Annotated in this window: 50 protein-coding genes (2 of these 50 cut by a window edge); 16 read left to right on the top strand and 34 right to left on the bottom strand. The window is 47.2% G+C overall.

All coding sequences use genetic code 11. The features are described 5' to 3' along the window. Positions 1 to 1326 carry the 3' portion of an aminotransferase class V-fold PLP-dependent enzyme gene (locus MKY63_RS11980; RefSeq protein ID WP_036682047.1) on the top strand. The gene continues 186 nt to the left of window position 1, outside the view, so 1326 of the gene's 1512 nt are visible here — the last part of the coding sequence; its start codon lies off the left edge, out of view; its stop codon occupies positions 1324 to 1326. Between the two features lie 12 nt (positions 1327 to 1338). Here the strand turns inward: MKY63_RS11980 and MKY63_RS11975 are convergent, their stop codons facing one another. Then, positions 1339 to 2250 (bottom strand): aldo/keto reductase, encoded by a 912-nt coding sequence (locus MKY63_RS11975; protein ID WP_036682049.1) that lies wholly within the window; start codon positions 2248 to 2250, stop codon positions 1339 to 1341. A gap of 59 nt (positions 2251 to 2309) precedes the next feature. Beyond that, on the bottom strand, positions 2310 to 2927 hold the full coding sequence (locus MKY63_RS11970; RefSeq protein ID WP_036682051.1) for a TVP38/TMEM64 family protein: 618 nt from the start codon (positions 2925 to 2927) through the stop codon (positions 2310 to 2312). Positions 2928 to 3318: 391 nt separating this feature from the next. On the opposite strand from MKY63_RS11970, the gene MKY63_RS11965 reads away from it, so the two are divergent. Continuing rightward, entirely contained in the window at positions 3319 to 3540 is a 222-nt protein-coding gene (locus tag MKY63_RS11965; protein WP_254924502.1) for a GNAT family protein, read from the top strand. A 322-nt stretch (positions 3541 to 3862) separates the two neighbouring features. Here the strand turns inward: MKY63_RS11965 and MKY63_RS11960 are convergent, their stop codons facing one another. From MKY63_RS11960 to MKY63_RS11945, 4 genes are read right to left on the bottom strand one after another with little or no spacing between them, the layout of a single operon-like run. After that, positions 3863 to 4114 (bottom strand): hypothetical protein, encoded by a 252-nt coding sequence (locus tag MKY63_RS11960; protein ID WP_051491218.1) that lies wholly within the window; start codon positions 4112 to 4114, stop codon positions 3863 to 3865. After that, positions 4114 to 5541: a dihydropyrimidinase gene (gene hydA, locus MKY63_RS11955; protein WP_076099705.1), complete on the bottom strand. Its 1428-nt coding sequence runs from the start codon at positions 5539 to 5541 to the stop codon at positions 4114 to 4116. The genes MKY63_RS11960 and hydA overlap by 1 nt, the downstream gene beginning before the upstream one ends. Before the next feature lie 2 nt (positions 5542 to 5543). Beyond that, a complete protein-coding gene (preA, locus tag MKY63_RS11950) occupies positions 5544 to 6833 on the bottom strand; it encodes an NAD-dependent dihydropyrimidine dehydrogenase subunit PreA (RefSeq protein WP_076099706.1) in 1290 nt (429 codons plus the stop codon). A gap of 45 nt (positions 6834 to 6878) precedes the next feature. After that, entirely contained in the window at positions 6879 to 8270 is a 1392-nt protein-coding gene (locus MKY63_RS11945; protein ID WP_076099707.1) for an NAD(P)-dependent oxidoreductase, read from the bottom strand. Positions 8271 to 8588: 318 nt separating this feature from the next. On the opposite strand from MKY63_RS11945, the gene MKY63_RS11940 reads away from it, so the two are divergent. Next, positions 8589 to 10277 carry a PucR family transcriptional regulator gene (locus MKY63_RS11940; RefSeq protein WP_036682056.1) on the top strand — a complete coding sequence of 563 codons (1689 nt, stop codon included), beginning with the start codon at positions 8589 to 8591 and terminating at the stop codon, positions 10275 to 10277. On the opposite strand, the gene MKY63_RS11935 is transcribed toward MKY63_RS11940, so the two are convergent. The 6 genes from MKY63_RS11935 to MKY63_RS11910 all read right to left on the bottom strand — a co-directional run bounded on the left by MKY63_RS11935 (position 10252) and on the right by MKY63_RS11910 (position 16962). After that, positions 10252 to 11610, bottom strand: a complete 1359-nt coding sequence (locus MKY63_RS11935; RefSeq protein WP_339812978.1) for an aspartate aminotransferase family protein — start codon at positions 11608 to 11610, stop codon at positions 10252 to 10254. The two genes, MKY63_RS11940 and MKY63_RS11935, sit on opposite strands and share 26 nt — an antisense overlap. Before the next feature lie 31 nt (positions 11611 to 11641). Next, positions 11642 to 13105: a CoA-acylating methylmalonate-semialdehyde dehydrogenase gene (locus MKY63_RS11930; protein ID WP_036682059.1), complete on the bottom strand. Its 1464-nt coding sequence runs from the start codon at positions 13103 to 13105 to the stop codon at positions 11642 to 11644. 105 nt (positions 13106 to 13210) lie between these two features. Further along, the gene (locus MKY63_RS11925) at positions 13211 to 14311 is read right to left on the bottom strand and encodes an ABC transporter substrate-binding protein (protein ID WP_076222362.1); all 1101 of its coding nucleotides are present in this window, start codon (positions 14309 to 14311) and stop codon (positions 13211 to 13213) included. A 136-nt stretch (positions 14312 to 14447) separates the two neighbouring features. Next, complete coding sequence (locus MKY63_RS11920) at positions 14448 to 15365, bottom strand: ABC transporter permease (protein ID WP_081384300.1); 918 nt, start codon at positions 15363 to 15365, stop codon at positions 14448 to 14450. Continuing rightward, a complete protein-coding gene (locus MKY63_RS11915) occupies positions 15365 to 16177 on the bottom strand; it encodes an ABC transporter permease (RefSeq protein ID WP_076191718.1) in 813 nt (270 codons plus the stop codon). Before MKY63_RS11915 ends, MKY63_RS11920 begins: the two co-directional genes overlap by 1 nt. A gap of 2 nt (positions 16178 to 16179) precedes the next feature. Then, positions 16180 to 16962, bottom strand: a complete 783-nt coding sequence (locus MKY63_RS11910) for an ABC transporter ATP-binding protein (RefSeq protein ID WP_339812971.1) — start codon at positions 16960 to 16962, stop codon at positions 16180 to 16182. A gap of 281 nt (positions 16963 to 17243) precedes the next feature. Here MKY63_RS11910 and MKY63_RS11905 point away from each other — a divergent pair, with 281 nt between their 5' ends. Together MKY63_RS11905 and MKY63_RS11900 are read left to right on the top strand one after the other, a co-directional pair. Continuing rightward, positions 17244 to 18836, top strand: coding sequence for a histidine kinase N-terminal 7TM domain-containing protein (locus MKY63_RS11905; protein WP_339812969.1), 1593 nt, complete (start codon positions 17244 to 17246; stop codon positions 18834 to 18836). A gap of 141 nt (positions 18837 to 18977) precedes the next feature. Further along, on the top strand, positions 18978 to 20450 hold the full coding sequence (locus tag MKY63_RS11900) for an alpha-amylase (protein ID WP_076191713.1): 1473 nt from the start codon (positions 18978 to 18980) through the stop codon (positions 20448 to 20450). A 48-nt stretch (positions 20451 to 20498) separates the two neighbouring features. Here the strand turns inward: MKY63_RS11900 and mprF are convergent, their stop codons facing one another. From mprF to MKY63_RS11860, 8 genes are all read right to left on the bottom strand, one after another. Beyond that, positions 20499 to 23165: a bifunctional lysylphosphatidylglycerol flippase/synthetase MprF gene (mprF, locus tag MKY63_RS11895; RefSeq protein WP_312149350.1), complete on the bottom strand. Its 2667-nt coding sequence runs from the start codon at positions 23163 to 23165 to the stop codon at positions 20499 to 20501. Between the two features lie 367 nt (positions 23166 to 23532). Further along, positions 23533 to 23883, bottom strand: a complete 351-nt coding sequence (locus MKY63_RS11890; RefSeq protein WP_076099710.1) for a FlxA-like family protein — start codon at positions 23881 to 23883, stop codon at positions 23533 to 23535. Positions 23884 to 23998: 115 nt separating this feature from the next. Then, positions 23999 to 25222: a multidrug effflux MFS transporter gene (locus tag MKY63_RS11885; RefSeq protein WP_339812964.1), complete on the bottom strand. Its 1224-nt coding sequence runs from the start codon at positions 25220 to 25222 to the stop codon at positions 23999 to 24001. Positions 25223 to 25385: 163 nt separating this feature from the next. Then, positions 25386 to 26006: an alpha/beta hydrolase gene (locus tag MKY63_RS11880; protein ID WP_076124044.1), complete on the bottom strand. Its 621-nt coding sequence runs from the start codon at positions 26004 to 26006 to the stop codon at positions 25386 to 25388. After that, positions 26003 to 26953 (bottom strand): ring-cleaving dioxygenase, encoded by a 951-nt coding sequence (locus MKY63_RS11875; protein WP_339812961.1) that lies wholly within the window; start codon positions 26951 to 26953, stop codon positions 26003 to 26005. Before MKY63_RS11875 ends, MKY63_RS11880 begins: the two co-directional genes overlap by 4 nt. A 17-nt stretch (positions 26954 to 26970) precedes the next feature. Further along, positions 26971 to 27372 (bottom strand): DoxX family protein, encoded by a 402-nt coding sequence (locus tag MKY63_RS11870; RefSeq protein WP_036682076.1) that lies wholly within the window; start codon positions 27370 to 27372, stop codon positions 26971 to 26973. Between the two features lie 115 nt (positions 27373 to 27487). After that, positions 27488 to 28336 carry a neutral zinc metallopeptidase gene (locus tag MKY63_RS11865; RefSeq protein WP_076124048.1) on the bottom strand — a complete coding sequence of 283 codons (849 nt, stop codon included), beginning with the start codon at positions 28334 to 28336 and terminating at the stop codon, positions 27488 to 27490. Positions 28337 to 28532: 196 nt separating this feature from the next. Then, entirely contained in the window at positions 28533 to 29003 is a 471-nt protein-coding gene (locus tag MKY63_RS11860) for a MarR family transcriptional regulator (protein WP_076124049.1), read from the bottom strand. A 281-nt stretch (positions 29004 to 29284) separates the two neighbouring features. Between MKY63_RS11860 and MKY63_RS11855 the strand changes: the two genes are divergently transcribed. From MKY63_RS11855 to MKY63_RS11845, 3 genes are all read left to right on the top strand, one after another. Beyond that, on the top strand, positions 29285 to 29980 hold the full coding sequence (locus MKY63_RS11855; protein WP_339812956.1) for a futalosine hydrolase: 696 nt from the start codon (positions 29285 to 29287) through the stop codon (positions 29978 to 29980). Further along, positions 29980 to 30831, top strand: coding sequence for a 1,4-dihydroxy-6-naphthoate synthase (locus tag MKY63_RS11850; protein ID WP_339812953.1), 852 nt, complete (start codon positions 29980 to 29982; stop codon positions 30829 to 30831). The genes MKY63_RS11855 and MKY63_RS11850 overlap by 1 nt, the downstream gene beginning before the upstream one ends. 157 nt (positions 30832 to 30988) lie before the next feature. Next, a complete protein-coding gene (locus MKY63_RS11845; RefSeq protein ID WP_076181960.1) occupies positions 30989 to 31810 on the top strand; it encodes a class I SAM-dependent methyltransferase in 822 nt (273 codons plus the stop codon). 206 nt (positions 31811 to 32016) lie between these two features. Here MKY63_RS11845 and MKY63_RS11840 read toward each other — a convergent pair whose 3' ends face one another. The 6 genes from MKY63_RS11840 to MKY63_RS11815 form a co-directional block, all read right to left on the bottom strand. Next, positions 32017 to 33384: a HAMP domain-containing sensor histidine kinase gene (locus MKY63_RS11840; RefSeq protein ID WP_339812949.1), complete on the bottom strand. Its 1368-nt coding sequence runs from the start codon at positions 33382 to 33384 to the stop codon at positions 32017 to 32019. Next, positions 33381 to 34055: a response regulator transcription factor gene (locus MKY63_RS11835; protein WP_038573732.1), complete on the bottom strand. Its 675-nt coding sequence runs from the start codon at positions 34053 to 34055 to the stop codon at positions 33381 to 33383. The genes MKY63_RS11840 and MKY63_RS11835 overlap by 4 nt, the downstream gene beginning before the upstream one ends. 167 nt (positions 34056 to 34222) lie before the next feature. Then, positions 34223 to 35296 (bottom strand): ABC transporter substrate-binding protein, encoded by a 1074-nt coding sequence (locus MKY63_RS11830; protein WP_038573734.1) that lies wholly within the window; start codon positions 35294 to 35296, stop codon positions 34223 to 34225. Continuing rightward, positions 35293 to 36126, bottom strand: coding sequence for an ABC transporter permease (locus MKY63_RS11825; RefSeq protein ID WP_036682094.1), 834 nt, complete (start codon positions 36124 to 36126; stop codon positions 35293 to 35295). Before MKY63_RS11825 ends, MKY63_RS11830 begins: the two co-directional genes overlap by 4 nt. Next, positions 36116 to 36928, bottom strand: a complete 813-nt coding sequence (locus MKY63_RS11820) for an ABC transporter permease (protein WP_036682096.1) — start codon at positions 36926 to 36928, stop codon at positions 36116 to 36118. The genes MKY63_RS11825 and MKY63_RS11820 overlap by 11 nt, the downstream gene beginning before the upstream one ends. After that, positions 36918 to 38027 carry an ABC transporter ATP-binding protein gene (locus tag MKY63_RS11815; protein ID WP_036682445.1) on the bottom strand — a complete coding sequence of 370 codons (1110 nt, stop codon included), beginning with the start codon at positions 38025 to 38027 and terminating at the stop codon, positions 36918 to 36920. The genes MKY63_RS11820 and MKY63_RS11815 overlap by 11 nt, the downstream gene beginning before the upstream one ends. Positions 38028 to 38336: 309 nt before the next feature. Here MKY63_RS11815 and MKY63_RS11810 point away from each other — a divergent pair, with 309 nt between their 5' ends. Next, entirely contained in the window at positions 38337 to 39437 is a 1101-nt protein-coding gene (locus MKY63_RS11810; RefSeq protein WP_052097383.1) for an FUSC family protein, read from the top strand. Positions 39438 to 39523: 86 nt separating this feature from the next. On the opposite strand, the gene MKY63_RS11805 is transcribed toward MKY63_RS11810, so the two are convergent. Then, positions 39524 to 40414 (bottom strand): DMT family transporter, encoded by an 891-nt coding sequence (locus MKY63_RS11805; protein WP_036682097.1) that lies wholly within the window; start codon positions 40412 to 40414, stop codon positions 39524 to 39526. A 61-nt stretch (positions 40415 to 40475) separates the two neighbouring features. On the opposite strand from MKY63_RS11805, the gene MKY63_RS11800 reads away from it, so the two are divergent. Genes MKY63_RS11800 through MKY63_RS11790 form a run of 3 tightly spaced genes read left to right on the top strand, consistent with a single transcriptional unit; the run spans position 40476 to position 43829 of the window. Next, on the top strand, positions 40476 to 41384 hold the full coding sequence (locus tag MKY63_RS11800; protein WP_305953540.1) for a LysR family transcriptional regulator: 909 nt from the start codon (positions 40476 to 40478) through the stop codon (positions 41382 to 41384). Between the two features lie 36 nt (positions 41385 to 41420). Beyond that, entirely contained in the window at positions 41421 to 42395 is a 975-nt protein-coding gene (locus MKY63_RS11795; RefSeq protein ID WP_339812943.1) for an aldo/keto reductase, read from the top strand. A 42-nt stretch (positions 42396 to 42437) separates the two neighbouring features. After that, positions 42438 to 43829 (top strand): aldehyde dehydrogenase, encoded by a 1392-nt coding sequence (locus MKY63_RS11790; RefSeq protein ID WP_248548941.1) that lies wholly within the window; start codon positions 42438 to 42440, stop codon positions 43827 to 43829. A 51-nt stretch (positions 43830 to 43880) separates the two neighbouring features. On the opposite strand, the gene pgmB is transcribed toward MKY63_RS11790, so the two are convergent. From pgmB to MKY63_RS11765, 5 genes are all read right to left on the bottom strand, one after another. Then, on the bottom strand, positions 43881 to 46886 hold the full coding sequence (pgmB, locus tag MKY63_RS11785; RefSeq protein WP_339812940.1) for a beta-phosphoglucomutase: 3006 nt from the start codon (positions 46884 to 46886) through the stop codon (positions 43881 to 43883). A 45-nt stretch (positions 46887 to 46931) separates the two neighbouring features. After that, positions 46932 to 48023 (bottom strand): carbohydrate ABC transporter permease, encoded by a 1092-nt coding sequence (locus MKY63_RS11780; RefSeq protein WP_076124061.1) that lies wholly within the window; start codon positions 48021 to 48023, stop codon positions 46932 to 46934. Next, positions 48023 to 49111 carry a sugar ABC transporter permease gene (locus MKY63_RS11775; RefSeq protein ID WP_339813505.1) on the bottom strand — a complete coding sequence of 363 codons (1089 nt, stop codon included), beginning with the start codon at positions 49109 to 49111 and terminating at the stop codon, positions 48023 to 48025. The genes MKY63_RS11780 and MKY63_RS11775 overlap by 1 nt, the downstream gene beginning before the upstream one ends. Before the next feature lie 173 nt (positions 49112 to 49284). Continuing rightward, on the bottom strand, positions 49285 to 50706 hold the full coding sequence (locus MKY63_RS11770) for an ABC transporter substrate-binding protein (RefSeq protein ID WP_339812936.1): 1422 nt from the start codon (positions 50704 to 50706) through the stop codon (positions 49285 to 49287). 335 nt (positions 50707 to 51041) lie between these two features. Next, entirely contained in the window at positions 51042 to 52046 is a 1005-nt protein-coding gene (locus tag MKY63_RS11765) for a LacI family DNA-binding transcriptional regulator (protein WP_036682112.1), read from the bottom strand. Between the two features lie 258 nt (positions 52047 to 52304). Here MKY63_RS11765 and MKY63_RS11760 point away from each other — a divergent pair, with 258 nt between their 5' ends. The 4 genes from MKY63_RS11760 to pepT all read left to right on the top strand — a co-directional run bounded on the left by MKY63_RS11760 (position 52305) and on the right by pepT (position 56846). Then, positions 52305 to 53318: an LLM class flavin-dependent oxidoreductase gene (locus MKY63_RS11760; RefSeq protein WP_081383185.1), complete on the top strand. Its 1014-nt coding sequence runs from the start codon at positions 52305 to 52307 to the stop codon at positions 53316 to 53318. A 478-nt stretch (positions 53319 to 53796) separates the two neighbouring features. Next, the gene (locus tag MKY63_RS11755; protein ID WP_038573745.1) at positions 53797 to 54828 is read left to right on the top strand and encodes a hypothetical protein; all 1032 of its coding nucleotides are present in this window, start codon (positions 53797 to 53799) and stop codon (positions 54826 to 54828) included. 36 nt (positions 54829 to 54864) lie between these two features. After that, complete coding sequence (locus MKY63_RS11750) at positions 54865 to 55518, top strand: sortase (protein WP_051491225.1); 654 nt, start codon at positions 54865 to 54867, stop codon at positions 55516 to 55518. Between the two features lie 95 nt (positions 55519 to 55613). Beyond that, a complete protein-coding gene (pepT, locus tag MKY63_RS11745) occupies positions 55614 to 56846 on the top strand; it encodes a peptidase T (RefSeq protein ID WP_076099720.1) in 1233 nt (410 codons plus the stop codon). Positions 56847 to 56940: 94 nt separating this feature from the next. Here the strand turns inward: pepT and MKY63_RS11740 are convergent, their stop codons facing one another. Beyond that, positions 56941 to 57318, bottom strand: a complete 378-nt coding sequence (locus tag MKY63_RS11740) for a helix-turn-helix domain-containing protein (RefSeq protein ID WP_036682121.1) — start codon at positions 57316 to 57318, stop codon at positions 56941 to 56943. Positions 57319 to 57402: 84 nt separating this feature from the next. After that, on the bottom strand, positions 57403 to 57671 hold the 3' end of the coding sequence (gene hxlB / locus MKY63_RS11735) for a 6-phospho-3-hexuloisomerase (RefSeq protein WP_036682124.1). 289 nt of this gene lie beyond the right edge of the window; the window shows 269 of its 558 coding nt (coding positions 290–558); its start codon lies off the right edge, out of view; it ends in the stop codon at positions 57403 to 57405.

Raw genomic sequence — 57671 nt, 5'->3', positions numbered from 1 at the left:
CAGGAAGCCTTCGGTCCCTACGTCAGCAATCCACATACAGATTCCAACACCACCGGACTAATCATGACGCAGGCTTATAATGAAGCTCGCCAAATCATTAAGAACCATGTAAATGCCGGCCCTCAGGATGTACTGCTCTTCTGCGGCAATGGAACAACAGGAGCCGTGAACAAGCTGCAGCGTATCATGGGATTAAGGCTCCCGGAATGGCTACAGGAACATAATAACCGCGCGCTGGAAGATCGCCCCGTTATCTTCACCAGCCATATGGAGCATCATTCCAATATTCTTCCTTGGCAGGAGGGGCTTGGTGACGTCGTTACCATTCCCGCCGGAAAGGACGGAAATATTGACCCCCAGCAGCTTGAAGACCAGCTGCGATTATACCCCAATCGCCGTTTCAAGATTGGTTCATTTACAGCTTGTTCTAATGTGACTGGAATTCAGACGCCTTACGCAAAGCTAGCGGCTGCTATGCATCGTCATGGGGGCGTGTGTTTTGTGGATTTTGCCGCCAGTGCTCCCTACGTGCCTATCAATATGCACCCACCTTCCCCATTGGAGAAGCTTGATGCGATCTTTTTTTCTCCGCATAAATTTCTGGGTGGGCCGGGCACAAACGGCGTTCTAATCTTTGATGAAGCGCTGAACAATGGACGTATTCCTGACGAACCGGGTGGAGGTACAGTAGCCTGGGTCAACCCTTGGGGAGGACGCCGCTACACTAATGCGATTGAGATGCGGGAAGACGGGGGAACACCGGGGTTTTTACAGGCTTTTCGCACGGCACTTTGCGTGAAGCTGAAGGAGCAGATGAATGGAAACGGTCAATATATGGTGATGAGAGAGCACGAGCTGTGTCAGCAATTATTGGCAGGACTCAGCGACATACCGGAGTGCTCACTGCTGGCCGGAGATCATACAGAACGTCATGGAATCGTCTCTTTTACACTGCGCGATATTCATTACAACCTTGCTGTCCAGCTGTTGAATGACCGTTTCGGCATACAAGCTCGAGGCGGCTGCTCTTGTGCAGGTCCATATGGACATTACCTGCTCGGATTAGGGTGGACGCAATCCGCTCAGATTGCCGGAGCAATCATGAGCGGCGACCAATCCTTCAGACCAGGGTGGATTCGCATCTCTCTACATCCCATTATGACTAATCAGGAAGTAGAGAGAATTGTATCCGCTGTAAGGAGTATTGCGACCCATGTCCAGCAATGGAAGCAGGACTATCTTTACGATACTTCCACGAACAGCTGGAATCATATCTACGTGAAGCATTCACCCGAGATGAAGCTCCAAGAACTCTTCACCGTGTAACATTCTAACTTATCACACGTTGCCCTTCACCATGTCCAAATCGGCAGCACTGGCATTGGAGATGACTTGTTCTACATTTTTGCAGCCCGGAATTACACTGGTTACTGCGGAATGCTGGAGGCACCAAGCCAAAGCCCACTGCGCCATATCCAGACCTGATGGCACTTCATTGGCAGCAATTTCTGCTACTGCGCGCAGCTGCTTTTGTCTTACATCCTCTTTATGGTTCGCTCGCACATCACCCTGAGCAAAAATCGCATCTGGCTTATACTTGCCGCTCAAATAACCACTGGCTAACGGAACGCGAGCTAACACACCTAATTGATGCTCGATGCACAGCGGAAGAATCTCTTCTTCAGGTTGACGATCCAGCCGATTATATACTACTTGTATGGCCTCTGCCTGCACATCCGCTGCCGCAGAGGTCTGATGCACCCCCGAGCCCGATGCACTGATCGACACGCCTAAATGACGGATTTTACCGGCTTGCTTCTGTCTGTCGAGCATACTCCACAGCTTATCATTATCGAACTGCTCATCCGTTCCGGAATGGAATTGATAGAGGTCGACATACTCTGTTTGGAGTGCGCGCAGGGAGTCGTCCAGCTGCTTAAGCACATCCTCAGCACGCCATAGCTGTTCCCGCTGCAAATGCCCTTGAAAATGATGGCCAAATTTCGTAGCTACAACCCAGTCCTCGCGTTTGCGGCGCGCCAGATAATCCCCGATGAACTTCTCCGACAAGTGATCTCCGTAACATTCTGCCGTATCAATCAGGTTAATCCCCAGCTCCCCAGCCTTATCCAGCATGGCATCGACTTCAGCCTGAGTGAAATCCTTGCCCCACTCTCCGCCAAACTGCCAAGTCCCCAGGCCAATCACCGAGACATTCATTCCTGTACTGCCAAGCTTACGATATTTCATCATCATTTCCTCCTTTATTCTATTTAGATTTAGGAATTCAAGTTAATTCTGACACTATACTAAGCTATCTTGTTCCCATCCTGTGCTGTTCTAGCAAAACGCGCTTCGATGGCTTTGACTCCCCATAACGACAGCCCGATAAACAACAGAACATAGATAATCTCCCACGGCTGGCGAATGAAGCGTTCCAGATCATTGCCAATGTATGAAACTGCGAATACCATAATCGCTTTACCCACCGTAAGCGCAAGAAGATACGAACGGAACCTCATCCCGGCAAGCCCTGCTGCCATATTAATCACAACAAAAGGTCCTACCGGAAATATACTAAGCAGAAAAACATAGCTGAATCCGCTTTGCCGCACCCATGTCATGCTTTTGGCTACTTTGGGCCGCGCTGCCCATTTTCGTAAATAACGATGGGAGGCTACTTTGCGGATAATCCAAAAGGTAGTCACACAGCCTGCAACCAGACCGATCCAAGAATACAAAAAACCTAACCATAAACCATATACGGCCCCATTTAACCCTACGATCGCAATAGTTGGTAGTGGTGGTATAAATGATTTCATAAACGTTAACGCAATGCCCGGAAAGGGCCCAAACGAACGATATTGTTCCAGCAGATGCCGCAGATTATCCTCTGTCAGCCAAGACATAATATCAAGAAAATACATAACCAGCTGATCTCCTCATCCGATTGGAATTCTTAACACTTGGTCTCAATTATACACGAAGTTGCGTTCATTCCTACAGTGCATAAGGTTATGATCATTCATTCAGAAACGTTGGATCTATAAACTACCACCGAGCAGGACTTAGCGTTCGTTCTAGCCATTGAACAAAGTGAGCTTAATCGTGCCTATATCGGACAGTGGAGTAAAGAGGAGCACATTACGGCTATCCAGGATCCAGATATCCTGCATCTTACAATTTGGGAGAAGTCCGGGAAAAGAGTCGGCTATATCATCGTAACAGGACTTCAAGATATTTATCTTACCGTTTGTATTAAACGAATCGTCATCCATTCCAAAGGGCTTTGGTTATAGCAAACTGTCGCTTCATCTCGTGAGCGACTGGATCTTCCAGCACACCGAGACGTATCGGCTATGGTTAGATGTTAGAGATCACAACCACAGGGCTCGCCATGTCTACGAAAGCTGCGGCTTTACACTGGAAGGCACTCTACTTGATTGTATAAAGGTTGAGGGACATTTTGAATCTCTGCATATCATGTCCATATTACGGCATGGGTATATAGAGCGTGAGCAGCAACAGCAGAAGAAATAGATTAGGGAAATCCTCCCTGATTTTTGGTCTGTCAGGTGCCTATAACTGCAAATCAGGGAAAACTTCCCTAATATTCAGCGAATTTGCGCAAAATCGGCATATTTCACTGATTTTTAGGGATATTTTCCCTAAAACGTCTATTTTGGGACCCTAATCAGCTACTTTTTAGGGAGGATTTCCCCAAAAAGTATATTCCGAGACGATAATCGGCTATTTTCAGGTAGGTTATCTCCTCGCACCCTTTCATGGGCACAATAAAAAGCCGAGCGGCAAGTTCCCTATCCTACGTGGGCTCACTACTCAGCTTTCAATTCCATTCCCTTCAAACCTCTCCACTGTAACAACCCGCCTGCTCACCTTCCGCCCTCAACCCCGCAACCACAAGGGTTGTCACGTACTTACGGGCATCCGCTGTGAGCAGTAACAGCTCTACCGAGCTTTTAGCCGGCTCCCCTCTGACAAACTTTATTCGGGCACCGTCCAAATCCTCTTGGATGCCGGCAATCGTATACCCTTTAAAAAGCAGCCCATCAATCTCCTGCTGTTCTTTGGCATATTCCGCAAAAGCAGACATTAGACTACACCTCCGCTGATTTCTGCCTTAGAAGGAAGAGGAGCCTCCGCTGCAAAACGTTTGCGTTTCAAATATTTTCCCGAACCTGCTTTGCCGACAAATTGTTTGTCACGAATAACAAATTCACCTCGACTGAGAACAGAAACAGGCTCTCCCTTCACTTCAAAGCCCTCAAACGCACTATAATCTACGTTCATATGGTGCGTGTCCGCAGAAAGGGTTCTTTCTACAGAAGGATCAAAAATGACCAGATCAGCGTCACTACCTACTGCGACCGTGCCTTTTTGCGGATACAAGCCAAACAGCTTGGCGCTAGAGGTAGCAATAATATCTACGAATTTGTTCAATGAGATCCGGCCTTTCTGCACACCTTCCGAATATAGAATCGTAAACCGGTCCTCAATAGTCGGCCCACCGTTCGGGATTTTGGAGAAATCGCCTAGCCCCAGATCCTTTTGTCCTTTGAAATCAAACGAGCACTGATCAGAGCCAATCGTCTGCAAGCTGCCGCTCCATAACGCATCCCACAAAACATCCTGATTCCACTGCTCACGCAGGGGCGGAGACCACACGTATTTAGCACCTTCGAAATTAGGCTTTTCCAGCGCCGTCTGATCCAGCACTAAATACTGTGGACAAGTCTCACCGTAGACGCGCAGTCCCTTTTTACGCGCTTCAGCAATCTTCCAAGCGGCTTCCGCACAGGTCACGTGTACAACATACAGCTGAGAATCTGTAAGTTCGGTTAGATAAGCTGCGCGTCCCGTAGCTTCACCCTCCAGCTCCGGCGGGCGGGTCAGCGCATGAAAGATTGGGTCGGTATTACCTGCGGCCAAGGCCTGCTCTACAAGATATTCAATGACATCTCCATTCTCCGCATGCACCATAACGAGTGCACCTTCTTTTTTCGCGGCTTGGAGGGTCTTAAAAAGTGTACCGTCATCCGCCTGAAAAGTATTCTTGTAAGCCATAAATACTTTGAGCGAGGTAATACCTTCATTCTCAATAATCTCCGGAAGCTCGCCCAGTACTTTATCGTTTAATTCTGAGACCATAAGGTGGAAGCTGTAATCAATCACCGCTTTATCCTGCGACTTATGATGCCATGTATCTACGGCTTGCTGTAGCGGTTGTCCTTTGGTGGTTAAGCAAAAATCAATGACTGTGGTCGTTCCGCCATATGCAGCCGCAATGGTTCCCGTCTCAAAATCATCAGCTGTAACCGTGCCGCCAAAAGGCATATCCAGATGCGTATGAGGATCAATGCCTCCAGGAAAAACATAACACCCCGAGGCATCTATAATTTCCGCACCAGGGACATCCAAATGAAGGCCAATCTCCGTAATAACCCCGTTTTCAATCACCACATCGCCTGTATAAGTATCTGCTGCGGTAACGATGATGCCATTTTTAATAATCTTTTTCATCCTTACACCACCTCCACTTCCGAATAGGTGCCATTCAAACTTCCGATCACTTTCTGCCGCTGGTTCCAGGTCAGTGGAGCTGCCCCGGTATCCACTGGAACCATATCGATCGCGCCGTCTGCTGGACAGACAATTGAACAAAGATTACAACCTACACAATCTTCCTCGCGGACCTGTAGAATAGCTTTCCCATCTGCATTAGTTAACATATCAATACACTGATGTGAAGCATCTTCGCAGGCAATATGGCATTTATTACAGTTAATGCAGTTGTTCTCATTAATACGGGCAACGACCTTATAGTTGAGATCCAGATCACCCCAGTTGGAGTACCGGGATACCGATTTACCGATTAACTCTGTTACGGAAGCCAAACCTTTGTCATCCAAATAGTTGTTCAGGCCATCGATCATTTCCTCCACAATCCGGAAGCCATGATGCATGACCGCTGTACATACTTGAATGCCCGTAGCACCCATCAGCATGAATTCAACAACATCCTGCCAGGTCGAAATCCCTCCAATACCGGAGATAGGAATGCCGACTCCCCGGTCACGGGCACACTCGGCCACCATACTAAGCGCAATTGGTTTCACAGCCGGCCCGCAGTAACCGCCATGCGCACCCTGACCTCCAACATTCGGAATTGTGTTCCAGCTATGAATATCTACACCAGCAAGACTGTTGATCGTGTTGATCATACTAATCGCGTCCGCTCCACCCTTAACCGCATGGCGGGCAACGACGGTGATATCCGTAATATTAGGCGTCAGCTTCACAATCACCGGGGTTGTCGCAACTTCTTTTACCCAGGTGGTCTGTGCCTGCACCAGATCAGGCTGCTGCCCCGAAGCAGCGCCCATTCCACGCTCAGCCATCCCGTGCGGACAGCCAAAGTTAAGCTCCAGACCGTCTACACCCACATCCTCTACCCGCTTAACAATCTCATGCCATTTATGCTGCGTTGGTTCTACCATCAGGGAGGCTATAATCGCATGATTCGGGAATCTTTTTTTCGTTTCATAGATTTCCTTCAGATTAACTTCAAGCGGACGGTCGGTGATCAGTTCAATATTGTTAAAGCCCGCAACCCGTTGCCCATTGAAATTTACTGCCGCAAAACGCGATGAGGTATTAATGATCGGATCGCCGAGCGTCTTCCACACCGCCCCGCCCCAACCCGCTTCAAAGGCCCGCTGCACTTGATAACCTGTATTCGTAGGCGGCGCGGAGGCCAGCCAGAACGGATTCGGTGATTTGATTCCTGCGAGATTAATACTTAAATCTGCCATTGATGTTCCCTCCCTGTCATGTAAAATCCAATATGATTTCTACGCTCAGCCCGCAGATCTAACAACGACCTCCTGCTGGCCTGAGAATTGTTTAACAATCGCATGGGCTGCATCTTTTCCCTGCTGTGCCGCTGATACAACCATGGCCTCGCCTTTACCTGAACCAAATACGATGTCCCCAGCGGCATAAATCTGCGGATCGGAGGTTTGGCAGGTGACCTCATCCACCTTAACAACCCCACGGTCATGCATAAGACCTAAGGAATCTATCAGATCTAGACGACGCTTTTGACCAATAGCTATTACAACCGCATCTACAGGAATCAAGAACTCAGAACCCTCGATCGGCATAGGTATTGGACGGCCATCTTTGCCCAGCTCCTCCGTCAGCTTCATCTGCACACATTCCAGTGCGGTTACATTCCCAAGCTCATCACCCACGATACGTTTCGGTAAGGTAAGCCAGTTGAACTCCACACCTTCCTGCTTCGCGAATTCATATTCAAAGTCATATGCCGTCATCTCTTCGCGGGTCCGGCGGTAGACCATTTTCACATTGGTGGCTCCCAGCCGCACTGAGCAAGTCGCTGCATCAATAGCCGTATTCCCCGCACCAATGACAGCGACCCGCTGACCCATCAGCTCTAGCAGAGGAATGCCCGTCTTAGTGGATTCTACGAGCGCAATGGCGTCATATACGCCAGCCATTTTTTCACCTTCAATCCCTATTGGAGGCACATATCCCATACCCGCTGCCAAAACGATAGCATCATAATTCGACTTCAGCTCATCTACAGAAACATCTACTCCGACTTTTACACCTGTACGTATTTCCACACCCAGCTTCTCTACCTGCTCTACTTCCCAAAGAGATACAGACTGCGGGAGCCGAAACGATACAATTCCATGTGTATCCAGCCCACCCGCTAACGCCTTCGCTTCGTAGATCACAACAGCAAAACCTTCACGGGCGAGCTCCCTAGCCGCAGACAATCCCGCAGGACCACCACCAATTACGGCTACCTTTTTCCCATTAGGGGTGCCAGCCTTAAATAATTGAACTCCGCTGTTCATCGCCCAATCTGTCGCATAACGCTGCAGCAGTCCGATTTGGATCGGCGCCGAGGCATCATTTAACACACAGGCTCCTTCACACAGCTCATCTGTAGGACAAACACGAGCACAGCTGGCACCCACAGGATTGGAATCCATAATCGTCTGTGCCGAGCCTTTCAAATTGTCAGTAGCGATCCGTTTGATAAAGGAGGGAATATTAATGCTGGTCGGACATGCTTTTATACATGGGGCATCGTAGCAATATAGACAGCGATTGGACTCATCCATGGCACCTTTATGGGTCAGAGGCGGCTCAGCCTCGGCGAAATTACGCATGAACATATCAGGTGTAAATGCTGTTAACGGAGAAGAATGCTCCATCACTAGTCCCTCCTTATGGGTAATTTTTCATATTTGTGTTATATAATATAACATTATTTCAAGTTTTGTCTGAATATTTTGCTTACATCTTTTAATTATTGTAGTAATATAAGCTTTAACAGAAATTATCTCTCAACGTTCTCCCTGATTAGGTTATATATACTGACATCCGTTAATCAAACTATAGTCATTTCGAATTTTCGTTGCATTAGACACTTTGTCTAATTTCAAAACTGTATTTTTTACGTGTGAGAATAGGCTGAGAATAACAGGGCATTAACCGAAGGCCAGAGCGCAGAAGATAGAGGGGGAGTAACTATGGACTGGGAGCTTGTATTAACCATTCGTGACGCTTTAAAAAGACCACTATTCGCAGAAGCCGAGGTGATCGGCGGGAAAAGCGGCCTAAGCCGTGCCATTCGCTGGGTGCATGTGCTGGAAAGTGCCAACTTCGAGACTCTGATTCATGGCGAAGAAATGATTTTGACTACGGGGATTGGTGCAAGTGTCGATCTCCCTTCCTCCTTGGAGTTTATGCAGAACCTGATCGACAAAAATGCAGCTTGCCTATGTATTGAGTTAGGTACGTATTTCAGCACCATCCCGCAAGAGATGATCGAATTAGCCGATAGGCATGACTTTCCGCTAATCATCTTCACCCGCACGGTTCGTTTCGTAGATATCACGTTGGATCTTCATTCGATTATCATCAACCGGCATCACCGGATGCTCCAAGAACTTGAAAAAATCTCACGTGAATTCCACCGTCTGACCTTAACTTCACAAGGAACGCTGAAAGTGCTGCAATTATTGTGCAAAAGCACCCGCACACAAATTGTCTATATGCAGCTGCAAGGCAAACCCTTATTTTTCCCGGCCCTTTCGCCGGAAGAGCAGGCTCCATTGCTGAATTTTTTCACCGCCTTCGGCGACGAGCTGGAAGGAATTCAACCTGACGCTGCCCCCTATATCCGGGAATATGGACAGAAGACCATCGCGCTCAAGCCTGTAGGTGCGCTGGATCAGACCTGGGCTTACATTCTGATGGTATGCAATCACAAACCACAGGAATTCGACTGTCTGCTGCTGGATTCCGCCTCTTTGTCCATTGCTCAGGAGCTGCTGCGAACCCGGTATATGGAGGAGCGCAAGCTTTTTTCAGAAAATCTATGGGTCGACGAGCTGATCAATGGCCGCATCGAAGATGATAACCGCTTAAAGGGCCTGATAGGCTCTAATTTCAACGTGGTCAACGAGCTCCCTTACCGTGTATGCCTTATAGAGATCAAGAACCCCAGAGATGTAAAATGGAACAGCTCGGAGAACGAATGGGAGTCCATCACCTTCCACCTTTCGCTCATCCTGCGTTCCATCTTTGAGAAATATTCTTTACGTCCGCTGATCACCCTTAAGAACAATCGCCTCACCGTCATCGCCCTCGACATCCAATCAAAAATGCCTGGCAAAATGCGACTTCAACAAGCACTTGAAGCCCTGCAGAACATCCGCTCCGATGAGAAGCTCAAGGATTTGCAGCTCGTCATTGGAGTCAGCAAATCGCATAAGCGCCTAAAACGAGCCTATTCCGGTTATCAGGAAGCCCTACAGGCATTATCGTTATACTCCTGTTACCAGAAGTCATTACTCTTCTATGAAGAGCTGGGTGTATTCCAGTTGCTGTTGAGCTTAAATGACGGAAAAACGTTACAGAACTTCATTCGCAGTTATCTCGGCCCGCTAATCGACCACGACCAAACCAAAGGCAGCGAGCTGCTGCTTACCCTTCGTGTTTATCTGGATCATGATGGTTCCAAACAAATTGCCGCTCGAAACTTATTCATTGTCAGACAGTCACTTTATTATCGCCTGGACAAAATAACAGAGCTACTGGGTGAAGACTTCATGCAGCCAGAGAATCGCATCTCCATTCAAGTCGCCCTGCGCGCTTACCAATTTCTATATCCAGACAAAATCACTTTACCTAGCCCCCGTTCAGCACAGATTTAAAGGTATCGATAATAAATTCTATATCTTTATCCGTGGAGGATAACGGCGGGGCGAAGGTAAGCACATTGTTGAACCCAGCTACGGTATCGCCATTTTTGCCGATGATAAGCCCCTTGGACTTACATTCGTCAATAATTCCTTTCACAATATTCAGATCAACCGGCTTCTTACTGACCTTGTCTTCAACCAGCTCAACCCCTGTCACCAAACCAAAGCTGCGGACATCACCTACAAGCTTGTGATCAAGCAGCTCGGTAAATTCTGTATTTATTCTTTTACCTAAAAGATCCGCACGTTCCACCAGCTTCTCCTGCTCGATAATCTCCAGATTACGCAGCGCCAGCGCACAGGAGGCAGGGTTGCCACCAAAAGTATTCACATGGCGAAAATGGCCATAGTCATCGCTATTGTCCTTAAATACCTCATAGATATCCTTACGAACAGCAGTCGCGGATAAAGGAAGATAAGCGCTAGTCAGTCCCTTAGCCATCGTTACGATGTCAGGCTTCACATTAAAGTTGTGATGACCAAACTTACGTCCAGAACGTCCGAATCCACAAATCACCTCATCCATAATGAGCAACACACCGTGCTTACGGCAGATTTCCTGCACCCGATCCAAATAAACCTGATGCGGTACAATGACGCCACCACCCGTAATTACAGGCTCCATAATCACCGCAGCTACCGTCTCCACGCCTTCCCAGATGATCATATCCTCTATGGACTGTGCACACTGGAGGTTGAATTCTTCCACAGTCATCCCGGCCGGGCGGCGATAGCTGTCCGGGGGAGCTACATGCAGAAACCCACCCGCCAGCGGTTCATATTTATATTTGCGCTGGGCCTGGCCTGTTGCAGATAATGCACCAAGCGAACTGCCGTGATATCCACGATAACGGGCAATGAATTTATGGCGATAATGCTGGCCGATTTGCTGCTGGTACTGGCGTGCCATTTTGAAAGCAGCCTCATTGGCTTCCGATCCACTATTGGAAAAGAAGATCACGTAGTCGTCTCCGAGCCATTCATTCAGCTTCTCCGCCAGCGCAATCGCCGGGAGATGACTTTGTGTCAGAGGAAAATAAGGCAGGGTCAGCAACTGATTGTAAGCAGCTTCCGCCAGCTCCTTGCGCCCGTATCCCACATTTACACACCATAAGCCAGACATCCCATCCAAAAATCGATTGCCCTGTATATCCGTAATCCACGACCCACTCGCCGAGGCGGCAATCATAGGCGGATTCTTTTCACTATAAGGCGTAATGTTGTGCCATAAATATTCCTGATCCTTCTTCACCGCAAGCTCGCTATCGTTCCCCAGACTCTGCATAACATTTTCTCCTCTCAGCAGCTCATTTTCTCTAATAACGGGCAGTGATCATCTTTTTACGCGTATAGAACTCCACCCCATCACGCCCATTGGCATGCAGGTCTCCATAGAACGATTTCTTATAACCCGAGAAGGGGAAAAATGCCATGGGCGCAGGCACGCCCAGATTCACACCCAACATCCCTGCATCAATTTCTTCCCGAAATTCACGAACCGCCTTTGCACTGTCTGTATAAATACAAGCCCCATTCGCGAATGGGGACTGATTCGTTACCCCAATCGCTTCACTCAGACTTTTCACACGAATCACTGACAATACCGGTGCAAAAATCTCATCCTTCCAGATGGTCATTCCCGGCTGTACATGATCAAATATCGTCGGCCCGATAAAATAACCCGCACCACCCGTAGCAGCATCCTTCCGCCCGTCTCTCACAAGCTTGGCTGCCTCAGCTTCACCAGTCTCAATGTAATAAAGCGTCCGCTCCTTATTCGACTGGCGAATTACCGGACCCAAAAACACCCCGTCATCGGCGCCATTACCAATCTTAAGCTCATCCGCAGCCGCAGCCAGACGGTTCACTAGCTCGTCAGCGATATCCTCATGAACCACTACGACCGAGCAAGCCATACACCGCTCACCTGCCGAGCCAAAGGAGGCCGCAATGATATTTTTGACCGCATTGTCCAGCTCCGCATCAGGCAGCACAATCGAGTGATTCTTAGCGCCTGCCAATGCCTGAACCCGCTTCCCTTGCGCCGTCCCTGCCTTATATACATATTCCGCAACCGGCTGCGAACCCACGAACGAAATCGCCTTCACTTCATCATGCTCCAGCAGCCCATTCACAACCTCGTGTGCCCCATGTACCACATTCAGCACGCCAGGCGGGAAACCCGCTTCGGCAAATAGCTCGGCTAACCGATTAACCAGTAACGGCGTACGCTCGGAAGGCTTTAGCACAAAGGTATTTCCACAAGCAATGGCAAGCGGAAACATCCAGCAAGGAACCATCATCGGAAAGTTAAACGGGGCAATTCCCCCGATAACGCCCAATGGATAGCGGTACATCCCGGATTCAATTCCGGTAGCAATGTCCGGGAGCTGGCTGCCCATCATCAACGTGGGGATGCCTGCGGCAAATTCCACACACTCAATTCCACGCTGCACCTCACCTTGCGCCTCTTCCAGACTTTTGCCATTCTCCAGCGTGATCAGCTCGGCCAGCTCATGCCAATGCTTCACCAGCAGCTGTTGATATTGGAAAAAGTAGCGGGCACGACGCGGCACAGCGACCCTTTTCCACACTTGAAATGCCACTGCAGCCGCATCTACCGCTGCACCCAGCTCTTCCCTACTGGAAATAGGCACATAGGCAATCACTTCACCCGTCGCCGGATTATATACCTCTTCATCTCGCCCGGACGACGATTCTACCCAAGCTCCATTCACATAATTCTTAACTCTTTCAGCCTGCGTTACTAGGAGAGACATAGCTCGCACCTCTTTCTCTGTTTCAGATGCACTGATGGACTGCTGATTATAATAGATGACCGCCAGATCAGGCGGCCATCCACTGTAACATTTGAGCTCAACTGGTTATTTTGCCGCCATTTCTACGATTTCGTTCGTGTAAGCCTCATCTACCTTAACCGGTTCTTTAATGACACCAAATTTAAGCGAAATATCAGCAGTTTGCTGGAACGCCGCCGCATCGGTATATCCCATCTTGGCACTGTCAAAGCCTTCAGGTAGAATCAGCTTGGCAACCTCAGTCATCATTGTCAGCTGATGTTCCTTCGTTGTACTGCCGTCTTCCGCTTGCTTCATCACACTGTCCACTGCGGCTGCAGGATCAGCAATTGCATCTTTCCAGCCCTTCAGGGAGGCACGTACAAACTTTGCCGCAGTCTCTTTGTTCTCCGCAAGCCATTCCTTATTGGCGAACAAGTTATCCTCAAGCATCGCAACGCCTTCCGTATTCATGTCGATGACATTCAGATCCTCAGCCTTAATGCCTGACTCCAACACTACTTGGTACTCGTTATAGGTCATCGCTGAGGCCGCATCGATCTGATCGCCCAAGAACTGATCCATCGTGAACCCTTGCTTCGTAAAGCTCAGATCCTTATTCGGATCGAACTTATATTTATCGAATAACGCTAATAGTTCAAACTCGTTGCCGCCCATCCAGTTGCCTACTTTTTTACCCTTAAGATCAGCGGCTGAGTTGATGCCCGCCGATTTTTTGGAAACCAGGACCAATCCGCTCTTTTGATAGATTTGCGCGATCTGCACCAGCGGCATTCCCTCTTCAAGACTCGGCAGCAAGCTGGCTACCCAACCCACACCGATATCTGCGGAGCCGCCTGCCACTTGCTGTTCCGGAACGATATCAGGCCCACCCGGCAGAATTTCTACATCCAAGCCTTCTTCCTTGTAATATCCTTTATCCTGCGCCACAAAATACCCAGCGAATTGTGCCTGCGGCACCCATTTCAGCTGTAGCTTCACTGTAACTGGATCAGCAGCCGGTTCAGTAGCAGCACTTGCGTCAGGAGCTGCTGATGCTTCAGGGGCAGTCGTAGCTTTAGCTGCCGAGTTATTATTGTTGCCACCGCAACCCGCCATTAAAGAAACACTCAACATCATCACGATTGCCAACAAACCACCACGAAATTTGCGTTTTTTCCCGTTCATCAACCGAACTCCCCCTATCGTAATTTAAGTTTGTAACAAGCACAGTATGGACAAGCATCGTGGTGCGTTTATGCATACAGCCGCGGGCGGTTTCTCTTTTCCATTCCCACTATGGCCGGATGTAATGAGGGTGAGATTAAGTACGCTGCGAAGGATGCCACTTAATGAATACTTTCTCCAGCCGCTCAACCACTAAATAGAAGAGCACGCCTGCAATTGCAGCCAGCACAATACAGGACCAGCCCAGTGGCATTTTGGCAACTTTAATGGAATTGGAGAGCAGATATCCAAGCCCCTTTGAGGAGAAAAAGAATTCCCCAACAATGGCGCCAATCATACTGGCAGTAGCATTAATCTTCAGTGCTGTAAATACATAGGGCAGACTGCTCTGAATCCGCAGATAACGGAACACTGCCGGTTTACCTGCCGCATAAGAATGCATCAGATCCAGCGCCAATGGATCAATCGCCGCCATGCCCTTATAGGCGTTGATCGCCATCGCTGCCATTGTAGTTGCTGTTACTATGGCAATTCGTGAGCCTACCCCATCTCCAAACCACAGATTCATGATGGGCGCGAGGGCGACGATGGGCACAGCATTTAGGGCGGCAACCAGCGTCAAGCTTCCACTCCCCCAGCGCGGCCAAGCCGTAGCGACTAAAGCGATCAGGAAGCCGATAGCAGAACCAACCAACATTCCCAGCACAGCTTCAGCAAGCGTGTATCCGGTATAGGACAACAACAAGCTGAAATTATCTCGCATAGTTTCGGCGATGGCTGTAGGCAGCGGGAGTTGATATTTTTTCAGATCAAAGATCTTATGAAAGAATTGAAATTCCCATAGTGCAAGAAATAACAGACCTGCCAGTACAGGCAGCAGCACCCCTGCACTAAATATCCTCTTCAGCATTCGTGAGCCGCCTCGACTCGCCGTAGCTTCCGCAGGTTTCGGAACGGCTACAGCATTCTTTTGTGTAGCCGTTAGCGCCGGCTGAGCCATTTCTTTACCAGTAGAGCCTATAAACGTGGTCTCCCGAACGGAGTTAGTTTCCATTAGCGGCTGCCTCCTTTCGGACGATATTCAGGCTGCCAAGGCGTTACCAGGCGTTCTATCAGACTGATTAACCAGTAGCTTACGATTCCCAGCAAGGCACCCACAATCACCGTAGACCAGAACATATAGGTGTGAGAGCTTCCATAATAGAGATTGCGCAGCATAATTACACCAATGCCATGCTGGGCACCCATAAGCTCCACCAGAATAGCTCCAGTCACAGCAAGTGGGGCAGCTATCTTAAGCCCACCGAACAAACCCGGCAAAGCCGCCGGGAATCTGAGTTTCCAATAGACCGCCCAAGGTTTCGCCGCGTAAGAATGCATCAATTCGAGCGCTGATGGATCTACACTCCGCAAGCCGCGCAGCATGTTCAGAGCCACGGGGAAAAAGGTGATATATCCCGAAATAATAATCCGCGAGGTCTGCTCATCGCGCACAATCCCGTAGATGATGGGCGCCAACCCCAGAATCGGAATCATCTGCGAGGCAATAGCATAAGGAAAAGTTAATTGCTCTATTGTCTTCGACAAGCTCATCAGCACCGCCAATGAGGCACCAGCTACCGCTCCAATCAGGAAGCCAACACCAGCATTACCGAAGGTCGCAGCCCCCTCCTTCAAGAGCGTGTCTCCATACTGCCATAAGGTAGCTAACACCTCATGAACATATGGCAGCTTGGACTGTGCCAACGGCGTCTCCACCACATGGAGCAGCATCCAGGAAGTCCCTTCCCAGACTAGCAGCAGGCCAAAAATCCAGACGAACAACGGCAGCAGACGGCCTCGCACAAAGATACTGCCCCCTTTCATCACTACACCCCTTCGAAGCTGTCGCGAATACCTGCGATCAGTTCGAAAAACTCTGGGCTATTTCTCATTTCCGCCGTTCGCGGACGTGGCAGAGGAATTTCGACCACAGCGGACAAGCGACCTGGATGCGGGGAAAGGACAAACACCCGGTCAGAGAGGAATATAGATTCAGGAATACTATGAGTTACAAAAACAATTGTGTTCTGCACTTTACTCCAGACAGACAATAGCTCTTCATTCAATCGCTCACGCGTAAATTCATCCAGCGCAGAGAACGGCTCATCCATGAGCAGAATTTCCGGCTCCATCGATAGCGCTCTGGCAATCGCTACACGCTGCTGCATCCCGCCGCTGAGCTGCCACGGATATTTATCCGCAAAGCTCTGCAGCCCCACCAGATCAAGAAGCTCCATCGCCTTTTCCTCACGGATTGACTTCTTTACCCCCATCAGCTCCAGTGGCAATGTGATGTTATGCTTCACTTTTCGCCAGTCGTATAACACTGGACTTTGAAAAACAATGCCATATTTTTGCGCCAGCCTGGCTTCTCTGGCACTTTTCCCAGCTACCACAATGTTCCCGCCTGTTGGTGCTATGAGATCGGCCATCAGTCTAAGCAGCGTCGTTTTGCCACATCCGGAAGGTCCGAGCAGGGAGACGAACTCCCCTTTTGCAATATCAAGACTCACCTGATGCAGGGCAAGCACTTCCGCAGCTTCTGTCCGATAACGCATTTCAACATTCTCCAGCTGAATCTCAGGAATATTTGTCGCTAGTGATGACATCCTCAGCCCCCCTTTTCAAAATAAGCCATGTTTATAATGTTATATAAACTGACGCTATTTAGATAAAATAAAGAAAACTTCTATTTCATGTAGTATTAACTAACATGTTACACGCTGCTCACTGGACTCTCACTAGACAATTAGTAAAATAGCTCCTGCTAAATTGCGTCATTTTGTCTAGGAGACATTTTTTTGACCACAAACCCGAAGTATTTTTTTTATATCCGCAGATATGTGGTAATATTTATCCATATCTTTCCTCGGTAGGTGACAATAGACCCATGGGATCTATAATCTCGAATTATATTGTAATTGTTGCTATATCAGGTGTGCTGAGTGTCTTACTAGCCCTTTTCGCCTATTATAAAAAAACTGATTTCTTAGGAATCAGGGCTTTTGTTATAAGCTCCTTTACCTCTGCTATTTACACCTTCGGTTTCGCATTAGAATTATCGGGGAAAACTCTGGAGGAAATCAGCTTCTGGATTAAGTTAGAATATCTGGGGATGCCCTTTATTGCGCCGGCTAGTCTAATCATGGTGATCCATTTCGTTGGGCTGGAGACGCTGTTTAAAAAAGGCATACGGGCGGCGTTATTTATCATTCCATTCATTACAACGCTGCTGGTCTGGACCAATGATTACCATCATCTCTTCTATAAATCCATTTATTTACGGGAAAATACGCCCACCCCACTCGTTGATGTTGTGATGGGACCTTGGTATATCGTTCACGGCAGCTTTACTTTCGGCTGTCTGCTGGCAGCCATTTGCCTCATGATATGGCAGTGGAACCGGATGAAAAGGGTATACCGCAGGCAGATCATCACAATAATAATCGGGTTAAGCCTTCCAACCCTCGGCGCTTTTTTGTATCTGATGGGCTTGACTCCTTACGGAATGGATCCCGTCCCGATCATTATGAGCCTAACCTCCTCCCTATATATTTGGGCTATTTTATCCCGGGGCATGTTAACGGCTGCACCTATTGCTCGTGAGAATCTGTTCGAGAGCATGCGGGAGGGAGTGCTTGTCACCGACCGCTCGGACATGCTCGTCGATTACAATCGTGCAGCCGCGGATATGATAGAGGGGCTCAACTCCTCATCGATTGGCAAACCGCTAGCACAATTGTTTCTTAACGCAGGCAAAGATGCCTTGTCCTATGTGATGGATGCCGAGCCACTGTTGCGCGAAGAACGGGAAGTGGCTTGGAACAAAGCAGAGGAGATCTGCTATTATCAAATCCGCTCCTCTCCGGTACAGAAACAAGAAGGGCACATAGCAGGACAGATGATGATGCTGATTGACGTGACTGAACGAATACTGCTTCAGGAGAAGCTGCGTCAATTGGCTACGATGGACAGCCTAACGGGTATCTATAACCGCTCCTATTTTTTGGAGCTGAGTCAAGCATTGCTTGCCCGGGCTGCCAGCCTGCGAAGCTCATTATCTATGATTTTGCTGGATGTGGACTTCTTCAAGAGCATTAATGACCGCTATGGGCATCAATATGGAGATCAAGCTCTACAGCATATTGTCCAGGTGTGCAGCAGACATCTGCGGGAGGGAGATCTCTTTGGCCGTTATGGTGGTGAGGAATTTGTGATCTGTCTGCCAGAGACGTCACTGAAGCAAGCAGCATTGCTCTGCGAAACTATCCGCGCGGATATTGAACAAAGCACCTTATATACCGTCATCGGGCCCATTAATGTGACCGCAAGCTTTGGAGTTGTGGAGGCCCTAAATCCAGAGGCCACTCTAGAAGAGCTGCTATCTGAAGCCGACCATGCTCTGTATAGCTCCAAACGGAATGGACGCAACGCTGTGCATCTCTCCCAAAGGTCAGAAATCATTCTTTTCAAGCCTGTTTAATGACAATCATGTCCCTTCCTGCGCATTCAACAACTGGCCTTATTTTTCATAGTCTGTTTTTAAGTTTAATAAGAGTTATCTGAAAAACTAATCAGAGTGTTGAGAGTAAAATTTGCTTGATGGGATATGGAGGCGTAAGAAATAATGAGGAACCATACAATGATGCAGTTTTTTGAATGGCATGTTGCTGCGGACGGGAAACACTGGGATCGCTTAAAAGAAACTGCACCCGCGCTAAAAGCCGTAGGCATTGATTCTGTTTGGGTACCTCCTGTGACAAAGGCCGTCTCCGCTGACGATACAGGCTATGGCGTGTATGATCTATACGATCTGGGCGAATATGACCAAAAAGGTACGGTACGCACCAAATATGGCACCAAACAAGCACTGATCAACGCAATTTCGGAATGTCAAAAGAATGGCATCGCCGTTTACGTTGATTTGGTGATGAATCATAAGGCTGGCGCGGATGAAAAGGAAGTATTCCAAGTCATCGAGGTCGACCCCAATGATCGGATGAAAGAAATTTCGAAACCTTTCGAGATTGAGGGCTGGACAAAATTCACCTTCCCTGGCCGCGGGAATGAACACTCTGCCTTTAAGTGGAATCACAATCATTTTAACGGCACTGACTTTGACGCCAAAGAAGAGCGAACCGGCGTATTCCGTATAGTAGGCGAGAATAAAGCGTGGAATCAGAATGTTGACGACGAGTTCGGAAACTATGATTATCTAATGTTCGCTAATATTGATTACAGCCATCCGGAAGTCAAAAAAGAAATGATCCAATGGGGAAAATGGCTGGTGGATACCCTCCACTGCAGCGGCTTCCGCTTGGACGCCATCAAACATATCAACCATGAGTTTGTTAAAGAATTCGCGGTAGAGATGTTTAATAAATGCGAGAAGGATTTCTATATCGTCGGTGAATTCTGGAATTCCGACTTAGAGTCCTGTCGACAATTTCTGAATACCGTCGATTATAAAATTGACCTCTTCGATGTATCCCTTCACTACAAGCTGCATTCAGCTTCTTTGGAGGGCAGAAACTATGATCTGACCAAAATTCTTGATGACACACTGGTGCAGACCCATCCCACCAATGCTGTAACCTTCGTTGACAATCATGATTCTCAGCCTCACGAAGCCCTGGAATCCTGGGTAGATGATTGGTTCAAGCAAAGTGCTTACGCGCTTATCCTGCTGCGACGGGATGGATATCCTGTGGTCTTTTACGGGGATTATTATGGGATCGAAGGACCAACACCTGTAGCAGGTAAAAAAGATGCGATTGACCCTCTGCTGTATACCCGCTATCACAAAGCTTATGGTGAACAGAAGGATTATTTCGATCATCCTAACACGATTGGCTGGACACGGCTCGGCGTGGAGGATATTGAACACTCCGGTTGTGCGGTTGTGATCAGTAATGGTGAGAATGGCCAGAAGAGAATGTTCGTAGGAGAACATCGCGCCGGTGAAGCATGGGTGGATTTCACCCATAACCATAAAGCCACCATAACCATTGAAAAAGATGGTTGGGCGACCTTCCCGGTCAATGGCGGCAGCGTCTCCGTCTGGGCTTTGCCAGATGCAGAAGCTGACAAGAAGTAAACCTGATTAAAAAGGTGCCCAACGCCGTTTGGCGTTGGGCACCTTTTTTTAGTTATTCGTTTTATGCTCCGGATGGCGGGATACAAGCCTCACCAGATCCAGCGTTAAGACGGGTAATGTTAGGGACGCTGGATAAGCTAAGTAACGCGGCTCCCACTCTGGATTGAACTTTTCCTTGTAACGACGCAATCTGGCAAAACCGTAACCATGCCCATGCCCACCTCTATTAAACACTTGATGAGCCAGCTTCTCCTCCTTCAGAGCTCCGGGGTCCTGACCCCCACTGGATGATAGAGGAGTGTTGCCTAGATTAAATCGCCGATACCCCTTGGACTTCGCCCATTCCAGCATACAAACCAATAAATAATCTACCGTCCCGTTTGGCACATTCTTCCGCTGGCGCAACAAATCTACGGACAGGGTCAATCCTTGATCATACCCTGGGGCAATAGAAGCAAATGCCAGTATTGTACCTTTGGTGTTCCGCAGCACCACAATGGGAGCCCGTTGCAGATACTCGACCTTAAACCACCCTAACGAATAACCCTTTTCCGCTCGGCCATTCAACCACTCGTCCGAAATCGTTCGCAGATCTCTCAGCAAACTATCAGCATGCGGCGCTTCTGTAATTTCAACAATCATGCCTTCCCGTTCAAAACGATCGCTTACCCTTTGCAGATCACCATTCTTCAGATCACTGAGTGCAAAGTTATCAAGGCTTATCACTGCCTCTTCACCCAGCTTAAAAAAGCGATAGCCCTGCTCCTGATAGACCGATAAAAAAGCAGGTGAAGCTTGATAGAAAACTACAACCAGACCATACTGATCTGCAGCTTGTCTAAATTCACTGATGGCTTCACTTATTAAGCTGCTCTCTCCCAGCGGATCACCCAGCACAACGAGTTTATCCCTAACTCTGGCGAAAGCGAGCAGCACTTTATCGTTCTGAGCCCAGAAGAAGCCCTTATCACCCAAAAACAACGTATGAGTTAAGGTATTGCCTCGAACTCCATCTAGAAAATGTTTCAGCTTAGCTACATCCAAGGTCCCGAACAGCTCGTTCTCCTTATGATGGGGCCTGAGGTTTACCCACATTATGAGCAGTACCCAAGACAAGACCAATCCTCCCACTGCCGTAAATGCAACATGACTATATCGCTGCAACCATTCAGGCTGTACTCCCGGAGGCAGATGCTTCAGAAATCCACGATGTACATAACAGCCCATCAGATAGTAGCTTAGTGCAATTACTGAAGTGAGGGCAAACCACCGGATCGCGCTCTGTCTGCTGATTGGCGCACTAATCCGATAAAACCGCGATCTGGATATCCAAAGAATAAGCGCTACTATAAGTAGCAAAAGCGCCTCTTCATAATCAAAACCCTTAGTGACTGCAAACAATGATCCAATAAACAGAAGTATGCTAGTCCATACATATGCACTATGGACCCGCAATGTAATGCCCCGCGACAATAAAATCAGCATAAAACCAATAAGTACAGACAGATGATGAGAAAGCTGCATTACCGGAAACGGCAATATTTCCTCCGTAATCTTCAACCTATACAGCAATCCGGGTACTGCTGCAGATAGTAAGAGAATAAGCCCGCTAGCTAGTACCAGCTTACCAAGAGCCCACATCCCAAGATCGCTCAGAAAGGTATACTGACCCGGCCAGCCCCAGATCTTCTGCCATTTGTTAAGAGAGGGTTCGAACCCTGGAACTGAACGATCTTGATCCTTTTTTCCTTGCAGACCAATTTCCAGTGCAGCCAGCACCAATCCAATCAACCAAGGAATGACATAATAAAACAATCGAAAGATGACAAGCACCGCCATCGCCTTATCGGTCTGGTAGCCAAGCTGTGTCAGCCCGAGCAAGGCGATAAGGTCAAATGCACCGATACCGCCGGGTGCCATACTCAAGATTCCGGCAATAGCAGCAATCGTAAATATACCAAAGATAGCTATAAAATGGACCTCATCCAAGAGATGGCTGCTGATGGTCCAAAACGTCACGCCAGCAAAGCTCCATTCCAGAAAGGAAGCACCGACGGAGTTAACGACTGTAAGCCATGATGTTCTGCCTTTTCCCCGGTTAATCCATTTCGCATAAAGCGATGAGCGCTGCACAAACACAAAAACCGGCAAATAAAGCGCCATACCCCATACTGCAAATACCAGCCAGCGATGTTCTTCCAGCAAAGCCGTTGCCGGGAGTAAACCAAAGATATTCGCCCATGAAAGTAGTGATAACCCGGTAATCATAAGCGGCGAAAGAAATACAATGGCGGGCGTTAGCACGGAGGTCGGCACTCCGCTTTTTTTATACAGCAGCGTCCTTAAACCAACTCCAGCCAGACCTGCAAACCCAATCAAGTTATTAAATGTATTAGCAATCCATGCATACCGAAAGGTACTCCACAGCCCTACTTTTAAACGAAAATGGGCCCGAATCAAATAATCATAAGCACTCATCACAGCTACGGAAAGAAGTGCAAAACCAATCATTTGCAAAATAGCAGACGTAGGTACTCGCCTTAGTTCACGCATTATAAGTCCTAAATGAACCTGCTTCAGCTCATGTTGCCCCTCCCAGTATACGAACGCTATGATAGCCACTGGAAAAAGAGCTCTGACCGCCCGGATCCGATAGATAGATAAGATCAGTCTTACAATTTTGAATCTTTCTAATGTCTGTTGCTTTGAATGCATGAGCCCACCTGCCTTTACCGCTGACACACGTTGTGCTAGACAATTTTTACAACTAGTCCATTATAGCAATTCTTGGAATAGAAGACCCGTGATAATCAACACCTACTCTATTAGACTGCCAGCAAATCCCTAACCCCTGCAACAGTTAAAGATTTTTTGGGAAATGAGGATAAGCATAGTTAATATATTACGAAGCTGGACAGATCAATATGACGGAACTTTATTTTAGGGGTATCTTTCTAGTATTGGCCAACAATGTGATAAAAGAACATTTAAATTGTAGTCTAAACTTAAAAATACATAACAAAAAGGACATCCCTCACGGCAAAGGATGCCCTTTTTGTTATGTAACACGACTTAGTATGGTTTATACACGAATATCAAATCTGCCTTGGCTATTCGTTGTTGCGGTAGCGATTTCTTGCGGGCTTGCCGCAGCAAGCGCGTTGTTTGCAGGTTTGGCAGGTGCTTCTGCACTACTGCTTGCAGCGGAAGCACTGCTCTGCGACTTCTGGGAAATTTGTGCCTCGATTTGCTTGATCTGCTGCTCAATTTGTTTCGTTTTCGTTTCTTTGGTCTTCGCGTCATCCGAGCTGGCATCAATCTTGTCCAATTCGGCTTCCAGCTTCGCTTTTTGTTTCTCGAGCGCGCTGGTATCTGTAGTACTAGACGTCGAGGTAGTATACGATGTAGAACCTGAGACTGCGGATATACTCATAATCATCCCTCCCTTCCTTACCTCCAATATAATCCTTTTGCAGATAAGGAACGTTAAAACCCGCTGAAAGTTTGCTGAAAGTATTGCTCTCTTTCAAGGTTATAAGGATAACCTGTCAATAATTGTAATTCCACCGTTTGACCAACAGAAGATAAGACAGAATAGAGAGAACACCCGTACAGGCAATCACAATCGCCATTGGAAGGGCTGAATCTACGCCTCCAAGACCCACAAGCGGTGCTACACAGCTACCAAGCAGCAACGGGATCAGCCCTATCAAGGCCGAAGCGCTGCCTGCGGCTTCTCCTTGGTCCTGCATTGCAAGTGAGAAGCTGGTTGCGCCGACAATCCCCACACTGGAGACAACAGCGAACAGACAGATTAGAATAGGGATCAGCCCTCCCCCTATCAGGATCGTAAGCAGCAGCAAGACGCCCCCCATTGTACAGAGCAGCAACCCGCTAAGCAGTAGCTTCGTCTCACTCACCTTACCAGCAAGTCTGCCGGCAATTTGACCTGTAATAATAATCCCAATCCCGTTCACAGCAAAGATCAAGCTATATACCTGCGGAGTAACCGCAAAAATATTTTGCAAAACAAAAGATGACCCAGAGATATAAGCGAACATAGACGCTGTAACAAAACCTTGGGACAAGGCATAACCCATAAACTTGCGGTTGCCAAGTAACACCTTAAAGGTAAGCAAAGTACCCTTCAACCCACTCTTGGAGCGCCGCTCCTTCGGCAATGTCTCAGGCAAGCGCAGGAGAATCGTTAAGCAAAAAATAATTCCGGCAGCAAATAATACGAGGAATATCCCCTGCCATGTAGTCACTCTTAAGAGCTGGCCTCCAATGACTGGAGCCAAAATCGGACCCAGACCATTAACAATCATCAATAAAGAGAAAAATTTCGTTAGTTCAGAGCCACTGTACAGATCACGCACAGCCGCCCTAGAGACAACTACACCCACTGAACCAGCAAGACCTTGAATAAACCGCAAAACAATTAAAAGTCCAATCGAAGGACTAAAAGCACATAGCACTGAGGAAACGGCATAGATGAACATCCCTATAAGCAGTGGACGGCGACGTCCATATACATCACTCAGTGGTCCAGCTACTAACTGACCCGAGGCCAGTCCCAATAAAAAGAAGGTGAGACTTAGCTGCACCAAAGCAGCTGTCGTACCGAAATCGTCAACAAGTGTAGGCAGTGCTGGCAAATACATGTCAATCGACAACGGCCCAATGGTTGTAATGGAGCCCAGAATAACAGCAAGTTGCAATCTCTGCTTCCTTGAGGGTCCATCTACAGCAAGTTTATTAGTATTTTGCATTCCAATCATGATCCTTACGTCAACCTTTCTAAAGCAACCCGGGGGCCTTTTTTGTATTCTTCATACTAACGTAAAGGAACTCAAATGATCAATCCTTTTATAAGGCCTCATTCGGGGCTAATAACTTAAAAATAACCGCCAAAAGGCGGTTATCCTAATTGTTTTATGCATTTTGAGATGTGCTAAACCCCTGTAGCCAATCTTTGGCGGCTTCGGCTTCCGCCATACTCAAGCGGTGACCTTGATTGCCCCAATGGGTTGTAACCTCAGCGCCTGCTTTCTGCAGAATCCCCTCTAGCTCCTGAGTTTCCGTAGATGTTATTAGCGGATCATTCGTACCTGCCCCAATAAAGATAGACACCCCTTCTAGAGAAGGAAGCTCCACATTGCGTAATGGCACCATCGGATGCAACAGCACTGCCGCGCGGAAAATGTCCTTATAATGAAACAGAAGGCTACCAGCAATGTTTGCACCGTTAGAGTAACCAACCGCTACCAGATTGTTGGCATCAAACCCGTATTTCTCTGCCGCCTCATCCAGAAACTGCTTAATCTCATGGGTACGGAAAACTAAGTCCGCTTCATCGAACACTCCTTCTGCCAGCCGACGGAAGAATCGTGGCATGCCATTCTCCAGCACATTGCCCCGTATACCTAGCACCGATGAATCTGGGGATAACATCTCAGCCAGCGGCAGCAAATCCTGCTCATTACCACCTGTGCCATGAAACAACACTAATGTAGGTTTAGTTATATCTTTACCTTTACGGAATACATGAATCATCCCTGCTTCACCTCAATTTCTCTTACTTGAATAGGCGTTAAGTTTTCTTCGATGGCCGCGCGATGCGGCTCAAACCAGGACGGCAGCATCAACTTTTCACCCAACGCATCTGGGGCTTCATCACGGGCAAAGCCTGGAGGATCTGTAGCGATTTCGAACAGGATTCCTCCTCTTTCACGGAAATAGATCGCATTAAAATACTGACGGTCTTGAACGGGTGTAGGTCTATGCCCATGACTCTGTACATGGCGCGACCATTCCAGTTGCTCTGCATTATCCTTTGCCCGCCACGCGATGTGATGAACTGTCCCTGCACCTCCCGCTCCGAGCGGAACGGGTAATGTCTTCAAATCAATAATATTACCTAGCTCCCCATTGGTTCTATAGCGAGTATATCCATCTCCGTCAGCAATATGTTCCATACCCAGCGTATGAACAAGTGTCTCGGCTGTTTGCAACGGATTGCTGCTATACAGCACAGCCCCGCCAAAACCTTTGATCGCGTATTTAGTAGGAATCCCACCAAAGGACCACTTACTGAGCGGGCCTTCCTCACGTTCCACCAGTTCAATCCGCAGACCGTCGTAATCGGCAAAAGATAAATAGGGTTCCGAGATCCGACTTCCTTTTGTAACCGAAATTCCGTATTCAGCAAGGCGTTGTTCCCAGAATTGCAGAGCACCGACCGGCACTGCGTAGATCGTTACGCCAACTTGACCACTGCCTATTCTGCCTCTACGCCCTACAGGCGAAGGGAAAAATGTAATAATCGTTCCCGGCGAACCCTGCTCATTCCCAAAGTATAAATGATAGACCTCTGGAGCATCAAAATTAATCGTTTTTTTCACGAGCCGTAGGCCCAGAATCCCGGCGTAGAAATCAACATTACGCTGAGCGTCTCCGACAAAAGCTGTAATATGATGTATTCCTGCAGTTTGAAGTGTCATTATTATAAACTCCCTTCTTAGTTAAAAAACAATGCATCTAGAGAAATCGAACCTGGTCCCGTAAGCGCCACACCTACCGCAAATACCAAAACCGTGAGTGGAAACTCAATTCCGTTCGAAGTGGACCAGAAACCATTTGGAGCATGAACCTTAACGATTGCCCCCAGCATCGTGGCAGCGATTAACACCGCTGCAACAGGCGTTAACAGTCCTGCCGCGAACATAAATCCGCCCACCAGTTCCATAATCCCTGCTAAAATCGCCATAGTCACACCCGGTTTGATTCCGATGGACTCCATCCAGCCTCCCGTACCCTTCGGACCGTATCCTCCGAACCATCCAAATAGCTTTTGTGCGCCATGTCCTATAAAAGCAAGCCCAATCACCAATCTCATTAATAACAGTCCTACACTTATCATTTTTACCTTCCCCTATTCCTTTGATTTAATTATCTTAATGTTAAGATATTGGGTAAAAAAGAGCGCCCGGCGAACCGGAATAACCTATGGGCTGCTCTCCTCTTCCCTCTTCTATCTACAACTCGGAGGCGTTAAACGTATCGCCGCCCTTAATCGTACCCGAGTTAAAACCTTTGTAGAACCAGCGCTTTCTCTGCTCTGAGGTACCGTGAGTGAAACTATCCGGCACTGCATAGCCCTGAGCTTGCTTCTGAATCGTATCATCGCCGACGGCGCTTGCAGCTGCCAGAGCTTCCTCTAAGTCGCCTTCCTCCAGCAGATTCATACCCTGAGCATGATTGGCCCAGACACCGGCGAAATAATCAGCCTGCAGCTCAAAACGAACCTGATATCTGTTGTACTCCTTCTCACTCAACGTCTGGCGAAGGGAATCGAGCTGTTTCGAGGTGCCTAGTAATGTCTGTACATGATGTCCAACCTCATGGGCAATGACATAAGCCATGGCGAAGTCGCCCGGCGCGTGGAAGCGTTGCTGCAACTCATCATAAAAGCTCAGATCAATATACAGTTTGGCGTCACCCGGACAGTAGAAGGGACCAACTGCCGAGGTGGCTGTTCCGCAAGCAGAGTCTACACTCCCACTGTATAGCACTAAGGTGGGGTCCGTATAGGTCATTCCCTGCTGCTGAAAAATCTCACCCCAAACCTCCTCTGTGTCGGCAAGAACTACCGATACAAACTCCGCAAGCTCTTGCTCCTCTGCGGTCTGTTCATAAGGGGCCGTTGAACTGGAGCCTGTGGAAGTCAAACTTCCCAGGATATCCCCGGCATTGCCTCCACTGAGTAACGTGATGACCAGGACAAGGATAATTCCTCCGATCCCGCCACCAATCATCTTGCCGCCGCCGCTCATGCCTCTGCGGTCCTCCACGTTCGAACTCCCTCTTCTTCCCTGCCATTTCATGGCCAAGCCCCCAGTCGAAATATCAGGTAATCTTAAGTACATGGCTACCTGGCTTCGTTAATTTAAATATCTTATTAGTGATATACCCAAAAAAGCAGGGTTTCACTTATACTTACTGGAGTTGGGAGAATGAGGATGGAGCCGAACTACTTCCAACCTTATAGAAGCGCCTAGTTATTCGTCATGTTCGCAGCGCCTATACACCTTTGCCAAGCTTTTTCATTAATTCGATAGCCTGGACTTTCTCTTCCTTATCTAATCCACCCATCAAATCATGAATTGAGGCTACATGACGAGGGAAAATCTCATCAAACAGTTCACGGCCTGCATCCGTAATCTCCGCATAAGTAACGCGGCGATCCTCGCTACAGGGTACACGTTTCAGCAGTCCCTTTTTCTCCAACTTGTCGATATTATAGGTAATGCTTCCGCTCGTAACGAGAATTTTCTCCCCAATCTGTTGCAGCGGAATCCGCGTTCTATGGTAAAGTACCTCAAGCACCATGAATTCAGCCGAAGCCAAGCCATAACTCTTCATATCCTTCACCGCATGATCCATTAGGCTTTTATAAGCCTTAGATAAGACTACGAACAATTTCAGTGAGGCGGCTTGTTCTTCGTCAGGTGCACTCTCTGTATTACGCAGATTTATTTGTTTATCACTCATCAATTCCACCTCCACTTCAATCAAACTTGTATTCAATCCATTTATTTGTCTTTACGTTAAATATCTTTAAGTTAAGATAACTATACGACTTCCCATCCTTCTTGTCAACCTCATCGCTTAAAAAGTCACTTCCGTCTAGAGACCGGTAAGTTTTCTTTTGACACTTTACAGGGAGTGATAAAAATCACCCCAAGTTTGACCTGACCTATAAAAGGGCGTATTCTTGTCTTTACGAATGACTCTTTAGTAAGCGATTTCAATACCCTAAAGGAGGCGACCTGATGAGTTCGTTCAATCCAACCCCTACCGAAGAAGCTATGGAGGGGCAGGCTGGTGCACGACGCGTGCTGATCGTGACAGCCGTAGACGCGGAGCGTGACGCGGTCCTGCGCGGCCTGCAAGGCAGCGACAGGTTCCATGTTATCGCTGCTGGCGCAGGGCCGGCAGCGGCGGCGGCGGGAACCGCCGCGGCACTCGCAGCCGGTTCTTACGGCTGCGTATTGAGCGTCGGGATCGGCGGCGGATTCCCGAGGCTGGCGCCTTTAGGCTCGCTGGTTGTAGCCAGCGAGATGATTGCCGCCGACCTCGGGGCCGAGACGCCGGAGGGCTTCCGCAGCGCTGCCGAGCTCGGCTTCGGCAGCGTGTCCGTGCCGGCTGACCGCGGCACGGTGCAAGCGGTTTCGGCCGCGCTGGCTGCGGCCGGGTTACCCGTAAGCACGGGCACCGTGCTTACGGTCTCGACGGCGACCGGCACCGCGGAGACGGCCGCCGCCCATCTCGCGCGGCATCCCCATGCCGTCGCGGAAGCGATGGAAGGCCACGGAGTTGCCGTGGCCGCTCAGGCGCTGGGGCTCCCGGTACTGGAGCTCCGCGCCATCTCGAACCCGGTCGGTCCCCGCGACCGGGCCGCTTGGAAGATCGGTGATGCAATGGAAGCATTAACGGCGGCAGCCGCTATATTACTGGAGGTGCTGTAATGACAACTGAGCTTAATATCGCTTTTTCCCCTTGCCCTAACGATACCTTTGTATTTCATGCCTGGGCGCACGGGCTTGTCCCAAATGCACCTAAGCTGAATGTAACCTATGCCGACATTGATATTACCAATACGCTGGCTGCTGACGGAGAAGGACCAGAAGTCCTCAAAATCTCCTACGCTGCTCTGCCTTGGGTTCTGGAGCGGTACAAACTGCTGCCATGCGGCGGTGCTTTAGGACGCGGCTGCGGCCCGCTGCTGCTTACAGCAAGTGGACCCCATGCGGTCAAACGCCCAGAAAAGCTAGCCGGACGCCGGATTGCTGTACCTAGCGAACGCTCTACGGCTTATTTGCTTTTCCGATTATGGGCAGCACAAAATGTAACTGGAGGCATCGGCGAAATAGTCGTAATGCCTTTCGATGAGATTATGCCTGCCGTACGGGATGGCCATATCGATGCAGGGCTGGTAATTCACGAAGCCCGCTTCACTTACGCCTCTTATGGTCTTAATATGCTGACTGATCTAGGCAGCTGGTGGGAAAGCGATACCGGACTGCCCATTCCTCTCGGCGCTATCATTGCCCGCCGTGATTTAGATGCCGATGCTATCACCAGCTGGATTCGCAGCTCTCTTCAGTATGCGTGGGATCATCCAACGGATTCCAGAGACTATGTGCTTAGCCATGCTCAAGAGTTGGCTCCTGAAGTGGCTAAATCCCACATCGATCTCTACGTGAATGACTTCTCGATGAATCTGGGTGATGACGGCTATGCCGCAATCTCTGCCCTGCTTAATCGTGCTGCGGCAGAAGGACTTGTGCCTGCAATCGATCCAGCACTGCTTCGTTAGCATTTACCAGATAGTTTAACAATCCCCGGCTACACCTATAAGGTGTTCTCCGGGGATTTTATTTATTCTACGTAGCCTTCCAGCCAGACATTATTTGGCTTATCGAACCAGTGATTATACAATAGACCTATAAACATGATCTATGAGGGAGGATCACATGATACCTGAAAAAAACAGCAAACAAAACATCGACCGCTTTCTGGGCTTTCAAAATGAATATGACCGCTACCGTCCCGAAGCCCCTGAGATGATTATCAAATTGCTAACAGATTACCTAGGTACCACCCCTTCACTCGTCGCAGATATAGGCTGCGGTACGGGTTTGTCTACTTTTCTCTGGAACGATGTCGCAGAACGCGTAATCGGTATCGAACCCAATCCAGATATGTTGGGAAAAGCAATCGATAAACTTAGCAGATTAGAAGAACCCCAATCAATTACTTTTGTGCAAGGCTACTCTAACCAGCTTCCGCTTGCATCAGATAGTGTAGACATAGTTACCTGCTCGCAATCATTCCACTGGATGGATCCTGAAAGTACACTGCAAGAAATCTCCCGGGTCTTAAAAAAAGGCGGAGTCTTTGCCGCCTACGATTGCGATTGGCCTTTATCTCTTCAGCAAAATGTAGAAGAACGATACAACCAGCTGATCTCCAAAACAGAAGAATTGCTGGCTTCGCTTTTACCTAATGAGGAGAGAGCACATAAATGGGACAAAGAAGGTCATTTGTCACGGATCAAAGCTAGTGGGGCCTTCTCTTTTGCCAGAGAAATCGTATTCCACAACCTAGAGTCCTGCGATGCCCAGCGATATATTGGTTTAACCCTAAGTCAAGGGGGAGTGCAAACCGTAATGAAACTAGACGCTACCTTGCTTGAGCAAGACATCGCCGATTACACCGCCGCAGTTGAACAGCATTTTAAAGGCAGAACATTAGAGGTTCTAATCAGCTACCGAATGAGAATCGGCATCAAATAATCTTCGATCGCAACCAAAAACGCCCCGCCCCCTCATATGAGGAGTTCGGAGCGTTTTCTTCTTTTTTATTTAACTTCTTCCATGAACCCTGAGGTTCTCCACGATCACTATTGCTCCTAATACTTTCAGCAACAGGTTACGCACTTTATGTTTTATGAAGAATGCGGGTGCATTCAAGCCCTCGCAAGGCACCGCCTGGAAGCTAATTACTCTGTCGGCGCTATAATTGGGAGGGTGACAACGACGGTCGTTCCTTGGCCGGGTTCGCTTTCCACGCGGATATCCCCTTTATGAAGCGTTACGATCTGTTTAACAATGGCAAGTCCCATCCCGCTGCCACCATATTTACGGCTGTGGGACCGATCAGCCTTAAAGAACCGTTCAAATATACGTTGCTGATCCTCAAGTGAAATCCCGATGCCAGTGTCTGTTACCCGAACGGTCACGTTGTTGATATCTTGTTTGAGGCTGACGTTAATTACACTGTTATCCTTAGAAAACTTGATGCTGTTGCCAAGGAGATTGGTCCATACCTGACTTAACAGGTCATAATCAGCCAGTAGGATAATAGGCTTCAGATCAAGGTCGAAGCTGATGTTACGAGCTGACCATTGCGGCTGAATCGCTACGATTACTCTTCTTATCTGTTCGTCCAGATTGAATGTAGTTAGCCGTAGCTGCTGGGACTGCGATTCTAATAAACTCAGCTTCAGCAGGCTGTCACTCATTTTAGACATCCGTTCTGCTTCAGCGATAATAATATCCAGATAACGATTTCGCTCTTGTTCTGCAAGATCTACTCGCTTGAGCGCAATCGCATACCCAGATATTGAGGTGAGCGGAGACTGGACCTCATGCGACACATTGGATACAAACTCCTTACGCATTTGCTCAAGCTGCTGCAGATCGTGCATCATTTCTTCAAAGCTGCGAGCCAAGGTACCTAGCTCACCGGTTTGCTTAATATTCAGCTCGACGTTAAAATCACCAGCTGCTATTCTTCTGGTCGCTTTGGTTAGCTTCTTAATCGGTCTGACTAAGAACATTGCAGCTACCAGAATCAAGAGGCTTCCAGCTATCAATGAATAGAGCAAGAAATTTAATACCAAGTTCCTTCTGGCAGTGACGGAAGGGGGATTAAGCGTCTCCACAAACATCGCTTTGGTGCCGTCTTCCGTTCTCAGTTGTAAGCCTAGGAGAAGCGCAGAAATATTCCTGTTATGAGGTTGATATACTTCTCCTGCGAGAACTTTTTTTATTTCTTCCATAGTTACAGGGACCGGCTTGTGCCCATTAAGCGTTCCGTAAGATTGGAATTTACCCGCTTCATCGAAAATTCGGATGTGGTAGGAATCAAGCTGCTTCATTCCACTTACGAAAGAGTTGGCTTCACGAAATGGGAAGGTCTCGTAAACCCTGACAATATCCTGCCCAAAATGCAATAAGGGAATTCGCGTGTTCTCGTTCAGTTTATCTTCGAATACCCAAGTTGCAACAAACAAAGCAATGATTGTGCCCCCGATTACGGAGGCTAGGAAGGTCAGGACAACGCGTGTATATATAGATCTGATCATTCATGCACCTCAAGCCTGTAGCCAAGTCCACGCACCGTCTCAATACGAAAATCAGGGGTAGTCGCAAACCGTTCACGCAGGCGTTTGATATGCACGTCAATCGTCCGATCATCTCCAGCATAATCAATTCCCCAAATTTGATCGATCAACTGCTCGCGCGTATAGACTTGTCCAGGGGTTCCAGCAAGCTTGTACAGCAACTCGAACTCCTTAAGGGGTAAGGGAAATGACTCCGTACCTTTCATCACCTTATAGGTCTGCCGATCAAGGATGACATTGCCAATTTGGATCATCTGCGTGGAGCCAATCCGATATCGTTTCAGCAATGACCTAACACGAACCGTCAGCTCTAACGGATCGAAAGGTTTAGTTAAATAATCGTCCGTGCCTAATTCGAAGCCCTTCACTTTCTCCCAGGTTTCGCCTCTGGCAGTCAATATAAGTAATGGAAGATCAGGATTAGCTCTGCGGAGCTCCTTACAAAGCATCCAACCATCCATATTTGGCATCATAATATCCAGCACGACAAGATCGACATGTGTTCCAGCATATACGGCGAGCGCTTCCTTGCCATCCACAGCTTCAACTGTTTCGAATCCGTCGTTGCGGAGAAATAAACAGACAAGTTCGCGAATGTTCGCATCGTCGTCAGCAACCAGTATAGTAGGCATTCGTTTCCTCTTTTCCTGTTGTCCATTCTTACTATTATACTATATTATACTTTCGGCTAAACTGTCTGTTGTCTTGAGACTACACGATGATCAACCCGAAAAAGAGCGTCTAACACGGTTACCCGTATAGACGCTCTTAATGTCGTTTCGCTTTAGCTTTAGTCAGCTTACTTCTTATTCATCTTAAACATTAGGAACAGCTCATTATAATGAGCAAGCATCCGTTTGCCAAGGTTATCGTATACTTCAAGCCGGTCCGTAATTTCAGCAGGTGGATAGAACCGGGTATCCTCAGAAGTTTCCTCAGGAAGCAGCTCCAGCGCAGGAATGTTAGGCGTGGAATAACCTACATATTCTGCATTCTTAGCAGCAACGTCTGGGCGGAGCATGAAGTTGATGAACTGATGCGCTCCATCCACATTTTTCGCTGTCCGAGGGATGACCATGTTATCAAACCACTTGTTCGAGCCTTCTTCCGGCACTACATAATCCAGCTTATCATTCTCGTCCATGATCTCGGAAGCATCGCCGGACCAGACAATCCCAACCGCAGCTTCTTCATTTGCCAGCAGCATCTTGATCTCATCACCGACAATCGCCTTAACGTTAGGAGACAACTTGTTGAGCTTAGTCAGTGCTTCTTGCAGATGTGCCTCTTCCTTGTCATTAACGGAATAATGCAGGCTGTTCAAAGCCATGCCCATCACTTCACGGGCTCCGTCCACCAGGAAGATGTTATTATGCAGTCTGCTGTCCCAGAGAGAATCCCAGCTGGTGAAGTCCATGCCTTTAGTCATTTCCGGATTGAAAATAATCCCGACGGTCCCCCAGAAATAAGGCACAGAATATTTGTTACCCGGATCAAACGAAAGGTCCATAAAGCGTGAATCAATATTCTTTAGATTCGAAATCTTGCTATGATCCAGCGGGATGAGCAGATCTTCTTCTTTCATCTTGGCAATGGCATAATCCGAAGGGATTACAACATCAAAGGTAGTTCCGCCCTGCTCAACCTTGGTCAACATAGCTTCATTGGAATCGAAGGTTTGATAAATGACTGTTAAGCCGGTCTCTTTTTCAAATTCCTTCAATAGATCGGGATCAACATAGTCGCCCCAGTTATAGATAGTCAGTGTGTTTCCACCCGAATATCCCTCTCTCGAATTCATCCAAGAGCCCAAGTACATGAGCGCAAATGCCGTGATAAGGATCGCCAGAAAAGCATTTATCAGCTGTTTCATCTAGGCACCCCCGCTTCTGCAACAGGCTCCGCCACAGCTTCTGCTGTGTTATGGCGATTTTTCTTAAGGGTCAGGAAGTAATAACCCACCACGAGCAGAATGGTGAACAGGAAGATCAGCGTCGACAGCGCATTAATCGATAGCGACACCCCTTGCCGGGCTCTAGAGTATATCTCAACCGATAACGTCGAATAACCGTTGCCTGTTACGAAGAACGTAACCGCAAAGTCATCCAGTGAATACGTAAGCGCCATAAAAAATCCGCTGAATATCCCTGGTTTAATAATCGGCAAAATTACTTTAGTCAGCACATCCTTACGGCTTGCCCCAAGATCACGGGCTGCATCCGTTAATGTAGGGCTCATTTCCTGTAGATGCGGCAAAATCATCAATACGGCAATCGGCACACTGAATGCAACGTGTGAGAGCAGAACAGATGCGAAACCCAGCTTGATGCCAGCAATGGTGAACAGGATAAGGAACGAAGCACCAATAATGACATCTGGACTGACGATCAGCACGTTATTCAGAGACAGCAAGGTGTTCTTGGCGCGGCGATTCTGCACACTTTTAATGGCCAGCGCACCAATAATAGCGATAAGGGTCGCAATAGCCGAGGATAGCAGCGCGATCACAAGCGTATTGATTACGATGATGATCAGGCGCTTATCTTGGACCACCTCACGGTAGTAATCCAGCGTGAAGCCCTCGAACTTATGCATCGTCCCCCCACTGTTGAACGAATAGTACATTAAATAGAAGATAGGAGCATACAGAACAATGAACACCAGAACTAGGTAGAGGTTAGAGAATCCATTTTTATTTCTCATTCCGCGCCCCTTTCCGCGATCCGCCTGTGATAATCATAAACAGCGCCATAATGGCAATCAGAAACACCGCAACTGTAGAACCCATGCCCCAGTCCTGAGTGACCAGGAAATGCTGCTCGATTGCGGTGCCCAGCGTAATGACCCTGTTGCCTGCAATCAGACGGGTGATCATAAACAGGGACAGCGCAGGTATGAACACTGCCATACAGCCTGAGCGTACTCCCGAAATGGTCAGCGGAAAAATAACACGTCTAAACGTGGTCCAGCCCGAAGCCCCTAAATCACGTGCCGCATCCAGCAAGGATAAATTCAAATCCTCCAAAGCGCTGTATATCGGCAGGATCATAAACGGAATAAAAATATAGACAGATACAAATACAAAACTGAAGCCCGTAAACAAAATTTGCTGTTCTCCGATTCCAAGCAGATCAAAGAAATTATTAATCGGACCAAATGTCCCGAATATCCCTATAAAAGCGTAGGTTTTTAGCAGCAAATTAATCCATGTCGGCAAAATAATCAGCAATAACCACAGTTGCTTATGTTTGGTTCTCGTCAGCAGATAAGCCGCCGGATAGGCAACCAGCAAAGAGAATGCTGTAATCAGAAACGCGTACCAGAACGAGGTCAGCGTCATTTTTAAATATACAGGGGTGAAGAAACTGACGTAATTATCCAGAGTAATATGGCCATCCAAATCAAATAACGAATAATAGATGACAAGCACTACCGGTGCAATTACAAACAATGCGATCCAGAGGTAATAAGGGATGAGATAGTACGATTTGCCCTTATTCTTCATGACTCTCCACCTCGCCATAAGCTTCCAGACGTCTGTCGAATTCTTCCTCCGTTTCACCGAAACGCATAACATGAATCGCTTCCGGATCAAAATAAAGGCCAATTTCACTGCCTACAGTCGCCTTACGTGTAGAATGCACAAGCCATTCATGCCCGGATTCATCATAACAGCTGATTTCATAATGCACGCCCCGGAATAGCTGGGAATCAACCCGCACACGTAGTTTACCCTGTTCCAGCGTAGAAATTTCCAAATCCTCAGGACGAATAACAATCTCTACGGATTCATTCGGTTTAAGCCCGGCATCGAAACATTCGAAGCGGCGGCCGTTAAACTCCACCAGATAATCCTCGATCATAACTCCCGGCACAATGTTCGATTCGCCAATAAAATCCGCCACAAAACGGTTAATCGGCTCATCATAAATATCGTTAGGGGTGCCGCTTTGCTCGATTTTTCCTTTATTCATGACAAAAATCCAGTCGGACATCGCGAGTGCCTCTTCCTGGTCATGCGTTACAAAAATAAAGGTAATGCCTAACCGCTGCTGCATTTCCCGCAGTATGTACTGCATCTCAGTGCGCAGCTTGAGATCTAGCGCCGATAGAGGCTCGTCCAGCAGTAGAACCTGTGGCTCATTCACAATCGCCCGGGCAATGGCAACCCGCTGGCGCTGACCGCCGGACATTTCGTTAATCGCACGCTGCTCATAACCCACAAGGTTAACGAAGCTTAGCGCTTCCTGCACCTTCTTCGTGATAACGTCCTTCTTAAGCTTCTTAATACGCAGTCCGAAAGCCACATTCTCGAATACGTTCAGGTGTGGAAACAATGCGTAATCCTGAAATACCGTATTGACCTGCCGCTCATTGGCGGGAATGTGGTTAATTACTTTTCCATTTAAATAAATAGAACCGCTCGTTGGCTCAGCGAACCCGGCGATCAATCGAAGAATAGTCGTTTTGCCACAGCCAGATGGACCAAGTAGTGTATAGAATTTGCCGCGCTCTATCTCAAAGCTGACTCCTTTTAACACCGGATCTTCGTCGTCATATTGCTTAGTAACTTCTTCAAATGAAATGATGGTACCTTCCTGAATAGCTATAGCTAACAACCTCCCTTACCTTAGTAATACAATACTATTTTACCCGCATCTTGCGGAGAACAATCGAAATGAGTATGCTCAGCGCTAATAAGCGACAATTTTCCCTCTCCTTCGACGCTCCAATAGATATAGCATATTAGATTGTACCATTATATGCGATAGCTTACATTGTTAAATGCTAAGCATAAACTTAACAAGTTTGTAAAAAGTCCAGTCTTCCCTGCCCTTTTTGAGGTGCTATAATGAAAACGAACTGAAAAGCCAGTGTGGTTTTCTTATTTTTGCGAAAGAAGATGAATGATAATGAACGAGGGGTTACTAGACCGCCTTGAAAAATATGGATTCTCGCTTTACATGATACGAATTACGCTTGCCGCATCACTATCCTGGGTAGCCGTACACAGTTTATATGGTGACCAATATTTATACTTTGCACCGCTTGCAGCCATTCTAATTACTCAAGCCAGTGTGAAGGCTTCACTTGAAAAAGGAATCTACCGCCTGATCGGCATTATTATCGGCGGAATCGTCAGCCTGATTGTAGGCCAATTCTTCGATGTAGGTGCATTTTCCATTCTGCTAATTCTGCTCATCGGGATTGGAATTGCCACAGCCTGTCGGATGAATATCCAAGCGGTTTCGCAGGTGGGGGTGACCTCGGTTCTGGCCCTTACCTTTTATCACAATGATTACGTGCTGTGGAGAGTCGCCGAAACCTTTATTGGTGTGCTCATTGCCTTGATCATCAATATGATTATCGTTCCACCGAACAGGTTCGTCAAGGTAAAAGCATTGGCACTCGATGGAAGCCTTCTACTTTCGGATGCTTTAAAAGGTCTCGTAGGCATAAGAAGAGATTCATCAAAGGATAATAATATGCTGGAGCAAGCAGGTAAACTGCTGTCTGCCAGCAATCAACAACAGAAGGAAATGTTCTATACCATTGCTCACTATCAGTGTCGTGGTGATCTAAAGGGACTTATACAAGCCACAGCACATCTAAAGACCATTCATTCCTATGTTAAAGAAATTGCCGACGATATTTGCTTGCTGCCAGCACATCATGCCAATTCTGACTGGATGCTGGAAGTGCTGGAGGCAACAGCCGATTGTATAGCTGTTTATGGTACCAAGACCTTATCCAAGGCTGAATGCCAACGTTCACTTACAGATTGTCTGCATCGTGCCCGCGACTTGCAGGCGGCCAGCTTCTCTGAACTGCAAGGACGGTGCTCACTGTCATCAGTTCGTGATCTAGGAGCGCTCTTCAGTCACTTAAACCGGGTACTCGAAGAAGTGGAACGCGCTAGTTCTGCTACTTACGTAGTTGCAGCTCGGCCTTCAACAGCTGAAATCACACGCGCTATACGCTTAATTAAAAAAGGACTCTCCCAGAAGCTCTAAGCTTGGGAGTGTCCTTTTTTTATGTTCAATCCCTATTAGACATAATGCCCTTTAGCACGATTGGTTACTACAACCATCCAACAAATTTAACTGACTGATTGTTTGGCAGCACGCCCTATCTTCACATTTACCAGTACAATACTGCTGACAATCAGCAATAATCCGATCACAAGGTTTATGGTAATCTGCTCTTTCAAAAAAACTACGCTGGTTGCTATCGAGATCAGGGGGATCAAGAAGGTGAATGAACCTACTTTTCCTGCTTCTCCTTCGTTAATCAGCTTGAAATAAATTAGCCAGCCCAGAGCAATAACAAAGATTGCGATAAACAAGGTATCCACAATAAAGGTTCCACTCCAGGTGATATCCGACCATTTCTCCGTAGCTGATCCCGAAAGTAGCAGAATGATGCCACCGATCGTGATTTGCATAGCCGTCATCCACAGCATATCCACACGTACAGCATTCCGTTTCATATATATTGTTCCTAATGCCCAGCTTAAGGCACTGGCTAAAGCCAACACAATTCCCCATATGGAGATACTCCCATTAATTCCGCCGATACTAAGAGAGGCTACCCCGAGAAAGCCAAGCAGCAAACCAGCCATTTTAAGCCCGTACATGCTCTCACCTAACCACAGCCAAGAAAAAATACCTAACAATACAGGCTGCAAAAATACAATCGATGAGAACAATCCCGCCGGAACATACTGCAAGCCAATTGTCTGAAATCCATAATAGAACACAATACTAAGTACCGCCGAGATCAGATAGATCGGCCAGAGCTGCTTGAAGCGAAGCTCCTTCACCTTGGGCAGTGCAATTAGAATCAGAATAATACCGCCTACGACGGTTCGAATACCTGCAAATAATAGAGGTGGAGCATAGTCTAAGGCGATTTTGGATATAGGCCAATTAATGCCCCATACAATCACCAAAAAAATAAGAAGGATCATACTTTTCTTCTGCTGATTCATTTGTTCACTTCCTTGGTGTAGATTCATCACAAATGATACAATAAACAAGAGCATAAATGAAATGAATAATAATCATAAGGGGCATATCATATTTGTTATGAACAATACTCAAATTCGTTTATTCGTCAAAATCGCCGAAAGCGGCAGCTTTACTAAAGCTGGTGTAGAACTGAATATGACACAGCCTGCGGTCAGCCGGGCGATCTCGTCCCTCGAAGCCGAATTAGACGTGAAGCTCTTGCTTCGAGACCGGCGTAATGGCCTGATGCTTACGGATATCGGCAAACGTATTCTTGTTATTTTCCGTGAAATTCTAATGGGCTTTGATAAGGTCAATCAGGAGATTTACGCGGAGAGAGGTCTTGAAAAAGGAAGTATCCGCATTGGAGCTTTCCCTGTGGCAGCGGCTCATTTTCTACCGAAGATTATTAGCTCTATCACTAAAAGATATCCAAATATTACAATTAGCTTACAGGAGGGTTCTATCGCTGAAGTCAGAGAATGGCTGGATTCAAAAGAAATTGATGTTGGCTTATTGCTCGCTCCCAGTGCAGAATTCGAAACCATTCCATTATATAGAGAGAAATTGTTTGCCGTTTTTAGAGATGACCATCCCCTGCAAAAGCGATCCATTGTATGTGTGCAGGAATTAGCGAACGAGCCCATGTTGATTTGCAAAGCAGGATATGAACCGCCCGTTGTAGAGCTATTCCGCAGAAGTAATAGCCATCTGAATGTGAAATATGTGGTTAATAACTTTGCAACAGCTCTTAATATGGTTCAGGAGGGACTGGCGATCGGCGTGATGTCTGAACTGTCCTTGTTATCTCTGCCTCCAAATGTGGTTACCCGTGAGCTGCAGCCGGATGCTTATAGAGATATCCAAATTGCGGTCAGCTCGCTTGCCGACACTTCAATTGCTGTAAAGCTCTTCATTGAGACAGCGCTGGATCTTTTCACTCAAAAATAAAATGGATTAATTAATAGATGATAAGGAGTGCTGAGGATGAACTTTAAAAGACTAGGAAATAGCGGATTACAGGTATCCGCATTAGGACTGGGAACGAACGCTTTCGGCAAACGTGCGGATCAAGAGACCTCCATTCAGATTGTACATGCTGCGCTTGATCAGGGAATTAATTTCATAGACACTGCTAATATTTACGCTGGCTCAGAATCCGAGCGAATCATCGGTCTGGCCTTGGAAGGTAGGAGACATGAGGCTGTTCTCGCAACTAAAGCAGGTTTAGTCAAAAATGAGGGTCCTAACGGTAGCGGCTCCTCCCGTCGCCATTTGCTGCAGGAGCTTGAAGATAGCCTTCGCCGTCTTAAGACGGACTATATCGATCTATACCAGATTCATACCTTTGATCCCTATACGCCGCTTGAAGAAACCTTACGAACCTTGGACGATATGGTATCCTCGGGGAAAGTCCGCTATATCGGGGCCTCCAACTATACAGCATGGCAATTAATGAAGGCGATTGGGATTAGTGAAGCACGCAACTTCACCAAGTACATTTCAATTCAGTGCAGCTACTCCTTAGCAGACCGGACACCGGAGAATGAGCTTCTTTCGCTCTGCCTGGATCAAGGTGTAGGGATCATTCCATACTTTCCGCTAGCTGGCGGGATTCTCACTGGCAAATATAATACAAGCGACTCAGCCCCATCGGGGTCCAGAGCAGATACCGATCCTAATTTCAAAAGATTCCTTGATGCTGACCGGATCAAGCTCGGAAGCCAAGTGAGCCAAATTGCTGAGGAAATGGAAACCTCATCTACTGCGCTCTCCTTAGCTTGGCTTATGAATCGGCCTGCCGTCTCGACGGTTATTGTCGGGGCTACACGTGTGGAACAGCTGGAACAAAATTTGCTTAGTACCTCGCTTGTACTTAATGAAGAAACTTCGGCCAAGCTGGATAAAGCCAGTGATTCCTTCCGTTATGGCGAACCGTTCGCTTTTTACCGACTCCCATAGAGTAGTATGCTTTAACTTCTTACAAGGATGGAGGAAAGATTAATGACAACCTATACAGCTGACAGCATTCAAGGAATGCTTGAAGAGCATAAGGATTTTTTTAATAGCGGCGTAACTAAAGAGGTTTCTTTTCGTCTCCAGCAGCTGCTCAAGCTTAAGAATATTATTAAACAATACGAAGGACGTATCATCACCGCACTACAACAGGATTTAGGAAAAGGTGAGTTCGAAGCCTATGCCACAGAAATCGGCTTTACGCTGGACAGTATCGGCTACATGATGAAACATCTTAAGCGTTGGGCGAAGCCTAAAAAGGTTCGATCGCCGCTGCACTTATTTCCTGCAAAAAGTTATATTTTAAGTGAGCCTTACGGCACAACGCTCATTATTGGCCCGTTTAATTATCCATTTCAGTTGCTAATTGAGCCCCTGATCGGCGCCATTGCCGCTGGTAACTGCGCTGTCCTCAAGCCATCTGAGAGCACACCTGCCATCTCGTCCGTGGTTGAGCAGCTTATTCAGGAGACCTTCGAGCCGCAGTATATCCGCGTAATTCAAGGGGAAAAAGAGACCACTAATTTGCTGATCCACGCCAAGTTTGATTATATTTTCTTTACGGGCAGTGTGCCTGTCGGCAAAATCGTAATGGAAGCGGCAGCGAAAAATTTAGTGCCTGTAACCTTGGAGCTTGGCGGGAAAAGTCCGGTTATTGTTGATAAGACCGCTAATCTTGATGTTGCAGCGAAACGGATTGTCTGGGGCAAGCTGCTGAACGCGGGCCAAACCTGTATCGCACCGGATTATCTATGGGTCCACAAGGATATTGCCAAAGAATTGATCACCAAAATCAAACATCACATCACTGAGTTCTACGGTCAGGATGCACAGCCTAATACAGATTACGGCCGGATCGTGAATGATCGCCAGCTGCAAAGACTTGCCGACCTCATTGCGCGTGATCAGAGCAAGGTGATTATGGGCGGCACCATCGTGCCAGAAGAACGTTATATTGAGCCTACTTTAATCTATCCTGCCACTTGGACGGATGCTGCTATGGAAGATGAGATCTTCGGTCCGATCCTCCCAATATTGGAATATCATCAATTGGATGAGGCCATTCAGAGCATTAATGAACATCCAAAGCCACTGGCACTATACCTATTTACGGAGGATAAGAGTGTAGAACAAGAGGTGCTGTCCCGGGTCTCATTCGGGGGAGGGTGTATCAATGATACGATCTCACATGTGGCGAGCACTTATCTTCCGTTTGGTGGAGTAGGAAACTCTGGAATCGGGGGTTATCACGGCAAGTATAGCTTTGAGGTCTTCTCCCATCGTAAAAGCATCGTCAAGCGAGGCACACGGATCGACCTCGGAATCGTGTATCCTCCTTATGGCAATAAAGTGAAGCTGGTTCGAAAAGTAATGAAATAAACAAAGCAGCAAACCTCCCATGATCGGGAGGTTTGCTGCTTATCAGGGTAACTACGCAAACAGCTCTAACAATTTCTCAACACTTATCTCTGCGGTGGAAGCCAGACATAGATCCGCGGTCCCGGTTACGAGCGCCACTCCAGCTCCCACTGACCTCATACCAGCAGCATTAATTGCGGCTATTCCTTCCTCGGTATCCTCAATCGCCACACAGCAGTCTGGGGATATGCCCAGCATCTCCGCAACCTGCAAGTGAATCTCTGGATCTGGCTTGCTTCTACGCAAGTTGCCAGGGTCAGCCACCGCCTGAAACCAATGCCCGATCTGCAAGCGTTCGAGAATCAGCAGCGCATTCTCATTCACTGAAGCCAGTCCGATAGCAATCCCTCTTTGCTGCAAATCGGACAACACGCTGTGGATACCCGGATACAGCTCAGCAGGCGTCATTTGCTGAACCAGCTGTCTATACTTCTCGTTCTTTTTGTTGCAGAGCATTCCCTTTACCGGTTGCGGCAAATTCAGTCCACTACTCTCCAGAATGACTTCTAAAGATTCCATTCGACTTAGGCCCTTAAGACTCTTATGCTTCTCTCGATCAAAAGAAAGCGCAAGTTCATCCGCCAGATCCTTCCAAGCCTCATAATGATACTCTCCAGTGTCAGTAATTATCCCGTCCAGCTCGAAAATAACAGCTTCAAGCTGCTTCACATTCGAAAGCCTCAGCGGCTTCTGTGCAGACAACTGTATAAGGTTTCCCTTATGCATAATCTCAAGCTCTTCGCCCTCCAGCAGCGTATAGATCACTTCTGTATCACTCACAAAAATATCCAATAGCTGTCCAGCGCATGTTATTTTAAACCGATAACTCTCCCACTGCGCTGGCACACTAGGATTAAATGATAACATCCCGCCGCATAAGCGCATGCCACCAAAACCATTCACAATCGACAGCCAGGAGCCTGCCATAGCAGCAGTGTGCAGTCCATCCTTTACGTTGCGGTTGATATCATCCAAGTCCATCCGTACCGTGCGGTCAAAATAGGAATAGGCTCCCGTCAAATCACCAATCTCAGCAGAGATTATACTGTGAATACACGGTGACAATGAAGAATCATGCGTCGTCAGCGGCTCATAATAATTATAATTCCGGATCTTATCCGCCAAGCTGAATTGGTCACCCAGTAGAAACATCGCCATTACCAAGTCCGCCTGTTTCAACACCTGATGCCGGTAAATTACCAGCGGATGGTAGTTGAGCAGCAGCGGATATTTGTCAGCTGGTGTATGCTCGAAATCCCATTTTTTCTTGGAGAGAAACGTGTCGTCTTGAGCATAAATGCCAAGTCCCTCATCAAAGGGGATAAACATTTTGTCCGCCGCTTCCAGCCACACTAATGTCTCATGCTCAGTCAGACCGATTTTTTGTTTCAGGCGTTCAAAATGCTCAGGATACTGCTTAGACAATATCCCTGCCATCTCGTGTGCATAATAAAGCTGATCCTGTACCATAAAGTTGGTGTATGCATTATTGTTGACGATAGCTGTATATTCATCAGGACCGGTTACTGCATCAATACAAAAGACACCGCCCCTAGCCGGATTAAAGTACCCCAAGTCCAACCAAAAGCGGGAAGTTTCGAATAAAATTTCCGCTCCCTTCGTAACCAAAAAATCATAATCTCCGGTAGCCAGTACATACTGCTTGATGGCATACGCAATATCCGCATTAATATGCATTTGCGCCGTGCCTGCCGGGAAATACGCAGAGTTCTCTGCCCCGTCTATAGTCCGCCAAGGGAACAAGGCTCCCTTCTGCGACATTACCGCTGCACGCTCCCTTGCTTTGTCTAACGTGGCATAACGAAATTCGAGCAGCTTTCGGCTAATCTCCGGCTGTGTGAACGTAAAGAAGGGCAGCATATACATCTCGGTATCCCAGAAATAGTGCCCTTCGTATCCTTCACCCGTTAATCCCTTGGCTCCAATATTCGTAACCCCATCACGGCCTACGGATTGAAGCAGTTGAAAAGCATTAAAGCGAATGCCCTGCTGAAGCGCAAGATCACCATGAATCTCCACATCCGTATGTGCCCAGTATCGTTCCAGATAAGCCTGCTGTTCCTGGGCAAGCGTTTCAAACCCGCTATGGTCTGCTAAGTGTAATATTTCAGTACTTCTACTAAGTAGTTCGTCTTCTGGATAATCTTTAGAGGTATGGTAAGAGATATATTTGGTTAGTGAGACGCTTTCCCCACGCTCCACCGGGACGACAAACTGCATGGATAATTTCTGCCCCTCATGCTGCACGGTCCTTTTATCCTCAGATCTTGAATCGAGCTTATGACTTACCCCTGTTAATAAGGCAAACTGGGTATGCCGCGTCCGCTGCTTCATCCATAAGAAGGACTGTCCCGGTTCATGACCGGTATCCTCCAGGAGCAGACTGGGCTCCTTGCCTCCCGAGCCCAATCTGGGATCATCCGTTACCTTAGGTTTTTGGATCTTGCCGTCGATGGATGAAGTGAAGGTAAGCACTCCGCTGAAATTCAGCGCTTTAACCTCATAATCTATCGCCGCCAGATGTTTGTGCTGCAAAGTCACCATCCGCCGGATATGAAGCTGTACCCGGTGACCAGCTGGAGATTCCCAATCTACCTGTCGATGCAGAACCCCGCTTCGCATATCCAGCTTTCGTTCATAATGGTGCACTTGCCCACTGTTTAACTGAAAGGTCTGCCCTTCAATACTCAGTTCAATAATCTTGGCATCTGTTACGTTCAGCATCGCTTGATTGCGGGATGGATATCCGTAGGCTCCTTCTGGATATACAATGGGCTCCGAATCAAAAAAACCATTCAAATAATTGCCTGTTACAGACGAGCCTGAGCTGCCGTGGTAACCTTCTTCGAAATTACCGCGCATGCCAATATATCCATTGCCAAGCGCAAAAATACTCTCGCTTCTTTGATTGTTCTCTTCACTATAAGCTTCCTCATCAAGACTCCACTCCCGGTAAGGATATACCGCCGCCGGATGTACGTATGGTTTCATCTTCATCTCTCTAAGTCCCCCTGATCACAGTTTCATTCGGGTTCTAAATCATTAACCTTTCACCGACCCACCCATAAGCCCTCTGACGAAATACTTTTGCAGCAGGAAAAAAATAGCGAGCGGCATCAGCATGGAGATAAATGCAGCCGAAGTAAGTAAATGCCAATCGTTGCCTCGTGAGCCTACTAAATCGGCAATTTTCATCGACATGACTTGCACAGACGGTTGATTGCCGATAAAAATCAATGAGACTAAATAGTCATTCCACACCCATAGGAATTGGAAGATCCCGATAGAAGCCAGTGCTGGCACGGATAGAGGCAGAATTAGCCTACTGAATATAGTGAAATGACTTGCCCCATCCATGAAAGCCGATTCGAACAAATCCTTCGGCAATTGACTGATAAAGTTGTACATAAAGTACGTAACCAGCGGTAATCCAAAAGCCGTATGCGCCAGCCAAATTCCCAGATAACTTCCGTTTAGCCCAAGTGCGGTATAATCCTTAAGCACTGGAATAAGCGCAACCTGTATCGGAATGACGAGCATTGCAATAATGATCACAAAAAGGATTCTGCGCCCAGGAAACCGCAGCCAGGCAAAAGCATATGCAGCAAAAGAAGCGATCAGCACCGGAATAACTGTTGCTGGAACAGCAATCGTTAGCGTATTCCAGAAGGCCTGTGACAATCCGGAGCCTTTTTGCACCGTTTCACTACCATCAGCCTGTTTCAGCTTGTATTCCTTACCGGAAAGCACATTATTATAGTTATCCAGCGTGAGATCCGGTGTCATCTTCCAACCTTGTATCTGTTCATTTACGGTACGTGCTCTACGATTCTCCCACATAAGCCGGCTGCCATCAGCCTTCACGCCAGCCTTCAGCTCATCATCTGTATAAGTTTTACCGTTCACCTCAATTGGCTCCCGAAGATCCACATCCTTGGATAGCTGAATCGTCTCTCCAGCCTTCCACTCCTGATGAGGAAAAGCTTTCCACCATCCAGTCTGCAGAATGTCAGCAGCCGGACGGAAGGAGGAAATAAATAGCCCAAGAGTCGGAAGCAGCCAAATAAAACAGATCACACCCAACACGATATTTACAACCGTTTTGCTGCCTTTTCTCTTCTTTTTGCCAGCCATTAGAATCCCCCCTGCTTACGGAACTGACGTAGATTGATTATGATTACAGGCAGCACCGCGATCAGTAGAACAATAGCCAGCGTGGAGCCGTAGCCGAAATTACGGTACATAAAGAATTGCCGGTAGAACTGTGTAGCAACAACCTCTGTATCGTATTGACCTCCTGTCATCACCATGACGACGTCAAATATTTTCAACGTAAAGACGATAATGGTCGTTGTCACTGTCAGAATGGTTGATGAAATATATGGAATCATGATTCCATAGAAAATCTTCACCTCATTTGCTCCATCCACTCGTGCAGCTTCCAAAATGTCGTCAGGAACCCCTTTGATTGCTGCCGAGAAAATCACCATTGCAAATCCCGTCTGCATCCAGATCAAAATAATAATGAGGAAAAAGTTATTCCACGGCTGAAGCATACTCGTCCAGGCTTGGGGTTCTCCCCCAAAATAAGTAACGATTGCGTTCAACAGCCCGATTTGTTCGTCACCCGGTTGATAGTAATAAACGAATTTCCAAATGACTCCTGCCGCTACAAAGGAAATAGCCATCGGCATAAAGATGATCGATTTGGCGATTTTCTCATAGCTGCTGCGATCGGCAAGAATAGCAATTAAGAGCCCGAATGCTACACAAGCAAGCGTGCCAACGAATACCCAAAGTAAATTGTTACGCAATGCCGTTGCCATCAGATGATCGCTAAAGATCGCTGCATAATTGCTCAGACCCACAAATTTTTCTGAAGAAGCATTAAAAAAGCTCAAATATAATGTTCGCAGTGCAGGCAGGACCAGTAACCAGCCCAGAATAATCACTGCCGGACCAATAAAGATATAAGGCAGCACCTTACGCCGGATATGATCCGGGTACTGCTCAACCGCCCACGTCAGCGTATAGTAAATCAGATAAACACCTAGAACTCCCCAGAGGACAGCCAGAACCGCTGTTAGCAGCGGATTTAATGTGGAATCCCGGAAGAATAAAAAGATTGCGCCGTTAACAACAATATTCGCTAATAACACAACTAGGGACAGCATTACCGCCTTCAGGCTGACGGTTGGCCTAGCTTGTGGTTGTGTTGGCATTTGTGGCTGTGGCTGTGATTGTGCACCCATATTAGCTCCAGCTCCTCCTATAAGTTTTGCGGAGCAAAACTCTTATCATAAGCATCGAACTCACTAGTTAGAAAACAAAAAGAGGGGCAGACAATCCTCTTTTCTCACTGCCCCTCTTTTTACTGTGCGCTTTAAATATTAGGTTAGTTGTTCCAGCCGGACTGGATTTGTTCCAAGGCTTGATCCAGTGTCGCTGTACCGCTCACATAGTCGGTCATCCCTTTCCAGAAGGTGCCTGCACCCACTTTACCTGGCATCAAATCAGAACCATCAAAACGCAGTGTGGAAGCATCTTGAACCAACTTCGCCATCCGGCGATCGGATTCAGAGGTATACCAATCAAGGGAAGCATCATTCATAGGAGCAATTACGCCGCCAGATTGTACCCAGCTCTTAATCGACTCTCCAGTGGTGAAGAATTCCATGACTGCACGAACCTCTGGACGATCGTTGAACATAGCGTAAATATCACCTGCAACCAGCACTGGTTTACCATATTGTGCATCAATTGGCGGCAAGTAGAACCAATCATAATCCTGATCAACCTTTGCCGTTTCAGGGAAGAAGCTTGTAATAAAGTTACCGAGCATATTAAACCAGGCTTTAGGCGGATCAGTGAACATTGGCGCTGGGGCATCCCCGAAGGATGTCGTCACGATAGACTTAGCACCACCGTAAACATAATCCTTGTTAAGCCAAATTTTAGACATGATTTCAACAGCATTTTTTACTTCTGGTGAAGTAAATGGCAGTTCACCTTTTACCCACTTATCGTAGTTCTCAGGCGTAGTCGTACGAAGCATTATATTTTCGACCCAGTCTGTTGCTGGCCAACCCGTTGCAGCACCGCTCTCAATGCCAATAGCCCAGGCAGGATCGCCATCCTTGGCAATTTGTTCAGTGAGTGCCATCAGCTCATCCCAAGTTTCAGGAACCTTGTAACCTGCATCATCAAATTGTTTCTTTGGATACCATACCAAGCTCTTTACATTACTGCGGTTCCAAATCCCCGCCATGATCTTCCCGTCTTTTCCGTCCATCGTAGACATATCGAGCCAGCTCTTGTTGTAATTAGCCGTCAATTTGTCTTGATCCAGCACACTGGTCAAATCGATAACCTTACCCGTCTTAGCAATCGATGCCAGCAATCCCGGCTGCGGGAAGTCAGCGATATCAGGAGCATTTCCGCCGTCCACCCGAATATTTATTGTTGCTTCGAACTCCTTGGAGCCCTCATATTGAATATCGATCCCTGTCTTCTCTTCAAATTCTTTAATGCTGCTCTCAAATTTCACTTGGTCAGCATCTACGAAGGGTCCAAACATGGTTACTTTAGTCCCTTTATATTCACCTTTCATCGCTAAATCTAACGGGGAACCCGAAGGTTCAGCACTAGGTGCATTTGTCTCTTTCTCGGTGTTATCTGCTGTTGGGCTGACTGTTGCCGCCGGTGGATCTGTAGGCGCCGCATTATTGTTGCCTCCGCCGCATGCGCTCAGCGTCATTGTGAAGGATAAACACAGTACTAAAGCCAACGACTTTTTACGTCCTGAGATCTTCTTCATCTTTTGTACATCCCCTTTAATGGTTATAGAGATAACATCTTATTCAATCATCCGGGCACCCTGGCATGTATTAGCAGCTTGTAGCAGATCACCTCCTTGCAAAGCTTTTCAGAAGACAGGTAAATATCCTAAAATCAAACTCCATCACAAATGTAATTTAATAATAGCGCTTACATTTTTTATATTATCATAATTAGTAACCGTTTCCAATCGGAAAATGAGATGTTTTTCATAAGAATTCATACTATTTTCTATCCTAACATTTAAATTTTAATTAAGACCGATACATGGCTCTGAAAAGCTTTTCAGAAGAAGGTCACAAAAATAAAGAGCCTTTATTTTTCCCGCGTGGATTCCCGCACAATCAGCTTATGCTCCATCTTTTCATTCAATACCTGGACACCACCTGTTGTGAGCAATTCATGCAGCATCTCCGCCGCACGATACCCTAACTCATAAATCGGCTGTGCAATCGTGGTCAGCTTTGGAATGAACATACTCGACATCCGCAAATTATCAAATCCAATCACAGATACCTGCCCCGGAACTAGAATATTACGATCCTTCAGATAAGAAATCGTCCCCATTGCAAATTCGTCAGCAACACAGAAAACGGCGGTCAGCTCGGGATAATCAGTAAACAACTCATGCGCAGCTTGATAAGCGTGTTCGAACCTGTGATTGGCATATTTGCTCTTCACAATATTCTGCTGTAGTCCAAACTCTGTTAATGCTCTTACAAAACCCTCATAACGAGGCGGGCCAGATACGGAGTTATCATGGTTAAAACCAATCATGCCAATGTCCTTATGCCCTAAATCAATCAGAAACTTTACCGCATCGTAAGCCGCCTGTTCATCATCCACCTCCACAGATGGAATGTCGTACTCATCAGAATGCGAGGATACCAACACAAAAGGAATTCTACAACCGACTAATTTGTCATGTGTCTCAGGATAAAGGACATCACTTGCGAACACGATCCCATCCACCTGCTTCTCATGAAAGTTATCGATGTAAGACAACATCCGTTCTTTGTCGCGGTCCGTATTGCAGATCATTAAACTGTATCCGAGCTTGATGCATGCATCCTGCATTCCCCGAATAACCCCTGCGAAATACAGGTTCTCAATATCCGGAATCAGCAGGCCCAGTGTAAAAGACTTCTTGTAGATCAGGCCGCGTGCAAACGCATTTGGTTGATATTGCAAACGTTCTACAGCCTCCATCACTCGATTCCGTTTGCTCTCTACGACCGTATTCGGCGCATTCATAACACGCGATACGGTGCTGATCGACACCTCCGCCATTCTGGCAACATCTCTTATGGTTGGCTTCATAACGATAACTTCCTTTTTTTCAGGTAACTTTTCGATGTGATTATAGCAAGCCCGTTAAGAAATAACAACAGATTTTTTAAAGCGCTTACATTTTATTTTAAAGACATACTTATTCCTTATCTAATCATTACAAAGTGCGTATAACTTACTTAAAGTGTGTATATAGTTTTATTACATGGTATACTAGGCGAGTAGCATTATTCGCAGCTACAAATACTGCTCTAGACTATCTGAGCGTTTATTATAGGAGGGATTACATTGAAGCAACAGCGCGATATTCGATTCTCCGTACTGGACTTAGCCTCTATTGTGGAGGGTGGCACAGCGGCAGACTCTTTTCATAACTCTTTAGCTTTAGCTCAACATGCTGAGGCATGGGGCTATCACCGGTATTGGTTTGCTGAGCATCACAACATGATTGGTGTTGCCAGTTCTGCTACCTCACTCTTAATTGGCCACATTGCTGGCGGCACAAAAAGCATACGCGTAGGCTCTGGAGGCATCATGTTGTCCAACCACGCACCACTTGTCATTGCGGAACAATTCGGGACCCTCGAATCCCTATATCCAGGACGGATTGATTTAGGACTGGGCAGAGCCCCAGGATCCGATCAACCTGCTTCCCGTGCGCTACGCCGTGGTCTCGGAAGCGACGGCAGTGACTTCCCCGAGCAGTTAAGTGAGCTCAGAGCCTACTTCGATCCTGCAGGTGCAGGATCACGACCGGCTGGGGTTCGTGCTGTTCCTGGTGAAGGCTTGAATATCCCCATCTGGCTGCTGGGCTCCAGCGGTTTTAGTGCTCAGCTGGCAGGGAAGCTAGGTTTACCTTTTGCTTTCGCCAGCCATTTCGCACCAGAATATTTACTACAAGCTTTACACATCTATCATAGTAATTTCCGTCCTTCAGCAGCACTCGACAAGCCTTATGTGATGGTCGGAGTTGGTATTACAGCAGCCGATACCGTGAATGAGGCAAGACGACTGGCTACCTCGCAGCAGCAGCAATTCCTTAATATCATCCGCGGACGTACGGGGAAGTTACAACCACCGGTTGATAGTATGGAGGGGCTATGGACGATGCAAGAAAAAGCAGCCATGCTTGAGAAACAGCGTTACTCTTTCGCTGGTGATAAAGCAGCAATTAAAGAACGGCTTCAAGAAATCCTGCAAGAGACACAGGCCGATGAATTGATTGTTTCTGGTGGAATTTATGATCCTAACGCTCGTCTACGCTCTTATGAGATTGTAGCCGACGCTATGAAGGAAATCTAATTTATCATCATAATTAAGGCAAGACGATAGGTCTGGTATCGGGGTTTGAGCCCTATTCCAGATGTATGTCTTGCCTTTTTATTTTGCATTCATAATCGTTCTCAATAAAACACAATAAAAACAATGAATTACATAAAAATAAAGAGTTAAATAGAGAGAACTGGTGTAAAACCATTAATATAATTGATATTTGATCAAATATGATGGATTTCCTTCTAATATCCCATTTTTGTTTAGATATTATTTTGATTATACTTTAGTTATTCGCTATAACGAACGAATTGGCGGTATATCTCTATCCTCTCCTTCCGCTTTCACGGAGATTCCTGCATGCGCACAAAAAAAGTGGTTCTGTGAGATACTACTTATTTCGACAATGTTTGATGGAAAATACGATTAGAAAAGAAGAATTTGCCGGAAACCCGCAAATGATGTCTACAAAATTTAATATGGGGTTCAGGAGAAAGGAGCGAGTAAAGTGAAGAAGAAATATCGCTCGGCTTTCATAGCTGCTTATATCCTGACTATTCTAGCAGGAGTCATCTGGCATGCTGGCGGAGTTAGTGCGCAAGATACCATTAAGCTTACGGTGAATTCGCATACGACGAGCACAACCACCATGAACAATATGCAGCCTGGTGATGAAACGAACTCAGAATACACAATTATTAATGCAGGTAGTGAGGGCTTTAATTACTATGTGGACTTCAAATTCATCTCTGGAGACGCAGAATTATACGATATTCTCCAAATGACACTCGAAAAAGAGGGAGTAATCATCTATTCAGGGGTGATGAGCGAGGCTGCCGGAAGAGTTACCATCGGTTCACTTGCCGGGGGAGAACAAAGTGTAATCCAAATGGATGTAATTTTCCCGTGGGAAGCAGGGAACGAATATCAAGGTAAAACCACAACTGTAGCCTTTGAGTTCTCCGCTTCTGGAGGACCGGAGCCATCCGCTGAACCTAGTCCTTCACCGACAGCAACGGCCACAGCTCAGCCTACACCTGAGCCAACACCGACAGCGACTACTACGCCTACAATAGAGCCAACTTCGACACCTACTGCCACGGCTACAGCTACACCTGAAGCTTCGCCGACAGCAACAGCATCACCAACCACGACACCGACAGATTCACCGACAACTACCGCTTCACCAACTGCAACGGCAGTCGCCACACCAGGGCAATCAACGACACCAACACCATCGCCAACACCTACAGCTTCAACAGTAGTAGATGAAATTAGTGTTACTGAAGCACCGATCCCACTGGGTGGAGGCGATAATGAGCCAACAGCATCACCAAGTGCTGGCAGCCAAACTACCAGCGCAACACCGCAGCCAAGCAATGAAATCGCCTTGCCTGATGATGAGCTTCCACTGGGGGCACCAGAGGTTGGCAACAAGCTTCCGAATACCGCTGAGCCTTGGTATAACTTGATTCTTGCCAGCTTAGCCATTGCGGTACTCAGCGTGATTATCATGCGCAGATTGAAATCGAAGAAATAACCACATTTTGCAGCATAAGTCTGGAGGTGAGAGAGTATGAAGGAGCGTAATGGTGTCTTGCTAGCCGTGAAGCTAATCTTCATACTCTCTTTAGTTGTGTTGATTTACTCGGTTGTACAGGTGGTCAAAGCACCGATCGAAGCTAAACAGGCTTTAAATGATTGGGCAAAAAAGAGGGAGGAAACAGTCGCCCACTCCCGTTCTGCCGAAGAAACCCCTCTTCCCTTGGGAATGGTCAGTTCAGCCAAGGAACAGCCGCCCCCCGCTCATTCCTATACAGAAGGTGAAATCATAGGAGAGATTCGTTTCCCCAAATTAAACAAAAAGATCGCAGTGCTAGAAGGCACGGAAAGCCCCGAGCTAAAAAAGGGAGCCGGACATTATAAAGGCAGCGCAGCTATCGGTGCCACCGGCAATAGTGTGCTCGCAGGCCACCGCGATACAGTGTTCCGTAATCTGGGAGAACTCGTGGCTGGAGATCTTATCGAGCTGGAAAGTACGGACGGGACTTTTACCTATGAAGTAACAGGCAGCACAATTGTTGACGGGGACGAACGTGGTGCTATAAAGCCAAGTGATAAGGCCATCCTCACGTTGATTACCTGTTATCCCTTTTCATATGTGGGATCTGCACCGGACCGTTATTTACTTTCAGCGAAGTTAGTGAAACAAGAAATATTACCGCATTAAACCTAAATATTACCTCAATCTTCTTCCTCAGGGATGAGACCTTATATGGAAAGTGATACTATATATATACAATAGTAAAGAGGAGATGACCCAAGGTGAAGAAAGAGGTTGTAGAACGGTTTATTTCGTATGCACAAATGGATACCCAATCGAATGAAGATAATGAGACTTGCCCATCCACTCCGGGACAGATGGTTCTGGCCCACAAGCTGGTTGAAGAGCTTAAGGAGATCGGCATGGAGGAAGTCCAGGTGGACGAGCATGGCTATGTTATGGCGACACTCCCTGCGAATACGGACAAGGATGTTCCGACCATTGGTTTTTTAGCCCATTTGGATACGGCGACTGATTTTACCGGAACGAATGTGAAGCCACAGATTATCGAGAACTATGATGGTCAAGATATTCTTTTGAATAAAGAGCTGAATGTTGTATTGTCCACAGCGAGCTTTCCGGAGCTGGCGGAATACAAAGGCCACACCTTAATTACAACTGATGGCACGACCCTGCTTGGCGCAGATAATAAAGCCGGTATTGCTGAGATTATGACCGCCATGCATTACCTCATTCAACATCCAGAAATCAAACACGGCAAGATTAGAGTTGCCTTCACACCAGACGAAGAAATCGGCCGCGGGCCTCATAAATTTGACGTAGCCGCTTTTAATGCTTCCTATGCTTACACTGTAGACGGAGGTCCACTCGGAGAATTAGAGTATGAAAGCTTTAATGCTGCGTCTGCTAAAATCTCAGTCTACGGCGTTAATGTTCACCCTGGTACTGCAAAAGGAAAGATGATTCATTCCGCCAAAATCGCCATGGCACTTCATCTCAGACTCCCTGCTGAGGAAGCGCCCGAATATACAGACGGTTATGATGGCTTTTATCACCTAAGCTCTATAGAAGGCACACCTGAATTCAGCAAGCTGCAATATATCATCCGCGACTTCGACCGTGAGAAATTCGAGGCACGTAAAGCTTATCTCTCAGCTGTCGTAGAAGAATTCAAAAGCATCCATGGCGAAGAGAACATCGTGCTTGAAATGAAGGACCAATATTACAATATGCGCGAAAAAATCGAGCCTGTGCGTCATATCGTCGATATTGCCCATGAGGCGATGGAGAACCTTAACATCACACCGATCATCCGCCCGATTCGCGGAGGTACAGATGGCTCGCAGCTTTCCTACATGGGCTTGCCGACACCTAATATTTTCACCGGAGGCGAGAATTTCCATGGCAAATTCGAATATGCGTCTGCGGACAATATGGTAAAAGCGGTAAATGTTATCGTGGAGATTGCTAAGCTATTCGAACAGAAAGCCTAAAGCATTATCCGCATCACTCCTTTAAAACACCAAAAATCCCTGTAGAGGCCGATCCAGACCTCTCAGGGATTATTAATGTTCTTAGACTATTCGATTAGCATCTTTCTTCCGGCGGCGTGTCCTTCCAGATCACGTTTTCTCCGTAATTCTTACCCCAATCGTACATCAATCGAAGGACGGGAAGCAGACTTTGGCCGTATGAAGTCAGGGAATACTCTACTTTTGGTGGAACCTCAGCGTAAACTTTTCTTAGAACCAACTGGTCCTCTTCAAGCTCGCGAAGCTGATTGGTCAACATTTTTTGCGTGATATGAGGAATTAGCTTTTTCAGCTCGCTGAACCGCTTTGTCCCTTCAAGCCCAAGATGCCAGAGGATAATCAGCTTCCATTTCCCTCCGATCACCGCAAGCGTTAATTCCTTCTCACAGTTAATTTCCTTCAAGTTTATGCGATCTTTAATCTCGGTTGCCATTCCTAAAGTGCCTCCTCTCTCCTGTTATCATACTAACACAAAAACGAATAACCTCCTTATAGGAAGGCATTCGTTTCTGTACGTTCACTCTAAATTAGCATGCTTGCCGAACATTTGCTGATTCGTCTGCCCCGTCTTCTCCATCATTCGCAGAATAATAGCATCATAAAAGACCAACATCGTCTGTTCGAATAAAGAAGCCATCGGCTGGATCGTGCTGTAGCTTCCACTGGCCGGATCTTTTGGAGATCCCGGCAGTTTCACTGTGTAGCCCGCTAAACGTCCAACCGTCGAATCCGGCGCAATGGTAACGGCAACAACTTCTGCACCCACCCCTTTGGCTTTCTCAGCCA

This window comes from Paenibacillus sp. FSL R7-0189, from assembly GCF_037969925.1.
GTDB classification, from domain to species: Bacteria; Bacillota; Bacilli; order Paenibacillales; family Paenibacillaceae; genus Paenibacillus_AQ; species Paenibacillus_AQ odorifer.
Note: the sequence above shows the minus strand (reverse complement) of the source record. Positions and strands in the feature narration are given on the sequence as shown.

Coding starts and splice junctions, on each gene's coding strand:
- MKY63_RS11975 (WP_036682049.1), bottom strand. CDS start 2,250: ATGAAATATCGTAAGCTTGGCAGTACAGGAATGAATGTCTCGGTGATT.
- MKY63_RS11970 (WP_036682051.1), bottom strand. CDS start 2,927: ATGTATTTTCTTGATATTATGTCTTGGCTGACAGAGGATAATCTGCGG.
- MKY63_RS11960 (WP_051491218.1), bottom strand. CDS start 4,114: ATGTCTGCTTTTGCGGAATATGCCAAAGAACAGCAGGAGATTGATGGG.
- hydA (WP_076099705.1), bottom strand. CDS start 5,541: ATGAAAAAGATTATTAAAAATGGCATCATCGTTACCGCAGCAGATACT.
- preA (WP_076099706.1), bottom strand. CDS start 6,833: ATGGCAGATTTAAGTATTAATCTCGCAGGAATCAAATCACCGAATCCG.
- MKY63_RS11945 (WP_076099707.1), bottom strand. CDS start 8,270: ATGGAGCATTCTTCTCCGTTAACAGCATTTACACCTGATATGTTCATG.
- MKY63_RS11940 (WP_036682056.1), top strand. CDS start 8,589: ATGGACTGGGAGCTTGTATTAACCATTCGTGACGCTTTAAAAAGACCA.
- MKY63_RS11935 (WP_339812978.1), bottom strand. CDS start 11,610: ATGCAGAGTCTGGGGAACGATAGCGAGCTTGCGGTGAAGAAGGATCAG.
- MKY63_RS11930 (WP_036682059.1), bottom strand. CDS start 13,105: ATGTCTCTCCTAGTAACGCAGGCTGAAAGAGTTAAGAATTATGTGAAT.
- MKY63_RS11925 (WP_076222362.1), bottom strand. CDS start 14,311: ATGAACGGGAAAAAACGCAAATTTCGTGGTGGTTTGTTGGCAATCGTG.
- MKY63_RS11920 (WP_081384300.1), bottom strand. CDS start 15,365: ATGGAAACTAACTCCGTTCGGGAGACCACGTTTATAGGCTCTACTGGT.
- MKY63_RS11915 (WP_076191718.1), bottom strand. CDS start 16,177: ATGAAAGGGGGCAGTATCTTTGTGCGAGGCCGTCTGCTGCCGTTGTTC.
- MKY63_RS11910 (WP_339812971.1), bottom strand. CDS start 16,962: ATGTCATCACTAGCGACAAATATTCCTGAGATTCAGCTGGAGAATGTT.
- MKY63_RS11905 (WP_339812969.1), top strand. CDS start 17,244: ATGGGATCTATAATCTCGAATTATATTGTAATTGTTGCTATATCAGGT.
- mprF (WP_312149350.1), bottom strand. CDS start 23,165: ATGCATTCAAAGCAACAGACATTAGAAAGATTCAAAATTGTAAGACTG.
- MKY63_RS11890 (WP_076099710.1), bottom strand. CDS start 23,883: ATGAGTATATCCGCAGTCTCAGGTTCTACATCGTATACTACCTCGACG.
- MKY63_RS11885 (WP_339812964.1), bottom strand. CDS start 25,222: ATGCAAAATACTAATAAACTTGCTGTAGATGGACCCTCAAGGAAGCAG.
- MKY63_RS11880 (WP_076124044.1), bottom strand. CDS start 26,006: ATGATTCATGTATTCCGTAAAGGTAAAGATATAACTAAACCTACATTA.
- MKY63_RS11875 (WP_339812961.1), bottom strand. CDS start 26,953: ATGACACTTCAAACTGCAGGAATACATCATATTACAGCTTTTGTCGGA.
- MKY63_RS11870 (WP_036682076.1), bottom strand. CDS start 27,372: ATGATAAGTGTAGGACTGTTATTAATGAGATTGGTGATTGGGCTTGCT.
- MKY63_RS11865 (WP_076124048.1), bottom strand. CDS start 28,336: ATGAAATGGCAGGGAAGAAGAGGGAGTTCGAACGTGGAGGACCGCAGA.
- MKY63_RS11860 (WP_076124049.1), bottom strand. CDS start 29,003: ATGAGTGATAAACAAATAAATCTGCGTAATACAGAGAGTGCACCTGAC.
- MKY63_RS11855 (WP_339812956.1), top strand. CDS start 29,285: ATGAGTTCGTTCAATCCAACCCCTACCGAAGAAGCTATGGAGGGGCAG.
- MKY63_RS11850 (WP_339812953.1), top strand. CDS start 29,980: ATGACAACTGAGCTTAATATCGCTTTTTCCCCTTGCCCTAACGATACC.
- MKY63_RS11845 (WP_076181960.1), top strand. CDS start 30,989: ATGATACCTGAAAAAAACAGCAAACAAAACATCGACCGCTTTCTGGGC.
- MKY63_RS11840 (WP_339812949.1), bottom strand. CDS start 33,384: ATGATCAGATCTATATATACACGCGTTGTCCTGACCTTCCTAGCCTCC.
- MKY63_RS11835 (WP_038573732.1), bottom strand. CDS start 34,055: ATGCCTACTATACTGGTTGCTGACGACGATGCGAACATTCGCGAACTT.
- MKY63_RS11830 (WP_038573734.1), bottom strand. CDS start 35,296: ATGAAACAGCTGATAAATGCTTTTCTGGCGATCCTTATCACGGCATTT.
- MKY63_RS11825 (WP_036682094.1), bottom strand. CDS start 36,126: ATGAGAAATAAAAATGGATTCTCTAACCTCTACCTAGTTCTGGTGTTC.
- MKY63_RS11820 (WP_036682096.1), bottom strand. CDS start 36,928: ATGAAGAATAAGGGCAAATCGTACTATCTCATCCCTTATTACCTCTGG.
- MKY63_RS11810 (WP_052097383.1), top strand. CDS start 38,337: ATGAACGAGGGGTTACTAGACCGCCTTGAAAAATATGGATTCTCGCTT.
- MKY63_RS11805 (WP_036682097.1), bottom strand. CDS start 40,414: ATGAATCAGCAGAAGAAAAGTATGATCCTTCTTATTTTTTTGGTGATT.
- MKY63_RS11800 (WP_305953540.1), top strand. CDS start 40,476: ATGAATAATAATCATAAGGGGCATATCATATTTGTTATGAACAATACT.
- MKY63_RS11795 (WP_339812943.1), top strand. CDS start 41,421: ATGAACTTTAAAAGACTAGGAAATAGCGGATTACAGGTATCCGCATTA.
- MKY63_RS11790 (WP_248548941.1), top strand. CDS start 42,438: ATGACAACCTATACAGCTGACAGCATTCAAGGAATGCTTGAAGAGCAT.
- pgmB (WP_339812940.1), bottom strand. CDS start 46,886: ATGAAGATGAAACCATACGTACATCCGGCGGCGGTATATCCTTACCGG.
- MKY63_RS11780 (WP_076124061.1), bottom strand. CDS start 48,023: ATGGCTGGCAAAAAGAAGAGAAAAGGCAGCAAAACGGTTGTAAATATC.
- MKY63_RS11775 (WP_339813505.1), bottom strand. CDS start 49,111: ATGCCAACACAACCACAAGCTAGGCCAACCGTCAGCCTGAAGGCGGTA.
- MKY63_RS11770 (WP_339812936.1), bottom strand. CDS start 50,706: ATGAAGAAGATCTCAGGACGTAAAAAGTCGTTGGCTTTAGTACTGTGT.
- MKY63_RS11765 (WP_036682112.1), bottom strand. CDS start 52,046: ATGAAGCCAACCATAAGAGATGTTGCCAGAATGGCGGAGGTGTCGATC.
- MKY63_RS11750 (WP_051491225.1), top strand. CDS start 54,865: ATGAAGGAGCGTAATGGTGTCTTGCTAGCCGTGAAGCTAATCTTCATA.
- MKY63_RS11740 (WP_036682121.1), bottom strand. CDS start 57,318: ATGGCAACCGAGATTAAAGATCGCATAAACTTGAAGGAAATTAACTGT.